The organism is Leucobacter denitrificans, assembly GCF_014396385.1.
Classification (GTDB): Bacteria; Actinomycetota; Actinomycetes; order Actinomycetales; family Microbacteriaceae; genus Leucobacter; species Leucobacter denitrificans.
On sequence record NZ_CP060716.1, the window covers coordinates 1,095,761 to 1,152,817 of the forward strand.

General features: G+C 58.5%; 54 protein-coding genes and 8 pseudogenes (2 of these 62 only partly in view). 34 read left to right on the plus strand and 28 right to left on the minus strand.

The window, feature by feature from the left end; translation table 11 throughout:
* The 4 genes in view from H9L06_RS05260 to H9L06_RS05275 are tightly spaced (at most 28 nt apart) and all read right to left on the minus strand, a layout consistent with a single transcriptional unit that may run on beyond the window.
* On the minus strand, positions 1 to 78 hold the start of the coding sequence (locus tag H9L06_RS05260) for an ABC transporter ATP-binding protein/permease (RefSeq protein ID WP_187556160.1). Its footprint begins 2,391 nt before the window's first position; the window shows 78 of its 2,469 coding nt (coding positions 1-78); its start codon is at positions 76 to 78; its stop codon lies beyond the left edge, outside the window.
* Positions 75 to 1,118, minus strand: a complete 1,044-nt coding sequence (locus H9L06_RS05265; RefSeq protein ID WP_246454511.1) for an ABC transporter permease — start codon at positions 1,116 to 1,118, stop codon at positions 75 to 77. Before H9L06_RS05265 ends, H9L06_RS05260 begins: the two co-directional genes overlap by 4 nt.
* Positions 1,119 to 1,146: 28 nt before the next feature.
* A complete protein-coding gene (locus tag H9L06_RS05270; RefSeq protein ID WP_246454512.1) occupies positions 1,147 to 2,481 on the minus strand; it encodes an ABC transporter substrate-binding protein in 1,335 nt (444 codons plus the stop codon).
* A complete protein-coding gene (locus tag H9L06_RS05275; RefSeq protein ID WP_246454513.1) occupies positions 2,369 to 3,922 on the minus strand; it encodes an amidohydrolase family protein in 1,554 nt (517 codons plus the stop codon). Before H9L06_RS05275 ends, H9L06_RS05270 begins: the two co-directional genes overlap by 113 nt.
* 225 nt (positions 3,923 to 4,147) lie before the next feature.
* Between H9L06_RS05275 and H9L06_RS05280 the strand changes: the two genes are divergently transcribed.
* A complete protein-coding gene (locus H9L06_RS05280; protein WP_187556161.1) occupies positions 4,148 to 4,516 on the plus strand; it encodes a DUF2568 domain-containing protein in 369 nt (122 codons plus the stop codon).
* A gap of 180 nt (positions 4,517 to 4,696) precedes the next feature.
* Here H9L06_RS05280 and H9L06_RS05285 read toward each other — a convergent pair whose 3' ends face one another.
* Positions 4,697 to 4,966 carry a hypothetical protein gene (locus tag H9L06_RS05285; RefSeq protein WP_187556162.1) on the minus strand — a complete coding sequence of 90 codons (270 nt, stop codon included), beginning with the start codon at positions 4,964 to 4,966 and terminating at the stop codon, positions 4,697 to 4,699.
* A gap of 230 nt (positions 4,967 to 5,196) precedes the next feature.
* Here H9L06_RS05285 and H9L06_RS05290 point away from each other — a divergent pair, with 230 nt between their 5' ends.
* Genes H9L06_RS05290 through H9L06_RS05300 form a run of 3 tightly spaced genes read left to right on the plus strand, consistent with a single transcriptional unit; the run spans position 5,197 to position 8,088 of the window.
* Positions 5,197 to 6,564, plus strand: coding sequence for a sensor histidine kinase (locus H9L06_RS05290; protein ID WP_187556163.1), 1,368 nt, complete (start codon positions 5,197 to 5,199; stop codon positions 6,562 to 6,564).
* Positions 6,552 to 7,226, plus strand: coding sequence for a response regulator (locus H9L06_RS05295; RefSeq protein ID WP_187556164.1), 675 nt, complete (start codon positions 6,552 to 6,554; stop codon positions 7,224 to 7,226). Before H9L06_RS05290 ends, H9L06_RS05295 begins: the two co-directional genes overlap by 13 nt.
* Positions 7,227 to 7,281: 55 nt before the next feature.
* A complete protein-coding gene (locus H9L06_RS05300; protein WP_187556165.1) occupies positions 7,282 to 8,088 on the plus strand; it encodes a hypothetical protein in 807 nt (268 codons plus the stop codon).
* A gap of 127 nt (positions 8,089 to 8,215) precedes the next feature.
* Here H9L06_RS05300 and H9L06_RS05305 read toward each other — a convergent pair whose 3' ends face one another.
* Positions 8,216 to 8,566 carry a hypothetical protein gene (locus H9L06_RS05305; RefSeq protein WP_187556166.1) on the minus strand — a complete coding sequence of 117 codons (351 nt, stop codon included), beginning with the start codon at positions 8,564 to 8,566 and terminating at the stop codon, positions 8,216 to 8,218.
* Between H9L06_RS05305 and H9L06_RS05310 the strand changes: the two genes are divergently transcribed.
* The 5 genes and pseudogenes from H9L06_RS05310 (at position 8,565) to H9L06_RS05330 (ending at position 13,154) form a co-directional block, all read left to right on the plus strand.
* Entirely contained in the window at positions 8,565 to 9,638 is a 1,074-nt protein-coding gene (locus tag H9L06_RS05310; protein ID WP_187556167.1) for an LLM class flavin-dependent oxidoreductase, read from the plus strand. The genes H9L06_RS05305 and H9L06_RS05310 overlap by 2 nt on opposite strands.
* Before the next feature lie 115 nt (positions 9,639 to 9,753).
* Positions 9,754 to 10,137, plus strand: a complete 384-nt coding sequence (locus tag H9L06_RS05315) for a helix-turn-helix domain-containing protein (RefSeq protein ID WP_187556168.1) — start codon at positions 9,754 to 9,756, stop codon at positions 10,135 to 10,137.
* Positions 10,124 to 10,483 (plus strand): HipA N-terminal domain-containing protein, encoded by a 360-nt coding sequence (locus H9L06_RS05320; protein WP_187556169.1) that lies wholly within the window; start codon positions 10,124 to 10,126, stop codon positions 10,481 to 10,483. Before H9L06_RS05315 ends, H9L06_RS05320 begins: the two co-directional genes overlap by 14 nt.
* 5 nt (positions 10,484 to 10,488) lie before the next feature.
* Positions 10,489 to 11,634, plus strand: coding sequence for a putative bifunctional diguanylate cyclase/phosphodiesterase (locus H9L06_RS05325; protein WP_187556170.1), 1,146 nt, complete (start codon positions 10,489 to 10,491; stop codon positions 11,632 to 11,634).
* Between the two features lie 275 nt (positions 11,635 to 11,909).
* Positions 11,910 to 13,154, plus strand: a pseudogene (locus tag H9L06_RS05330) (IS3 family transposase).
* Positions 13,155 to 13,385: 231 nt separating this feature from the next.
* Here H9L06_RS05330 and H9L06_RS05335 read toward each other — a convergent pair.
* Genes H9L06_RS05335 through H9L06_RS05345 form a run of 3 tightly spaced genes read right to left on the minus strand, consistent with a single transcriptional unit; the run spans position 13,386 to position 17,038 of the window.
* Entirely contained in the window at positions 13,386 to 14,771 is a 1,386-nt protein-coding gene (locus tag H9L06_RS05335; protein ID WP_187556171.1) for a hypothetical protein, read from the minus strand.
* A gap of 36 nt (positions 14,772 to 14,807) precedes the next feature.
* Positions 14,808 to 15,743 carry an NAD-dependent epimerase/dehydratase family protein gene (locus H9L06_RS05340; protein WP_246454514.1) on the minus strand — a complete coding sequence of 312 codons (936 nt, stop codon included), beginning with the start codon at positions 15,741 to 15,743 and terminating at the stop codon, positions 14,808 to 14,810.
* 26 nt (positions 15,744 to 15,769) lie between these two features.
* Complete coding sequence (locus H9L06_RS05345; protein WP_187556172.1) at positions 15,770 to 17,038, minus strand: nucleotide sugar dehydrogenase; 1,269 nt, start codon at positions 17,036 to 17,038, stop codon at positions 15,770 to 15,772.
* A 358-nt stretch (positions 17,039 to 17,396) separates the two neighbouring features.
* Here H9L06_RS05345 and H9L06_RS05350 point away from each other — a divergent pair, with 358 nt between their 5' ends.
* From H9L06_RS05350 to H9L06_RS11745, 5 genes and pseudogenes are all read left to right on the plus strand, one after another.
* Positions 17,397 to 17,687: a transposase gene (locus tag H9L06_RS05350; protein ID WP_187556173.1), complete on the plus strand. Its 291-nt coding sequence runs from the start codon at positions 17,397 to 17,399 to the stop codon at positions 17,685 to 17,687.
* A 102-nt stretch (positions 17,688 to 17,789) separates the two neighbouring features.
* Positions 17,790 to 18,800: a tyrosine-type recombinase/integrase gene (locus tag H9L06_RS05355; RefSeq protein WP_223165220.1), complete on the plus strand. Its 1,011-nt coding sequence runs from the start codon at positions 17,790 to 17,792 to the stop codon at positions 18,798 to 18,800.
* Positions 18,797 to 19,786 carry a tyrosine-type recombinase/integrase gene (locus tag H9L06_RS05360; RefSeq protein WP_187556174.1) on the plus strand — a complete coding sequence of 330 codons (990 nt, stop codon included), beginning with the start codon at positions 18,797 to 18,799 and terminating at the stop codon, positions 19,784 to 19,786. Before H9L06_RS05355 ends, H9L06_RS05360 begins: the two co-directional genes overlap by 4 nt.
* A gap of 188 nt (positions 19,787 to 19,974) precedes the next feature.
* Positions 19,975 to 20,160, plus strand: coding sequence for an ATP-binding protein (locus H9L06_RS05365; protein WP_343069268.1), 186 nt, complete (start codon positions 19,975 to 19,977; stop codon positions 20,158 to 20,160).
* Positions 20,161 to 20,301: 141 nt separating this feature from the next.
* Positions 20,302 to 20,439, plus strand: a pseudogene (locus H9L06_RS11745) (IS110 family transposase); the annotation flags it as partial.
* A 702-nt stretch (positions 20,440 to 21,141) separates the two neighbouring features.
* On the opposite strand, the gene H9L06_RS05370 reads toward H9L06_RS11745, so the two are convergent.
* The 3 genes from H9L06_RS05370 to H9L06_RS11955 are packed head-to-tail and all read right to left on the minus strand — an operon-like array spanning position 21,142 to position 24,734.
* A complete protein-coding gene (locus tag H9L06_RS05370; protein WP_187556175.1) occupies positions 21,142 to 22,389 on the minus strand; it encodes a hypothetical protein in 1,248 nt (415 codons plus the stop codon).
* Positions 22,386 to 23,477: a glycosyltransferase gene (locus tag H9L06_RS05375; RefSeq protein ID WP_246454515.1), complete on the minus strand. Its 1,092-nt coding sequence runs from the start codon at positions 23,475 to 23,477 to the stop codon at positions 22,386 to 22,388. Before H9L06_RS05375 ends, H9L06_RS05370 begins: the two co-directional genes overlap by 4 nt.
* A gap of 3 nt (positions 23,478 to 23,480) precedes the next feature.
* The gene (locus H9L06_RS11955) at positions 23,481 to 24,734 is read right to left on the minus strand and encodes a glycosyltransferase family 4 protein (protein ID WP_343069265.1); all 1,254 of its coding nucleotides are present in this window, start codon (positions 24,732 to 24,734) and stop codon (positions 23,481 to 23,483) included.
* Here H9L06_RS11955 and H9L06_RS05385 point away from each other — a divergent pair.
* Entirely contained in the window at positions 24,733 to 25,320 is a 588-nt protein-coding gene (locus tag H9L06_RS05385; protein WP_187556178.1) for a serine O-acetyltransferase, read from the plus strand. The two genes, H9L06_RS11955 and H9L06_RS05385, sit on opposite strands and share 2 nt — an antisense overlap.
* A gap of 117 nt (positions 25,321 to 25,437) precedes the next feature.
* Positions 25,438 to 26,241 (plus strand): WecB/TagA/CpsF family glycosyltransferase, encoded by an 804-nt coding sequence (locus H9L06_RS05390; RefSeq protein WP_187556179.1) that lies wholly within the window; start codon positions 25,438 to 25,440, stop codon positions 26,239 to 26,241.
* Between the two features lie 325 nt (positions 26,242 to 26,566).
* Here the strand turns inward: H9L06_RS05390 and H9L06_RS05395 are convergent, their stop codons facing one another.
* Positions 26,567 to 26,887, minus strand: a complete 321-nt coding sequence (locus H9L06_RS05395) for a hypothetical protein (protein ID WP_187556180.1) — start codon at positions 26,885 to 26,887, stop codon at positions 26,567 to 26,569.
* Between the two features lie 218 nt (positions 26,888 to 27,105).
* Between H9L06_RS05395 and H9L06_RS05400 the strand changes: the two genes are divergently transcribed.
* The 3 genes from H9L06_RS05400 to H9L06_RS05410 all read left to right on the plus strand — a co-directional run bounded on the left by H9L06_RS05400 (position 27,106) and on the right by H9L06_RS05410 (position 28,884).
* Positions 27,106 to 27,381, plus strand: coding sequence for a hypothetical protein (locus H9L06_RS05400; RefSeq protein ID WP_187556181.1), 276 nt, complete (start codon positions 27,106 to 27,108; stop codon positions 27,379 to 27,381).
* 25 nt (positions 27,382 to 27,406) lie between these two features.
* A protein-coding gene (locus H9L06_RS05405; protein WP_187556182.1) for an IS3 family transposase occupies positions 27,407 to 28,578 on the plus strand; the annotation gives its coding sequence in 2 pieces (ribosomal slippage) (positions 27,407 to 27,683 and positions 27,683 to 28,578; 1,173 coding nt in all).
* A gap of 81 nt (positions 28,579 to 28,659) precedes the next feature.
* Complete coding sequence (locus H9L06_RS05410) at positions 28,660 to 28,884, plus strand: hypothetical protein (RefSeq protein WP_425490007.1); 225 nt, start codon at positions 28,660 to 28,662, stop codon at positions 28,882 to 28,884.
* A gap of 454 nt (positions 28,885 to 29,338) precedes the next feature.
* Here the strand turns inward: H9L06_RS05410 and H9L06_RS05415 are convergent.
* Positions 29,339 to 29,520: pseudogene (locus tag H9L06_RS05415) on the minus strand (transposase); the annotation flags it as partial.
* Between the two features lie 73 nt (positions 29,521 to 29,593).
* Between H9L06_RS05415 and H9L06_RS05420 the strand changes: the two are divergent.
* The 4 genes and pseudogenes from H9L06_RS05420 to H9L06_RS11900 all read left to right on the plus strand — a co-directional run bounded on the left by H9L06_RS05420 (position 29,594) and on the right by H9L06_RS11900 (position 32,085).
* Entirely contained in the window at positions 29,594 to 30,826 is a 1,233-nt protein-coding gene (locus H9L06_RS05420; protein WP_223165221.1) for a tyrosine-type recombinase/integrase, read from the plus strand.
* The gene (locus H9L06_RS05425; RefSeq protein ID WP_187556185.1) at positions 30,823 to 31,110 is read left to right on the plus strand and encodes a hypothetical protein; all 288 of its coding nucleotides are present in this window, start codon (positions 30,823 to 30,825) and stop codon (positions 31,108 to 31,110) included. Before H9L06_RS05420 ends, H9L06_RS05425 begins: the two co-directional genes overlap by 4 nt.
* A 49-nt stretch (positions 31,111 to 31,159) precedes the next feature.
* Positions 31,160 to 31,405, plus strand: a pseudogene (locus tag H9L06_RS05430) (IS3 family transposase); the annotation flags it as partial.
* Positions 31,406 to 31,572: 167 nt separating this feature from the next.
* The gene (locus tag H9L06_RS11900) at positions 31,573 to 32,085 is read left to right on the plus strand and encodes an acyltransferase (protein ID WP_187556186.1); all 513 of its coding nucleotides are present in this window, start codon (positions 31,573 to 31,575) and stop codon (positions 32,083 to 32,085) included.
* Positions 32,086 to 32,735: 650 nt separating this feature from the next.
* Here H9L06_RS11900 and H9L06_RS05440 read toward each other — a convergent pair.
* Positions 32,736 to 33,191: a hypothetical protein gene (locus H9L06_RS05440; protein WP_187556187.1), complete on the minus strand. Its 456-nt coding sequence runs from the start codon at positions 33,189 to 33,191 to the stop codon at positions 32,736 to 32,738.
* A 63-nt stretch (positions 33,192 to 33,254) separates the two neighbouring features.
* Positions 33,255 to 34,426 (minus strand): IS3 family transposase gene (locus H9L06_RS05445; protein WP_187556182.1). Its coding sequence is split into 2 segments (ribosomal slippage): positions 33,255 to 34,150 and positions 34,150 to 34,426, totalling 1,173 coding nucleotides; the frame shifts between segments, so codons are not numbered across the junction.
* Between the two features lie 72 nt (positions 34,427 to 34,498).
* Here H9L06_RS05445 and H9L06_RS05450 point away from each other — a divergent pair.
* The 4 genes and pseudogenes from H9L06_RS05450 to H9L06_RS05465 all read left to right on the plus strand — a co-directional run.
* Positions 34,499 to 35,059 (plus strand): annotated as a pseudogene (locus H9L06_RS05450) (integrase core domain-containing protein); the annotation flags it as partial.
* Positions 35,060 to 35,118: 59 nt separating this feature from the next.
* A pseudogene (locus H9L06_RS05455) lies at positions 35,119 to 35,403 on the plus strand (ATP-binding protein); the annotation flags it as partial.
* A 50-nt stretch (positions 35,404 to 35,453) separates the two neighbouring features.
* A complete protein-coding gene (locus H9L06_RS05460) occupies positions 35,454 to 35,654 on the plus strand; it encodes a hypothetical protein (RefSeq protein WP_223165222.1) in 201 nt (66 codons plus the stop codon).
* 138 nt (positions 35,655 to 35,792) lie between these two features.
* A pseudogene (locus H9L06_RS05465) lies at positions 35,793 to 37,037 on the plus strand (IS3 family transposase).
* 159 nt (positions 37,038 to 37,196) lie between these two features.
* Here H9L06_RS05465 and H9L06_RS05470 read toward each other — a convergent pair.
* From H9L06_RS05470 to H9L06_RS05480, 3 genes are read right to left on the minus strand one after another with little or no spacing between them, the layout of a single operon-like run.
* The gene (locus tag H9L06_RS05470) at positions 37,197 to 38,162 is read right to left on the minus strand and encodes a hypothetical protein (protein ID WP_187556188.1); all 966 of its coding nucleotides are present in this window, start codon (positions 38,160 to 38,162) and stop codon (positions 37,197 to 37,199) included.
* A complete protein-coding gene (locus H9L06_RS05475; RefSeq protein ID WP_187556189.1) occupies positions 38,162 to 38,848 on the minus strand; it encodes an arsenate reductase/protein-tyrosine-phosphatase family protein in 687 nt (228 codons plus the stop codon). Before H9L06_RS05475 ends, H9L06_RS05470 begins: the two co-directional genes overlap by 1 nt.
* Before the next feature lie 5 nt (positions 38,849 to 38,853).
* Positions 38,854 to 40,320 (minus strand): tyrosine-protein kinase domain-containing protein, encoded by a 1,467-nt coding sequence (locus tag H9L06_RS05480; RefSeq protein WP_187556190.1) that lies wholly within the window; start codon positions 40,318 to 40,320, stop codon positions 38,854 to 38,856.
* Between the two features lie 255 nt (positions 40,321 to 40,575).
* On the opposite strand from H9L06_RS05480, the gene H9L06_RS05485 reads away from it, so the two are divergent.
* Positions 40,576 to 42,015, plus strand: coding sequence for a sugar transferase (locus H9L06_RS05485; protein ID WP_187556191.1), 1,440 nt, complete (start codon positions 40,576 to 40,578; stop codon positions 42,013 to 42,015).
* 4 nt (positions 42,016 to 42,019) lie between these two features.
* Here H9L06_RS05485 and H9L06_RS05490 read toward each other — a convergent pair whose 3' ends face one another.
* The 4 genes and pseudogenes from H9L06_RS05490 to H9L06_RS05505 form a co-directional block, all read right to left on the minus strand.
* Positions 42,020 to 43,351 (minus strand): UDP-N-acetyl glucosamine 2-epimerase, encoded by a 1,332-nt coding sequence (locus tag H9L06_RS05490; RefSeq protein WP_187556192.1) that lies wholly within the window; start codon positions 43,349 to 43,351, stop codon positions 42,020 to 42,022.
* Complete coding sequence (locus H9L06_RS05495; RefSeq protein WP_187556193.1) at positions 43,348 to 44,421, minus strand: sugar phosphate nucleotidyltransferase; 1,074 nt, start codon at positions 44,419 to 44,421, stop codon at positions 43,348 to 43,350. Before H9L06_RS05495 ends, H9L06_RS05490 begins: the two co-directional genes overlap by 4 nt.
* 375 nt (positions 44,422 to 44,796) lie before the next feature.
* Positions 44,797 to 46,041 (minus strand): annotated as a pseudogene (locus H9L06_RS05500) (IS3 family transposase).
* Between the two features lie 200 nt (positions 46,042 to 46,241).
* A complete protein-coding gene (locus H9L06_RS05505) occupies positions 46,242 to 46,739 on the minus strand; it encodes a Rossmann-fold NAD(P)-binding domain-containing protein (RefSeq protein WP_187556194.1) in 498 nt (165 codons plus the stop codon).
* Positions 46,740 to 46,783: 44 nt separating this feature from the next.
* On the opposite strand from H9L06_RS05505, the gene H9L06_RS05510 reads away from it, so the two are divergent.
* Positions 46,784 to 47,869: an LCP family protein gene (locus tag H9L06_RS05510; RefSeq protein WP_187556195.1), complete on the plus strand. Its 1,086-nt coding sequence runs from the start codon at positions 46,784 to 46,786 to the stop codon at positions 47,867 to 47,869.
* Here the strand turns inward: H9L06_RS05510 and H9L06_RS05515 are convergent.
* Together H9L06_RS05515 and H9L06_RS05520 are read right to left on the minus strand one after the other, a co-directional pair.
* On the minus strand, positions 47,852 to 49,003 hold the full coding sequence (locus H9L06_RS05515) for a serine hydrolase domain-containing protein (RefSeq protein ID WP_187556196.1): 1,152 nt from the start codon (positions 49,001 to 49,003) through the stop codon (positions 47,852 to 47,854). The genes H9L06_RS05510 and H9L06_RS05515 overlap by 18 nt on opposite strands.
* 38 nt (positions 49,004 to 49,041) lie before the next feature.
* Positions 49,042 to 49,494 (minus strand): VanZ family protein, encoded by a 453-nt coding sequence (locus H9L06_RS05520; RefSeq protein WP_187556197.1) that lies wholly within the window; start codon positions 49,492 to 49,494, stop codon positions 49,042 to 49,044.
* Between the two features lie 90 nt (positions 49,495 to 49,584).
* Here H9L06_RS05520 and H9L06_RS05525 point away from each other — a divergent pair, with 90 nt between their 5' ends.
* The 5 genes from H9L06_RS05525 to H9L06_RS05545 all read left to right on the plus strand — a co-directional run bounded on the left by H9L06_RS05525 (position 49,585) and on the right by H9L06_RS05545 (position 53,102).
* Complete coding sequence (locus H9L06_RS05525; protein ID WP_187556198.1) at positions 49,585 to 50,037, plus strand: GNAT family N-acetyltransferase; 453 nt, start codon at positions 49,585 to 49,587, stop codon at positions 50,035 to 50,037.
* Positions 50,027 to 50,998 (plus strand): EamA family transporter RarD, encoded by a 972-nt coding sequence (gene rarD / locus H9L06_RS05530; protein WP_187556199.1) that lies wholly within the window; start codon positions 50,027 to 50,029, stop codon positions 50,996 to 50,998. The genes H9L06_RS05525 and rarD overlap by 11 nt, the downstream gene beginning before the upstream one ends.
* A gap of 296 nt (positions 50,999 to 51,294) precedes the next feature.
* The gene (locus tag H9L06_RS05535; protein WP_187556200.1) at positions 51,295 to 51,594 is read left to right on the plus strand and encodes a metal-sensitive transcriptional regulator; all 300 of its coding nucleotides are present in this window, start codon (positions 51,295 to 51,297) and stop codon (positions 51,592 to 51,594) included.
* A gap of 34 nt (positions 51,595 to 51,628) precedes the next feature.
* Positions 51,629 to 52,549 carry a polyphosphate kinase 2 gene (gene ppk2, locus H9L06_RS05540; RefSeq protein ID WP_187556201.1) on the plus strand — a complete coding sequence of 307 codons (921 nt, stop codon included), beginning with the start codon at positions 51,629 to 51,631 and terminating at the stop codon, positions 52,547 to 52,549.
* Between the two features lie 223 nt (positions 52,550 to 52,772).
* Positions 52,773 to 53,102 (plus strand): nucleotidyltransferase family protein, encoded by a 330-nt coding sequence (locus H9L06_RS05545; RefSeq protein ID WP_187556202.1) that lies wholly within the window; start codon positions 52,773 to 52,775, stop codon positions 53,100 to 53,102.
* Positions 53,103 to 53,574: 472 nt separating this feature from the next.
* Here H9L06_RS05545 and H9L06_RS11905 read toward each other — a convergent pair whose 3' ends face one another.
* From H9L06_RS11905 to H9L06_RS05560, 3 genes are all read right to left on the minus strand, one after another.
* Positions 53,575 to 55,119, minus strand: coding sequence for a helix-turn-helix transcriptional regulator (locus H9L06_RS11905; RefSeq protein ID WP_187556203.1), 1,545 nt, complete (start codon positions 55,117 to 55,119; stop codon positions 53,575 to 53,577).
* Between the two features lie 144 nt (positions 55,120 to 55,263).
* The gene (ccsB, locus tag H9L06_RS05555) at positions 55,264 to 56,283 is read right to left on the minus strand and encodes a c-type cytochrome biogenesis protein CcsB (protein ID WP_382336259.1); all 1,020 of its coding nucleotides are present in this window, start codon (positions 56,281 to 56,283) and stop codon (positions 55,264 to 55,266) included.
* A gap of 112 nt (positions 56,284 to 56,395) precedes the next feature.
* A protein-coding gene (locus H9L06_RS05560) for an SRPBCC family protein (protein WP_187556204.1) crosses the window boundary here: on the minus strand, positions 56,396 to 57,057 show its 3' portion. It continues 331 nt past the right edge of the window; only the last 662 of its 993 coding nucleotides appear in the window; its start codon lies off the right edge, out of view — the gene reads right to left on this strand; its stop codon occupies positions 56,396 to 56,398.

Below are 57,057 nucleotides of genomic sequence, written 5' to 3' on the forward strand. Positions count from 1 at the left end.
TGCACCGACGATAAGAAGAAACAGAATCGCGCCGGGTACGAAACTCTTCGAGGCGAGCGCGCGGCGAAAGAATCTCATTGCACCCTCCGCAGCCTCGGGTCGATGAGCGCTGAGAGCACCTGCGCGACGAGTGTCACGAGCACGACGAGCACCGCGCAGTACAGCGCGACGCCCTGCACGACCGGAAAGTCGCGGCTCGAAATCGACTGAAACAGCAGTGTGCCCAGGCCGTTGATGCCGAACACCTTCTCGACCACAAGGGTGCCGCCGATGAGATACGCGAGGTTCACGCTCAAGAGGTTGAGGGTCGGCAGGGCCGCGCCTCTGAGCACGTGGTTGAAGCGGATCCGCCGCTCCGACACGCGCGCCGCGCGCAGCGTCGTCACAAACTCGGCCTCAGTCACCTCGAGCAGCTGCGCGCGAAGCGACCGAATAAGTGGTGGTGCCATGCCGAGCGCGACAGAAAGAGAAGGTAAGAAGAGTGAGCGGATCCACTCGAACGGCCCACCCCCCGAAGCAACGCCCCCAACCGGGAACCACCCGAGGTTTACGGCGAAGACGATGATGAGCAGAAGGCCGATCCAGAAGAGGGGCATGCCCATCGAGATGCTTGGGAGGATGCGAACGGCGTGATCGATCCACCCGTCTTTGCGCTGAACTGCGGCGAGCGCGAGCGGCACAGTAATAAGGAGCGCGATTGCGAGTGCGAAGGCGACGATGCCGAGGCTCACGGGTGCGCGCGACCAGATGAGGTCGCCGGTTGCGACACCGGTGACGAGGGAGTCGCCCGTGTCGCCGTGGGTGAAGATGCGCATGACGAACTCGGTGTACTGCTGCCAGAGTGGCGCGTCGAGGCCGAGCCGTTCGCGAAGTTCGGCGACGGCCTGCGGGGTGGCGCGGTCGCCGAGGATCATCGAAGCGGGGTCGCCCGGCACGATGCGGAGGAGGAAGAACACTGCGGTCACTACGCCGACCATCACGGGGAGCACGGTCGACAAGACTCTGAGCGCTGCGCGACCGATGGCACGCGGCAGCGCGCGGGACTCCCTCGTCGGGCTCGCCCCGCGCGCTGGTTCTTGCGCCGCCTCCGAAGCGGCAGCGCCCGCGCTCAAGCTCACACTGTGCACACTATCGCGGCTTGCGCTCCTACTCCTCGATCCACGCGTCTTGGAACCGGATGCTTGCGTTCGGCAGCCCCTCGAGCCCGTGCACCTTCGACGTGGTGCCGTGCAGCGTTGACGAGTAGTACACGGGAATGTACGGCACTTCTTCGGCGAGGATCCGCTGAATATCAAGGTAGATCTGCTCGCGCTCGGGCCCGTCTGGCGTGGTGCGGCCCTCGTGCATGAGCGCGGTGACTTCGTCGTTCGTGTAGTGGGTCCAGTACGAATTCGAGAATCCCTCTGGATCGGCCTGGAATGTCACCAACCCGTTCGGGTCTGGCGAGTCAGACTGGCCAGAGTTCAGCATGAAGTCGTAGTCGAACGCTCTGAACCGCTCGCGGAACGCCGCAAGGTCGATCGACTCGATCTCGATGGTGATGCCAATCTGCGCCAGCGACTCTTGCACAATCTGGGCGATCTGCGCGCGCGATGCGTTGCCGCTCGCAATGAGCAGGGTCGCGGTGAAACCGTCGGGGTAGCCGGACTCTGCGAGTTCTTGCTTTGCTGCGTCGACGTCGTAGCCGAGCTCGAACCCAGCGTCGGCCGCGGAGTACGCGATCGACGGTGGAATGAGCGAGGTCGCGGCGCGCGCCGTGCCGAAGGTGGTCGCCTGCGTGATGCCCTCGAGGTCGAGCGCGTGGGCGATGGCGCGGCGCACGTGCACGTCTGCGAACTCTGGTTTCTGCGTGTTGAAGAAGATCTGCTCAATCGCCCACGAGTCGCCCGAGATGAGCGTGGTCGCCTCGTTGCTGTCGACCTCGGCCGCGTTGGCTGCGGGCACGGTCTCGATGGCGTCGATCTGGCCGGCGCTCAGGCGCTGCAGCAGCTGGTTATCGTCTGCGATGAATGTGTAGACAAGCGAGTCGAGCAGAGGCTTGCCCTCTTGCCAGTAGTGCTCGTTCTTCACAAAGGTGAGGTCGCCAGACGGATCCCACTCACTCACTACCCACGGGCCAGTGCCGATGGGGCTCTGGAAGAACTCTTCCTCACTCTTGCCGCCAAAGTCGCTCGGCAGCACACCCGCCGCGAAGCCGGTGAGCTCAGACAGGAACGGTGTGTAGGGCTCTGCGAGCGTGATGACGACCGTTCGCGCCTCCTCGTCGGTCTCGATCGACGCGATCGGCGCGGTCAGCATGATCGGGCCCTGCTTCTCAATGTTGCGCTCGAGCGAGAACTTCACGTCTGCGGCCTGCAGGTCGGTGCCGTCAGAGTACTTCAACCCCTCGCGCAGCGTGAACGAGTACACGAGCCCGTCGTCTGAGATCTCGTGGCTCTCGGCGAGCCAGTCGATAATCTGCCCGCTCTCGTCGAACGACACGAGCGACTCGAAGATCTTGTCGATCGCGAACGCGTTGTTCGCTGTGATCTGGGTGTGCAGGTCGAGGTCGTTCGCCGAGGCAAGTCGACCGTAGGTGAGCGTGCCGCCCGCGGTCGGGGTGTCGTCGCTCGGCGCCGGGTCTGCCTGCGCGCAACCGGCGAGCAGCATCGCGGCGACCGTCGCTGTCGCGGCGAGAGACCACAGTCTGCGGCGGTGCAGCGGCTGAGTCGATGGTGTCGTGGGGCTCACGGTGTGTCCTTTCGGGGTGTGGATCAAGTACAACGCGCCCGCCAATAACGACGGCATACACGCTGTCTGGCGCACTGAATACGCCGGGTTCTCTCGGGTCTTGGGTAAAGAAGACTGCGTCGGCGATTTCGCCGGTTTCGATGCGACCGCTCGGTGCGCTGCTGGCGCCGTGTGGATCGGGATCCACCCGCCCAAGCAACTCGGCACCGGCGCGGGTGGCCGCGACGAGCGCCTCCTCGGGGCTGAGGCCCGCGCCCACGAGCGCGTCGAACTCGACTCGGTTCGTGCCGTGCTGCTCTGGTGTGCCGAAGTCGCTGCCGAGCGCAATCGCGAGTCCCGCATCGCGCGACCTGCGCACTGAGTCGGGGTGCGCGAGAACTGCCTCGGCAACGCGCGGCCCGAACTCCGCGGGAAGCTCGCCCTTCTCAATCATCTGTTGCACGAATCGGTAGATCGTGAGTGTCGGCACGTGGGTCATTCCGCGATCTGCAGCGCGCCTCGCCTGGTCATCGGTGAGGAAGATGCCGTGCTCGATACTCATCACCCCGGCTTCGATCGCGTCGTCGATTGCCTGGCCACCCCACGCGTGGAGCATGACTCCTGCACCGACCTCGGCCGCTCGCTCAACGACCTGCCGCTGTTCATCGAGAGTGAAGATGGGTTCGAGACCGGAACCGGGCGGGGAAGCGACCGACGCGGTGGCGAGGAGTTTGATCCACCGGGCACCGGCCTCGAGGGATCGCTCTGCGACCGCGAGCACACCGCCGCTCTCGTCGGCGAGTTCTCGGCTGAGCATGTGCACCGACGCCTGTATTCGCGGAATCTCGGGGACCTGTGCAGGAAGATGCGTGAACTCGAAGCCGGCCGCGTCACGCACGCTCGTGAACCCGTTGCGGAGCATCAGCTGCAACACCGCGAGTGTCTTCGCGTTGCGCTCGCTCGGGGCGTCGAGTGCGCGGTCGGCCACGTTGAAGTAGTGCGAGGCAATATGACTGTGCGCGTCGACGAGCCCCGGCACCATCCAGAGGTCGCCCCCGTTCGGTGCCGCGAGGTCGGCGGTGCTTTGGGTTCTTGATGTAGAGCCGCCGGGCTCCGAGTCGCCACCGGCCAGCGAATCTCCCCCAAGCGCAAACCGGCCGCCTGCCCAGCTCACGCGCTGTGGCGCCGAGAAGTCACCCCACTCTGTGAGCACGCGCGCGCTCGCGACCGCGGTGGCTACTGCGACATTGCTCGGCACGTGCTCTCCGGTTTCTCTTGAATGGTCACTCTGGTTAATCACTGGCACACCCACTTACGGGACCAGCCTGTGGTCTTTTGATAAAGCCTAGTTAGTCGATTCTCAATGAACCACTTTCGGGTGGTTTGGCTGATCCACCGATCACGACTCTCACAACTTCGCCCTGGATAGAATTGAGGGGTGACCAGTGAGCCCCAGTCGAATACCAGCCCCCGCGATTCTCAAGCACTTCAGGTGGTGCGCGGCGTCATCCATGTCGCCGTCGTCGTCAACGCGACCGTGTGGGGGTTTTTCGATTGGGCGTTCCCGTTCCCGGCCGTCTTCGTCGGCCTCGGCGCGCTGTTGATCACCATCCTCATTTGGGCGCTGTTCCTCTCCCCCAAACCAGTGCTGCACACTGACCGTTTCGGTCACGGACTCATCGAGTTGCTCTTCCTCGCGTCGGGCGCGGGTGCGCTGCTCGCCCTCGGCGTTCCATGGTGGATCGCAGCGGCCTTCTTCGTCGTCGGCGCAATCCTTGGCTGGATAGTCCCCAACCGCAACAAGTAACGCTCCTCGACATCTCAACGCCAGTTTGCCGCGCCACCGGCTGGCCGATCTACCCACCTTTCAGCACCGATTTAGCGCCAGGCGAACTCCGAGCGTCAGGCGACCTCTCAGGCAAAAATCCTTCGCATGGTGCTCCAACTTCGCCCGAAGCTCACTGGGTAGGGGCGTCAAACTAGCAATTCAGAGAACCTTGGAATCTGCGAGACCATCGAACGCCGCATCTACTTTGTCGAACCTCGCATCAATCTGATCGAACCTCGCACCAATCTGATCAAACCTCGCATCAATCTGATCAAACCTCTTCTCAACCTGGTCGAACTTCTTCTCGAATTTCTTGTCGAGTTCGACGATCGGTCGACGCAAGCTGACATAGAGCGCGATCATTCCTCCCACCATCGCAACAAAGGTGATGATCGGACCAAAGATCGTCATGATGGTTTCCAAGGACACACTCCATATTTTTGCAGTTCCAGGTCGTTCACACCAGAGACGCTAACGCAATACCGGCACTTCTAAACCTGAAGCAAACCAATTGTGAATAACTCGGGAGGCAGAACCTCAAAACCCCGCCCTGTGAGCGACGCTAGGCTCCGAAAATACTCACAAGGTAGGGGAAACCCTCCCCCACATCGGGGGTTGCCACTGTGTTGCAGCGGCGCCCCGGCCCGTACCTTTGAAGCATGACCACTTCTCAGAACCCGCAGGCGGGCGCGCCAATACCTCCGCGAGCAACTCCGCCAGCACCAACGCGGCCCGAGCAGGCAACCCACCCGCTGCGCATCGCGCAGACGCTTCTGCATCTCGCACTCCTCGGCACCGCCGGGTGGGCTGTACTAGCAACATTCTTCAGCGTGCTCGCCACCGGCATCGGCCTGGTGTTCGTGCTCGGCATCGGACTCGTCGTGCTCGTCGGCCTCATCTACGCCATGTTCGGCCTCGCCTGGTTCGAGACGGCCCGCGTCGGCGGCCTCTACGACCTCGATGTCACGCAGCCCACATTCGCGAAGCGCACACGGCCTACGTTTGGCGGGTGGATCCGCTCTCTCGGCCGCCAGCTCAAAGACGGCGGCATGTGGGCTGCCCTCGCAAACTTCGCGATCTCTGCGACGCTCGGCGCGCTGGTCATTCCGCTCGTGCAGGGGTTCATCTGGTCGATCGGAATGATCATCAACCCAGCCTCACTTGGCACCGGGGTGTTCCGATGGATGTTCCTGCTCCAAGACGTAACCCCGACCCAGGGCAGACTGCTCGGCGCGCTCGGAATTGTAGTGACGGCAGCCGCGGTCTTCGGCCTCATCCTGCTGCACCGAACCCTCAGCGTCGCCCTCATCGGCGCCCAGGCAAGAGAAGAGAAACTCGCCGCCGAAGCCCAGCAGGCGACTCACCAACGCGAGGGCGCAGTAAGAGCCGCAGATGTTGAGCGCACCCGCATTGAGCGCGACCTACACGACGGGGTCCAGCCAAGACTCGTATCGGTCGGCATGACCTTGGGCCTCGCGCAGCAGAAGATCGACTCCGACCCCGAGGGCGCAAAGGCCCTGCTCGCAGAGGCGCACACCTCGACAAAGGCCGCGATCACCGAGCTCAGGCAGCTTGCCAGGGGCATCCACGCTTCAGTACTCGACGATCGCGGACTCGACGCCGCGCTCTCTGCGCTCGCGGGCCGCTCACACATTCCGGTCACGCTCGACGTGCGCATGGAGGGCGCGGGCCAAGCAGGCTCGCAAAGCACCCGCGTCGCCCGCGCAGCAGAGTCGGCCGTCTACTTCGTCATCGCCGAGTGCCTCACGAATGCTGCGAAGCACTCCCGGGCGAACTCGGTGCGGGTGACGGTGCGGGTTCGATCCACCGCGAATGCCGAGGGCCCCGACACGCAAGTGCTCTGGGCGCGCGTTGAAGACGACGGCATCGGCGGCGCCGAATTGCAGCCGGGCGGCGGCCTCGACGGCATCACGAACCGGGTGCGCGCGGCCGGCGGTACGATTCAGATCGACAGCCCTGCCGGGGGCCCAACCGCCGTGGAGGTGAGCGTGCCATGCGCATTCTGATCTGTGAAGATTCGGTGCTGCTTCGCGAGGGTCTCGTGCGGTTGCTCGAGCACTCAGGCCACGAGGTCGTCGCGGCACTCGCCGACGCTCACGCGCTCGCAGAGACGGTCGCCGAGCAGAACCCCGAGCTCTGCATCCTCGATGTGCGGCTGCCTCCGTCGTTCACCGATGAGGGCATTCGCGGTGCACTCGAACTGCGGCGCATGCACCCCTCACTGCCGATCTTGGTGCTTTCGCAGTACGTCGAAGAGCAGTACGCGAGCGAACTCATCGGCACAGGCGGTGGATCGAGCACCGGTGGCATCGGCTACCTCTTGAAAGACCGCGTCGCCGATGTCTCTGACTTCGTCGATGCGCTCGAGCGGGTCGGCAAGGGTGGCACGGTGCTCGACCCCGAGGTCGTCTCGCAGCTGCTCACCCGCAGGCGCCAGGATGAGCGCATGCAGCGCCTCTCTGACCGCGAGCGAACCGTGCTCGCAAGCATCGCCGAGGGGCTCTCAAACCACGCGATCGCGCAGCAGCTCTTCCTTTCGCTCGCGACCGTCGAGAAGCACATCACCTCGATCTTTCAGAAGCTCGAACTCGAACAAGACGAGTCGGGCAATCGGCGAGTGCTTGCGGCGCTCGCTCACCTCGAAAACAACGGTGGATCGGCGCAGTGAGCGCCCGCACTAAGCATCCACAGTAAGCTCTCGCCTCACAGATTGGACCAACATCATGAACTCCTTCAAACAGTCCTCGCGAACCATCGCGATCGTGGCCTCGGTCGTGGGCGGCGTCGTGCTGCTCGGGGTCGGCGCGACCGCCGCGGTAGCGACCTTCGGCAATATGAATGCCAGCAATTCGGGCGGATCGCAGTCGCTCGACGTGACAGGCATTAACGGCGTCGAGGTCGTGTCGAATGCCGCAGACTTTGAGCTCGTCTTCGCCGACGTTTCAGAGGCGCAGCTCGACATCACCGGTAACAGCACGTACCGCTGGGAGATGCGTGTCGACGACGGTGACCTCGTGGTCGATTCGAAGCGCGGATTCTTCGACTTCTGCATCGGCTGGTGCAACATGGGTGAGCAGCAGGTGACGCTCACGCTGCCGAGCGAACTCGACTCGGGCAAGCTCGATGCCGAACTGCAGCTCAACGCGGGCACCCTGAACGCTGGCGGCAGTTGGAACGATCTCGCAATCGAGGTCAATGCCGGTGCGCTCGAGTTCGGTGGATCAGCCAATGCACTCGACACCTCAGTCTCTGCTGGGCGCGCGATCCTCGACGTCGATGGCGCCCGCACCGCGGATCTCGAGATCGCGGCGGGCCAGCTTATCGCTGAACTCACCGGTCGCACCCCCGGCGAGGTCTCGGTCGACGTGAGTGCTGGCAAGCTTGAGCTCACCGTGCCCGACGATACCTACGATGTGCGCTCGGACGTGTCTGCCGGCTCGTTTGACAACCGTCTCGATACCTCGAGCAATTCATCGCACCGCATCGACGTGAGTGTCTCGGCCGGCTCCGCCGCCCTCCGCGCCGGGTAACCGCCGACACTTACCCTTCCAAAATGCGAGTGGGAGTTTGCTACTAAGACACCAGCCTTAGTCGCAAACTCCCACTCGGATTCGCCCGCGTCACAATCCATTCGCGACTCCGCTGCTTGGCCAGGGCTCAATGGTGTTCACAAAGCAATTCGCCTTCCATGAACTCACCATGTTCATCCTCGTATTCGGGGAACCACTTTTCTGGACGCCTAAATACTTTGCCATTGGGCGCCTCGGTAACATCTAGCAGCTGCGCAGCCTTTATGTTTGCGATTGTGATTTGTCGCGAACTCGGCAGCATACGTTTCAGTGCATGTGACTCCCGACGAGGCGGGAATTGAGCAATAAGAGTCGCCTCGTTATCTAGAGTTCTCGCCATCTTCACCGCAGGTATGACGTCCTTCTTACCCTCATCCGAGTGGAAGTAAACATGCACACGCATGGAATATCCCGGCACCGGAAGCGTTGCACCAAGCATGCAGACTTCAAAGAAGCCCCAGGTTGTGGCTGGCGCAACGGCTGACCAACTCATTCTCGGCCTTGACTCGTTCGGCGATGTAACCGTCGACAACGAAGGCACCCCCGTGCACCACGCGCAGGTGCTCCGCGACGTCGTCGAACAGGCAGTCCTCGCAGACGAACTCGGCGTCGACGCGATCACCCTGGGCGAGCACCACCGCGACGACTTCGCGATTTCATCACCAGAGATCGTGCTCGCCGCGATCGCTGGCAAGACCGAGCGGATCCTCCTCGGCACCGGTGTCACCGTGCTCTCGAGCGACGATCCGGTTCGTGTGTACGAGCGCTTCGCCACACTCGACGGCGTGAGCAACGGGCGCGCAGAGGTCATCCTCGGTCGTGGATCATTCACCGAATCGTTCCCTCTCTTTGGGTACGAGTTGAGCGACTACGACTCGCTGTTCGCAGAAAAGCTTGACCTCTTCTCGAAGCTGCGCAGCGAGGGCCCGATCACCTGGTCGGGCAAGCACCGCAGCACGCTCGTCAATCAAGAGGTGTACCCGAAGACCGAGCACGAGGGCGGTCTTCCCGCGTGGATCGGTGTGGGCGGCAGCCCGCAGTCAGTCCTCCGCACGGTTCAGATGCAGATCCCGATGATGCTTGCGATTATTGGTGGAGACCCGGCTCGGTTCCTCCCCTTCGCAGACCTGTATCGCAGCGCTCAGCAGGAGTTGGGCAGCGCACCGATGCCTCTCGGCGTGCACTCGCCGGGGCACGTCGCGAAGACTGACGAGCAGGCTCGCGATGAGCTCTGGGAGCACTTCCGCGCGAACCGCATTCGCATCGGCCGCGAGCGCGGCTGGCCTGACCCGACGCGCGAGCAGTTCGAGGCCGAGGTTGAGCAGGGTGCCCTCTTCACAGGGTCGCCCGAGACGGTTGCGCAGAAGATCGCAAAGACCGTGAAGGTTCTCGGTGCGGATCGCTTCGACCTCAAGTACGCCAACGGCACGATGCCTCACGACCTACTCATGTCGAGCATCGATCTCTACGGCCGGGAGGTCATACCCCGCGTGCGCGAACTCCTTTCGTAAAAAGCTAAACAACCCCAAATGACGGTGCGGTCAAATTGAGAAACTTGACCGTATCGTCAAATTTACAAACTTGACCGCTCTTGCCTATTCACAAACTTGACCGTACAATCAAGTCATGAATCAGTCGCCTCAGATACAAACCGCTGCCGACTTCGGTTATCAGCTTCGCGAAGAGCGAGAGAAGCGCGGAATCACGCAAGCAGAGCTTGCTGCACGGGCCGACGTTTCAACGAGATGGCTTTCGAACTTCGAGCGGGGCAAGTCTCCCCGCGCCGAACTCATTAAAGTGTTGCACGTGGCAAAGTCCCTCGGGCTAACGTTCGAACTCGCTGAGGTTCGGCAGAAAGAGCTTCCCCCGCAGCAACAGGCGCTTATGGATGCCTTCATGAGTGGCCCCTACGCGCCGAAGCCCAATGCGGGTTACCCGACAGCCACACACCAACAGAGCAACGCCAAGAAACACACGGCTGAAGCCCTGGAGCACGATGGCGAAGCGTGAACTCAATGTCTTCCTGTACGGCGATCCGGTGGGCACGCTTACCGGTAGCGGCAGCCTCATTACCGGCTTCAGGTACCAGAGCGGGTATTCGGGGGCAGCGCTCTCCCGCTCGATGCCAATAACCAAACGCAGTGTTGGGCGCCAGACTGCGAGTGCGTGGTTTACGGGTCTTCTCCCCGAGGGAGAAGAGTTGCGTCGAGCCATGGCAGACGCGCACGGCAGCCGCGATACTACGTCAATGGGTCTCCTTGAAAGCGCCGGGTTAGATTGCGCTGGCGCGGTTCAAGTTGCTCCCGAAGGTGACCTGCCAGAGCGGGAACAGCGGTTCGAGCCGATAACCGGCTGAATGCCGTGAACGACCGTTACGGCCGCAATGCAGGCGATGATCTATTGAAAGCTGTGGCTGGCAGGTTCAACGGTTTCGTCAACGCACCAACAAAGTTGTTCCAGTACAGTGGCGACAACTTCATGATTGTGCATCGACACGACGAAGATAGTGAGGCTTTCACGTTCGCGTCTGCCGTTGAAAAGTTGTTGCGCGCACCGTTTGTGGTTGGTGGCCAAGATCTCATCATCTCTGCGAGCATTGGGGTCTGCGTTTTTCCACAGTACGGTTATGACCGCGACTCCCTGATACGGCGATCGGAAGACGCGATGCTGGAGGCGAAACGGCCTGGCCGTAGTCACATCACTTTCTTTCGAGAGCTTGCGAGCGATGAAGATTCCAGGCTCCTGAGACTCGAATTCGCGCTGCGGCATGCATTAACGAACGAGGAACTTTCCATCGTCTATCAACCGCAGGTTGCGGTGAACACCGGCGAGGTTCACGGCGCTGAGGCGTTGCTGCGCTGGAACCACCCTGAGTTGGGCCCGATATCCCCCGCTGAATTCATTCCGATCGCTGAACGCAGCGGCCTCATTCACGAGATAGGCATGTGGGTCATAGAGAACGCCTGCCAGCAACTGCGAACGTGGCACCATTTGGGGCATGCGAACCTTCGCCTGGCGGTAAACGCGTCGATTGACCAGTTTTACGATGCAGAGTTCTACGAGCGTCTAGAACGAGCTATTCAAGTCAGCGGCATCGACCCCGAATCGCTGGTAATCGAAGTCACCGAATCTATCGCTGCGAATGCTGACACTGTTGTTGAGCAGCTGCAGAGACTCAAGAGCCTCGGTGTGAGCATTGCCCTCGATGATTTCGGCACCGGCTACAGCTCGTTGCAGTATCTGAGAAGCTTTCCGGTCGATTATCTCAAGATTGATCGCTCGTTCACCTCTGGTCTTGGGTCGAACGACACGGATCACAATCTCGTAGCAACGGTCATCGACCTCGCGCGGAGCTTTGGATTGTACACCATCGCAGAGGGTGTCGAGACGGGCGAGCAGTTGCGAATTCTTCACGAGCTCGGTGCCCCACTTGCGCAGGGGTTCCACATCAGTCGACCAATCTCACCCGACGAGTTTGGGGTGTGGATCGACCAGTATTCGGCATAGTCCGTCGCTGACAGGATCATCATTCGCGCATAGTTAGTTCTAACTAGTTCCTTGTCTTATGCAAATCCGCACTACTAAGTTGATCTGCGGGGGCGTGAGCAGTCACGTCTAAAACTGCTTGTGGTGGGGCGGGGCCTCGGGGTTCGTCGTGTCGTCAAGGAAGACTTGGGGATAAAGATGTCTAGTGCTGCCATGCCGAAAACTAGCCGCGGGCGCGGGCGTGAAGCGCCCTGGTTCTATTGGAGACTCCATACTTTTGGAAAGAGAATGGAACCATGGCCCAACACAAAAACAAAGGACGACGCTACTCGGCTGAAGAGAAAGCCGCTGCGGTCAGGATGGTGCGCACTCTCCGCGCTGAGCTCGGCACAAGCCAAGGAACAGCGACGCGCGTCGCTGACCAGCTCGGTTACGGGGTTGAATCAGTGCGTGCACCTGGGTGCGTCAAGCCGACATCGATGACGGCGTTCAAGCCGGTGTCACGACCGATGACCAGACCCGGATGCGTGAACTTGAGCAAGAGAACCGTGAGCTCAAGCGTGCGAATGAAATCTTAAAGCGGGCCGCGTCTTTCTTCGGGGCGGAGCTCGACCGCCAACACAAGATGTAGTGGATTTCATCAATCGCAACAAGGATGACATTGTGGCTGGTCGTCGTCTGGGGGTCGAGCGCATTTGCAGCGCGCTGCAGGTGGCCCCGTCGACGTATTACGCCGCCAACGGCAGGCCGGCCTCAGCGCGTCAGGTGCGAGATGCGGAGCTTGCTCCGCTGCTACTCGAAATCTGGGAATCGAACTACTCGGTCTATGGGGTGCGCAAGCTCTGGAAAGCAGCGAAGCGAGCCGGTATCAATATTGGCCGAGACCAGGTGGGCAGGCTCATGAAAGTCCTCGAGATCGAGGGAGTACGACGTGAGAAACGAGTAAAGACCACCAAGCCCGACCCGGTGTCTGTGCGACATCCTGACCTCGTGAATCGGGTGTTCTCAGCGGACGGTTGTGGGTGACGGATCTGACGTTCGTGCCAACCTGGAAGGGTGTCGCCTACGTGTGCTTCATCATCGACGTATTCGACCGCGCGATTGTCGGATGGCGGTGTGCATCAACCATGAAGACCGAGACCGTGCTCGACGCGATCGAAATGGCTCGCTGGTCACGAGGCAAGAAGCTCCCCGAACTTCGATGCCATTCCGATGCAGGGTCTCAATTCACATCCATCCGTTACGGAGAACGCCTCGCCGAGATCGGGGCAACGCCCTCGATCGGGACGGTTGGCGATAGCTACGATAACGCTCTGGCCGAGTCCGTGAATGGGTATTACAAGGCTGAGCTCGTGCGCGGGCCTGCGAAAAAGGGGCCTTGGAAAACGATTGATGACCTTGAACTCGCGACGCTGGGTTGGGTGCACTGGCACAACACCGAGCGCCTGCACGGATACCTCGGCGACGTGCCGCCTGCAGAGTTCGAAGCGGCATTCTATGCTGGGATCACCAGCGCCAAAGAACTGGTCGAACTCAAATGAGCTGAGTCTCTAAGAAACCCAGGGCGCTTCACAGCGTTACCAACAACAGCTACGTCCCAGCATTCACGTATGGGAACATGACAAAGTTTATGGTATGAATAATGAGATCTATCGTAACTATTTAGTCGGCATACCCAGCGGAGTCGCAGTGCGTGTCACGGTTAAGGGCCTCGGAAATGTTGTCGGCTGCGATAATACTCCAGGAAGCTCAGGAGTGACCAATCTCACTTGTCAATACTGAAAAGGTGCGTTAAAAACATGGGAATTCTTCCGTAATCGTTGCCCTTTAGGTTGCACTTCATTGGAGAAGTTTGCTATGAATGCGAACATCAGTAGAGCGAGTGCTGCTGGAATAGTCTCCCAAAGAGGGAAGGCGAAACCAATAGAAAGGAAAGTAACTGCTGCTGCAACCACTTCGATTGAACGTCTCCGTAATGCCGACACTGCCATGGTCGCTAGGACAACCAAAAGCATACCGACACCTAAAAGCCCTAGACTCGAGAGCGAGCCCATCATTGCGTTCTCGAGAAGCAGGCCCGTCTCATCGAAGATCTGCCGCGAAGCAACTCCCGGTCCGACTCCGAGCATCTGATTAGTTTCGTATAGGGCTTGCGCTTGTTGAAATGCAAGCCCAGAACGATACTCCGTAGATCCAGCAGCTTCATCAGACCCCAAACGCTCTTGGAGTACTGGGTTCATCCAAATTATCGCCCCAATTACCGCGAAGAACGCGACGCCAAACGTCTTAGTCATGACGGATGTCTGAGAAAGCCCGAGTAAAACAATCAGCCCGGCCAAAGCACCCACCGCAAGCCCGATCACTCCACTTCGAGAAGCTGTGGAGGCCGTCGCTACGGCAGAAATAATCGCTACAACTCCTGGCGCTAGCTTTCTTTCTCGAATCGCCCACAGCCCCAGAAATACGGACGACATGCCGAAGAATAACCCGTTCATAAGCGGGTGCCCGAGTGACGTCATAACCCGGTGCACGCTCCAATGCTGATCGAAGGTGTAGAAATTCGCAAGGGGATTGATCCGCGTGAATGTCTCAAATAAGGCAGCGAATGACAGAATCAGTGCGGTTCCCATCCAGGCCTTCCGCAGAGCAAGTGCGGTGCGTGCTTCGATACGATCTGCAAGTAGTACTGGGATGATGAGCAGAACTACGACAGTCGCTGACCAGATTGCACTAAAAATTGGCTCATCACTCAATACCACAAGAAGCGTGAGGACCAAGATGGCTAGCACTGCCGGGAGCTTCGCCATGCGTTGGTCTTCGATTCGCCTGGAACTAATCAGGCGGATGAGCCACACTGATATTATTGCGACGGTCGGCGTGACCGTACCCCGCGGAAAGCCTAAGTCAATCGGAAGATAGGTGATGGGGAAAAAGGCAAAAACCACCATTGCCACGCTCGGCAGTAGGTAATTTGAGAATGAAAAGGCGAAGATCATACTTCCCAGAAGGAGTAGTCCTATAAAGGCAGTGCCTGGCAACATGCTCGCGCCAAAGAAGCTGCCCACAACCAGCAGAACAGCAACCACAATCCCAACGACGTGCACTCTCTTCGGGTTGGTATGCGCACTTCCCTTCACGTCGAGCCGATTAATCTTCAATTCACCTACCGTGCGGTTTCGACTAATGGGGTCGGCTCAGACTGACTGGAAGTACCAGTCATAGACCTCGCGCAGCGCGTCAGGTAACGCAGGAGCTCGAAGGTCGTGAATTAACGACTGCAAAAGGCTCGAAGAGGCTTGCGAATGTCGCACATCGCCCGGACGGGGCTCGGTATAGTCAACTCCGATCGGTGCGGGATGGATCTTACGCAAGATTTCGATTGCTTCGTTAAGCGTCGTGCGGGTACCGAATGCGAGGTTAACTGGAGACGGATAGGTCACTTTGCGTAGAGACGCCTTCGCTAAAGCATCAACCACAACGTGCACAGAAGTAAAATCACGTGACTGCTCACCATCTCCGTACACAGTGAGAGGCTTCCCCTGCTTAAGCGCTTCGATAAATAGAGGAACTACTGCCGCATACGCATGATCAGCTCGCTGCAACGGCCCAAATACGTTAAAGAAGCGAAAAGCCAAGGTCGGAAGACCATAACTGTGGAGATAGGAATTTGTTAGAGACTCCGTCGCCAGTTTGCTCACTGCATACGGACTTACCGGCTGCGGAACAAGCCCTTCACTCTTCGGAAGAGTCGGATTCGCCCCGTAAACTGATGACGACGACGCAGAGACCACGTGTTCAAGCCCGTGGACCCGCGCGGCTTCGAGTACGTTCAACGTACCGATCACATTCACGTCAAGCGAGGACCGCGGATCTTTGATCGATCGTGGCACCGAAGGAAGGGCACCGAGATGCACGACACGGTGTACTCCTGCGAACGCGCTCAGTACCTCATCTTGGTTTCTGAGGTCACCCTCAATCACTTTGACACGGGGATCAACGTATTCACGTCGGATACCGGTCGAAAAGTCATCAAAGATACGTATCTCTGAGACTTCGGTCTCTTCCATAAATCGTTCAACGAGATTCGCGCCGATGAACCCGGCGCCACCGGTTATGGCTACTGAAATCACGTTCCACCTCTCATAGCAATCAATGACTACAGGCGCTCGACAGCAGGCCCGCGAAGCACGTTCTTCGTATCCAGAACTGGCACCTGCAAGCCCTCAATCAGCCTCAAATCGACATCGTCATGATCGGTTATGAGAACCACCGCGTCTGCGCGTTCCAAAGCCTCCAGGTCAAGACCAACACGTTCGACGCCTTCTGGCCAACGGTGGGGCTCAACGTATGAATCGAATGCGATGAGGTTCACGCCATAATCACGGAGGAGATCGATTATACGAAGAGAGGGCGCTTCTCTAGTGTCGCCCGTTCCCCTCTTGTACGCGAGTCCAACAAGCAGCACCGTCGCACCTCTGGCAACAGTGCCTGCCTGGTTGAGTAACATCGTTAGACGGCTCACCACATAATCGGGCATATGCTCATTTACATCGTTCGCGAGCTCCACGAATCGGAACGATCGTCCAAGCTTCCTCCTCACCTCCCAGGAGAGGTAACTCGGGTCCACGGGAAGGCAGTGTCCACCAACGCCAGGTCCAGGGGTGAACTCCATGAAGCCAAACGGCTTTGTACTTGCAGCCTCGATGGATTCCCAGACGTTTACACCGAGCTGATGGGCGAAAACAGCGAGCTCGTTCACCAGCGCGATGTTGACGTGCCGAAAGGTATTTTCGAGAAGCTTCGTGAGTTCCGCTTCCCGAGTTCCACTCACCGCCACAGTCGTGTCAACAAGACGATCGTAAAATTCCTGCACCTTTTCAAGGGAAATCGGGGAGGTTCCAGAAACGACCTTCGGAGTCTCAACGAATCCCCAAGTCTTGTTCCCTGGGTCAATACGCTCCGGACTATATCCGACGTAAAAGTCCTGGTCGACTTTCAGACCCGAGACTTCCTCAAGGATCGGAACTAGGAGTTCCTCAGTGGTGCCAGGATAAGTTGTGGATTCGAGTACCACCGTAGCGCCGGGAGAAAGGTATTCCGCCAAACTTCGCGCAGAACTTTCAACAAAACTTAAATCAGGGAGGGATTCCTTAAGCGGCGTAGGAACGGTGATCACCGCAATGTCAAACCCTTCAGCGGCAGCATAGTCTTCGCTGGGAACGTAGTTTTGTGAGTCAACAGCAGCAGCAAGCTCCTCGGAGCTCACGTCATCAACATAAGACTCACCCGAACGCAGCCCCGCAACTCGCTTGGAGTCAAGATCGAGTCCCACTACATTGAACCCAACTTTGACAGCCCGCATGGCGACAGGTAATCCAACATAACCTTGACCGATAACAACTAGTTTCTGAGGTTCAGTGTCCATGACCGACTCGGAGCCTTCCTGATTCTTATATTTTAACGAGCGCAGGCGCCCACAGGCTATTTGGCTACCACACTTACGTAAGAACTTAAATCCTAAGCAACATGCGCTCAATGCCGCTCATAATGCGAGAGTGATTCCGAACGATAGCTTACTCGCAAATCCACGCGAGTTTCGACCCAAAGGGCTGTCCTTCGCACAAAAGCCGCTCTACGACTAAGGTTCTTGGCCACGGCCTGCTTGCATAAATCCCAGGACGCGGGCCAAAGAGTTTCAGTCACCCCACAGCGCGCCCGTCTACATATGCGCTGAAGAGTGCGCCCGTACGCTGATTTGAGACAACGCTAAGGAGAATCTGTTAATGTCAGATCGTCGGAAGTTCACGGCTGCGTTCAAGGCTGACGAGGTGGAGTTGGTGATCACCTCGGGGCGCCCGGTAGCTCAGGTCGCGCCGGAAATCGGTGTCAACGAGGACACGCTGGGGAACTGGGTGCGCACGTGGCGAGAGGAGCATCCGGAGGCGGGGGCTGCCGATCCTGGCCCGGTGGAGTGGGCCAAACATCAAGCGTTACAGGCAGAGAACGCGGAGCTGAAGCGGGAGATCAAGTTCCTGGGAAAAGTCAGCGCCTTCTTCGCCGCGAAGCAACGATGATCGACTATTTCGTGTTCGAGGACCATGTTCACGGCGTCATCTTTGAACTGATCGCTGAATTCGCGTTTAGGGCGGGGTGTAGACATTTGTTTCTCTCCTTCAGTGAAGCGTTTCACTGTCTACAACAAGCATGACACTTCAGCGATCAGTGGCCCAGCCCTGGCCGGGGACGAAGCCATGAGCGCGTTGCAGGATGCCCTCACCGACTATCTGGAGTTGCGTCATAATCTCGGGTACAAGTTGGCCGATGCGGGCCGGCTACTTCCAAGGTTCGTGGCCTGGCTCGAGGAGACCGAGCAGGCCAGCATCACGATCCAGAACGCGTTGACCTGGTGTCAGTTGCCGGAGGTTCCGTCGGAAAGTGTGGTCTGGTCAGCCCGGATGACGGCCGTTCGTGGCTTCGCCCGCTATCTGTCGGGCATCGATCAGAATACCCAAGTCCCACCGACTGGGCTACTGCCATCACGGCAACGTTGGCGGGCCCCATTCGTCTTCACCGCTGAGGATATCGCGGCGCTCATGAGCCAGGCCGACACCTCGTTAGATCCCCGGCTGCCGGCGGCGACATACACCACCTTGATTGGGTTGCTGGCGACGACCGGCTTGCGAATCGGGGAGGCTATCCGATTAACCCGGATGGACGTGGATCTCGTTGGCAGCTCTCTATTGATTCGGGAATCGAAGTTTGGCAAGACCCGCCACGTTCCGGTCGAAGCCAGCACGGTCGCGGCGTTGCGTAGGTATGCACGGCAACGCGACAGGTTCCATCCGAAGCCAGCGACGAATAGTTTCTTCGTCACCATCACGGGGAAGACGTTGCTCTATCCGGTTGTGCAGAAAACATTCCGGGGTCTTTGTGTTGATGCGGGAATCGGTGTCGGCGTCGCGAAGCGTCCCCACCTCCACGCCTTTCGGCACACCTTCGCCGTGATGACGTTAGTCGGTTGGTACCAAAACGGTGTCGATGTTGATGCGCACCTGCCCTACCTGTCGACCTATCTGGGGCACCGGGACCCTCGTTTCACTTACTGGTATCTGTCGGCCGCACCCGAACTGTTGGCATTGGCCGCCGACCGTCTGCAACAGCGCAACGATGGGCGGGCGCAGTCATGAGCCAGATCGCACCGACCGTCCAAATGTTCTTCACTGATTACTTGGCCAAACAACGCCAGGCCAGCGTCCACACGATCTCCTCTTATCGGGATACCCTACGATTACTGTTCGCTTTCCTTACGCAACGCATTGGGAAGTCCCCGTCGGCCCTGGACTGGGACGACCTTGGCCATGACATCATCAGCGCATTCCTTGACCATCTCGAAACCGAGCGTGACAATAGCGCGCGAACCCGCAACACCCGACTCGGTGCCCTGCGTTCACTGTTCCGCTATGCCTCTCTGCAGCATCCTGAGCACGCCGAACTCATCGCCCGCGTGTTGGGGATTCCACCGAAACGATTTACCAAAGCAACCGTCTCCTACCTGACAGCGGTCGAAGTGGATGCGTTGTTAGCTGCACCAGATCTGACCCGTTGGGAAGGGCGCCGCGACCACGCCCTACTGATGCTCTGCATCCAGACCGGGCTGCGCGTATCAGAGCTGACTGGTCTGAATTGTGCCGACATCGCCACCGGCACCGGGGCCCACGTACGATGCCAAGGCAAGGGGCGCAAGGAACGTGCCGTCCCGTTGACCACCCCGACTGCGACGGTCTTGCATGAATGGTTGATCGAGCGAGCCGGCAGCCCCAGCGAACCTTTGTTTCCAACCCGGACCGGGCGACGGCTCAGCCGTGATGCCGTCGACCAACGACTGACCGTTCACAGAGTTGTCGCCTCCAAAAACTGTGCCACGTTGCAAACGAAAAGGCTCAGCCCTCACAGTTTGCGGCACACCACCGCGATGACGCTTTTGCAGGCCGGGGTCGACACCACCGTCATCGCGCTTTGGCTCGGTCACGCCGACACCCGCTCCACGAACGCGTACCTGCACGCCGACATGACTATCAAAGAACGAGCTCTCGCGCTCACCACTCCGGTCACGTCACGGGCCGGCCGATACCAACCAGCCGACACGCTCCTCGCGTTTCTTGAAGGGCTGTAATTATGTCGATAAGTTCTTTGGTGCCGTAGCTCCGCAGCCCTTGCAAGAGAAGGAGATTACCGTTGGCCCACTTGACATATCGGCATAATCACGGACTCGGCATAAGTCAATCTATGCGGATATCCGCATAGATTGACGAGCTGGGCTACTTGCCGATCGATGGGCAAGGGGCACGCCTGCTGTTCCGAGTGATTGCAGACGCGTACGAGAAACGCAGCATCATGTACACCTCAAATCTCGAGTTCTCGAGATGGGGGACCGTGTTCGGGGACGAGCAGATGGCGGCGGCGATTATCGACCGGACAGTTCACCACGGCCGCATGCTCAGGTTTAAAGGAGGGTCGTATCGGGTAGCCCACGCCACCATGAAATAAGCTCAGCAGCACCAAACAATCAGTAATTCAATAGCGGAAGACGTGCTCGATGAGCAGGCGTGCACAGATGGCTCAATTTGAGCCGCTCAGGTGGCTCAATTCTTGTGCGCACATGGCTCAACAAAATTTGACAAAACACAAGAAACCAAAGCATACGTCGAGAAAAGACTCGAAGAAGGCCGAAGTAAACGAGAGATCCGCCGCTGCATCAAACGCTATATCGCTCGGCATCTGTACCGCACTCTAAACACCACTCATGCGGCCCTAATCACCGCTTGACAAACATAGAAGCGTCTCACGTGCCAGCCAGCGGATGCTCGTTGCGTGGAATGACAGTTCTGCAAACCCCTCAGATCCGAGGTAGGCGTGGGAACCATTGCTGTCTTGAGAAGAAGTGTTCGTTACCCAGGCGCCTTCGAACCGAATTGCCGTGTCACCGTTCTCGTAGACTCCGAACCCAGCCGCCGTCATCGCTACGGTTCGCGGCTGCGTTGTAGAGCTTTCTTTCCAAGAAGGGGATTCTTGCAACTCGAACGACGCAGCCCTTTTAGAGTTTGCGGAAGACCCATCCGAGAACTCGGTGAGTGTGCCTTCTGGATCATTCAGTACATCGGTTGGATATTCTTCCGGAGTTGGGATTGTATTAGGTGTACTCGGACGCGTCTCGGAAAATTCTGATCGTGGTGCCTCTTGTGGAATCATGACGCCCCGGTCGAGGCCAGCCTCCAGTGGAAAAACCATCATCACATTGACGAGGAAAATGAAGAAAGCGAAACTAGCCCGACTGGGTAAGGAATCGAGCCGTCTCATCGGTGTTCTTGCTTCCCCTGGGAGACCCGATTAGGTACTACTAATCATATTCGCCAAATAAGCTTGAGCGCCATTGAGTTTTGTTGATCCGCAGCCTCTAGCAGCTTCGTGAAGTGAAAAATTGAAGCTGCAAACATCAGTCAATGCTGCCAATCTGATAGAGGTCGAAACTTAGATTTCGGAAATAGTAGGTGCAATTCTCCAAAGGACCACTCCGTAGGCTATTAGTGAAACGAATCGAGTGCATATCGTAGCGAGAATAATTCCAAAGGGGCCGAGTAGCGTGAAAAAAATAGCATTCAATGTCAAATTGGTTACTAACGTCAGGAGTGAGAACCAGAGTAAGAGGCGTTGCCTGCGAGCGATGATCAGTAGACGAGATGCCGACATAATGATGATTGATGCAGGCAATGAAAGGAGTAACACGATCGCCCAGGAGGCACTTGTTCTCCACAAATCGGGGAGCGGTAGCAACATGGCACAAAGGAGTGCTGAAGCCCCAATCGCGGATAATACGGCCGCTGTGATGCCGAGGAAGAACAGATCTTTTCGGAGCAACTTCTTCGCATCCACACGGGATAACTGAGGCAGCCTGCTCCAACGACCGACCCGCCGGACGAGGAAACCGTAATTTAGGAACTGGAGCGCTGCATAGTAGAGCTTGTCCGCAAGCTCATAGGTGGAGACTGACCCGATCGGTGCGTTGGAAAGAAACACGCGGTCGATCACAGGGGCACCCTGTGAGGTCGCAGCAGAAAGCGATTGCCATATCATTCCCTTCGTTAGCAGTTCTCCGGACTGAACTGCATCATAACGACGCAGAATAGTGCTTCGTCGACGCACGAGAAAAAGGTAACGAGAAAGTTCACCAATGATAAAAGCAAAGGGAAGAACGAGAAGCGGTACTTCTCGCCATACAAGGATGACAATTGCCGGAATGGCAGTTCGGAGGACTTGTAACCCTATCGAGTAGGCTGAATCCCCGACTGCTATCAGGATTCCGGACTCGGTCGCTGAAAAAATACCGATTAGTGGTACTACGGTCATCGAGCCGCATAGTAAGAGAAACTGCCAGGACGGAACACTGCCCCAGGAGTAGAAAACAGTAAGAAGTACGGAGATGATCCCGACTGCATAGAACCCGTAACTTCTCACGCGACGGCGATAGCCGTTCACGCTCGAGCGAGGAGGCATTTTAGTGTCGCGGAGGCTGCGTCCAAGTTCACTTACTGTATTCAGCTCGATTGCGCTACCAACTATGGCAGTCAATGATGTGACGATTGAAAATGCCAAGAGAACCTGATCACTTTCACGTGGGGAAAATGCCCACGTGAGAATGAAAGGGAGTGTGAATCCCGGTACCATAGCTGCGATAGCTGCGATAGCCGTTCGGAAGTCTGAGCGGCGTGCGGTGCTCAAGATCTACTTGCCTGTCGCGAAGCACTCGACTTAGCTTCAACGAGTGCTTCGCGGAGCAGCATTCCGCTGGATTCTGCTGAAAAACGATGCAACCAAGGAAGAATTCGTTCGTCAGGTTTAATTGCTTCTGCGGCAAGCACAGCCCGTGAATAATCCTCGATCGAGTCGGAAACGGCTAGTTGACCGGTGAGGCCTGGAATAATTGCGTCGCATACGCCGAGGGCACGCGACGAAGCGACCGATGGGAAGCCAGCGGCCGCTGATTCGACCAAGACGTTAGCGAAGCCTTCAAGCTGTGATGTGACGAGCACTATCGCGTTCGTTGGCGCAACCTCGAACCACCGTTCAATCCAGCCATGAAATACAATCTCGATTCCTGGCGATGTGGAGGCTCTGAGGCTAGCCTCCGCTTTACCAGAGCCGAAAAAGTGCACGCGTGTTTCTCGTCCAGTAATTTCTCTGCAATGCTGGGCTACTGCAACGGCAAGGCTTGGACGTTTGCTCGAAGTGAGCCTGCCAGGCACAGCTATTTCTAATGTTACGTCGGCAGAGATGGCTGACGTTTGGCTGGAGGATCGAGGCAGCGTTGAGGTGATCTTCGCGATTGCTGGATTGGGAATAACCCACATTCGGTCCGCATTGATACCGAACATGGCTTCAGCCTCCGCCGCTGTGGGGTGGGAGATGGCGATATAGCCATCGGCACGTCGATACCAGAATTTAGCAAGAAATATTTCGATCCACTTGTTATTGCGAACTCTCCGGGCTGCTCGCTCCATAGTGCGGCCGCTAATCACGACGGCGGGTGGGTGCCGGAGTAAACGTGTCGATATTATTGCTAGAAGGTTCCAATAAGGTCCGAGGGCGAGTATCGTGTCGAACTTACTCTTCTTCACCTGGGAACGAAGCGACAGTACCCTTTCTCCGAACCAGCGACCAGGGACATGTTCGCTTTGGGAATTAGCGTTTGCGTGAGTGGTAAAGAAGGTGACTTCGTCGCCTTTGTCTCTCAAGTAGGTACCCCACTGGGACGCAACGAATTCAGCACCCCCTCCGTGCAGTGACGGAACTAAAATTGCCACATGCATTTGTTATTTCTCCCCGTTTGTTAGGTTCCATAAACGAGAAACGGTGAAGGAGGCGCTTTGACGATGCACCGAATTCACGATCGCGTCCCTGTCGAAGGAGTCGATCTTTTCGAAGAGCCCGGCTAGATCCTGCGGGTCTCTAGTCTTGGAGATTCTTCCGTTTACCTCGCTTTTGATAGCTTTGTCGGGGTCTGCTTCTGCCGTTGCAATGACCGGTAGGGCGCTTCCCATCGCTTCATACATTACTCGTGGGGAGCCTTCGAAGTGTGAAGTCATGAGTAATGCATCGGCAGTACGCATATGATTGCCTACTTCCTCACGGGAGCAAGCACCGAGAAGCTTAACCCGGTGCTGAAGGTTACGAGCAGCGATCATTTGTTGAAGATCTGCGCGGAGTGTGCCGTCTCCGATGACTAGATATCTCCATTGTTGAGGGGAATCGCTGTTACGACGTTCTAAGGCGTCGAAGACTTCTATTGCTAATAGAGGATCTTTTGGATTCTCTAGCCTCCCAACCCAAAGCGCAGTGAGTACCGGCGACTGGATTCTTCTGTCGTGGCTAGACCCTGGAAAGTACACTCGCTCGTTATACCAAGTTCGCATCTGTTCCACCGGGTATCCGCGGAGGCGGTAGTCCTCCGCGCTAGTTTTATTGAACACGACCGTGAGATCTGCATTCTGCAAAACTATGCGTTCAAGCATGGCGTGCAGACGAGGTGCTCGCCGCCAGAAGCTATCGCTATTCTTTGCGAGGGCCTCCTTTGTGTTGGTATGCACGAAGAATATGCGCCTACGTGCTGGGAACCAACGCGTAATTAGAAATGGTTCGATCCGGTGTAGTTGTAGAACGCTGTCGCGAGTTGATGTCTTGAGGAGCGCACGGACAAGGGGGAAAAGCAAACGAACCGAATGTGGGATGCGTCGGTTCTGATCTCCTGGGTTAGCTCGAGAAATTGGAATGAAATCAACCTGTGCCGGGTAGCCGCCCAAAGGGGTCATGCGGCGCAATGGGCGAGTTCGGCTGACTCCAAGTAGGAGGATTCGCTCCTGCTCGGGTGCCAAGGTGAGCATGTCGCGGATGCAGGTGTCGACACCCCCTGGCGCCGGATTCTCAGGGTCAAACTGATGTATTATGATTCGGGAGTAGCCTCCGATGCGTTTCACATCAACGACTATATCCGACTTAACTTCTGAGGTGAGCGCGTCGATCTGACAGTGACTTGCGGTATTCTGGTTCGAAGCATTGCAGGGAGACATGGAAAAGGTGGAAATGAGTTGGACAAGACCACTACTCCCTGCACACCAGCGTATTTTTACGCGAGCAGACCTGAAGCGATTCCTGTCTGAAGACCTGCGAGCGCATGGCTACAGTAGGTGGGGATTTCACCTACGCCTCGTGCGGCCGCAACTTCACTATCAACGGCTTTTGCGTAGAACTGAATATTGGCAGGTTCAAGACGGGATTGTGGCAAGAGTTCTCTATGTTTATTGGAGAGTTCTTTTAGCTCGCCAGTCGCAACGTTTGGGGCTGTCGATCCCGCCGGGGGTCTTTGGCCCGGGCCTGAGTGTTGCTCATTACGGCTCGATCGTTGTTAATGATAAGGCTCGTTTTGGGGCGAACTGTCGCTTGCATGTGAATACGAGTATAGGTGAGAGGCATGGCATCGCACCACAGGGTGGAGATGATGTTTACGTTGCTCCAGGAGCAGTCCTCTACGGAGATATCCGAATTGGTAGTGGTGCAGTGATTGGCGCAAATGCAGTTGTACGGGCTGATGTGCCTGGGAATGTCACGGTTGCTGGTGTACCCGCTAAGGTCATCGCCGACCGGAACGGCACGTGAGGGTGGTGTGTTTAGCTTCAACTACGAACTACATAAGTAGTTACGATATTACTACCGCTCGGCTCCCGCGCTGTGCTTGGGCGAGGATGCTAAGCGGTTCCTTAGAAAGTGTGGAGAATGCTTGATAATCATGCGCTACCTATCGTGCTGGAGCCCCACGAGGGAAGGCTGACAATTCTTGGAACCCCCATTTTTCAGGGGAAACAGGAAGATCTACTGGAGGCTATAGAACGGCTTTTGGAAACTGGGCAGCCCGAGTTGGTAATCACGCCAAACGTCGATCAGCTAATTGAGCTCCAGACAAATAGAGCACTTCAGTTGGCGTATAGTTCTGCTTCATTGCTCCTGGCTGATGGTAGCCCTATCGTTGCTCTGGCTAGGAGAATGGGCTTTCGTTCGATCGAACGTAATACAGGGGCAGACTTGTTGCCGTTCTTGGCCGAAAACGCGTCCCACAGGTTGTGGAAGATAGGAATTGCTGGCGGGAGGGCAGGTGTCGCAGAACGCGCTGCCGACCGACTGAATCATGTTGCACTGGGGACAGTAGTCGCCATCGACTTTCCGAAAGTCGATGTTGGAGAAAATCGAGCACAACGGACGGTAGAAATTGCTTTAGACCGGCTCAATGACTCGGGAGCGAATATATTCTTTCTCTGCTTGGGTTCACCTAAGCAAGAGATATGGTATCTGGAGAATCGGGATAAGTTGCCGCCGGGGGTGTACGTCGGCGCTGGGGCTGCAGTCGATTTTGCTGCGGGTGTGGTTGTTCGAGCCCCCGTGGCTTTACAGAAGGTTGGCGGCGAATGGCTATGGAGGCTGTTCCAGGAGCCACGACGGCTATTTCATCGTTACCTCATCCGTGGTCCTCGATTCGTTTATCTCGCTATTCGTTCACTCAAAGGGGCAGGGAAGCCTGTATAAGGTCGTCTGATGTAGTGGTGAGCTGGCGCGCTAATTTGCCCAGCAACATAAGCGTTGCCACGTGGTGAAAGCGGTGAGTTCATTTCAGGCGGTGTAAGCGCGATAGGTCTTCCCACTTGGTCAGAGTATGCCAGATCGCAGTGATCATTGAGTGATGCATCGCGACGAGTGCTCTCATTAGCCCTCGCCGGGCTACGAGCCGCAGGTACGGTTCTGAAAGAACGACCTGTTCTTCCTCACTGCTGCTATTGCGGTGATCTTGAGAGCACCTTTCGAGTGCGCATTCCCAAGTCGCACCTGAGCTGACCGGTTTAGCGCCCACCCCTCATCGGCCGAGTTTTGCGAGGAATTCAGCGATTTCGTCTGGCACACTTGCAGGTATCTCGTGTTCTTCTCCGTCGATCATCAACACCCCGCCCTTCACCGGCGCGAGTAGCTGCGCGGGCTTCTTAACCGAAACCCCGATCGCCTCTTGCACATGCAGTGACAGAGCGATCGCCGCGAACACGACCGTCAAGTGCGCCTCGATCTTTTCCCGCACCCGATAATAGATCGGACGTGCTTTCAGGTCAGACTTTGCCATCCGAAACGACGCCTCCATGTTGAAGAGCTGATGGTACGCATCGATCACGGTCTCAGCGCTCACCTCGGTGAGGCTTGTGACCTACCCCTTGATATCAGCCCGCTGCCTTGCAGACACGACAAGCTGCTCATCGTTGCTTTAGTCTGCACCTGCGATCTTTAAGAACCTTGGGTTTACGCTTGAAGACTCGATCTCATTGTTCGGATCGTTCGACAAGGCGGGGTTGAACTCGACCGCTGTGATGGCATCCATGTCGAAGGGCCTTGTCATGCTCACAAAAGATGGCGAGGAGCCCAACTCGGCGTTCAAGCGGGTTCACAGACGAGCTGCAAGGCTTTGTCGACACTGGCGATACTGTCGCAGCGCTCGATCTTGCAGCGCAGATCTTCGGTGCCCGTCGTGCTTCGCGGTTCGTGGGAGCGCTGCAAGCCGGTGTGATTAGCATGGACGAGCTCAAGGGCGCTCACGGGACCATAGGTGACACGATCTTAGGCGTGTGCGAAGAGATGATGGGTCTGCTGAGGCTTTGGTTGAGTCCAAGACCGCTTCGCTCGTGAGGGCGTAGCTGGAAGGATGATGATCATGCCGATGAAGTACAGCGAGGAGTTCAAACGTGACGCTGTCGCGCTTGTGGAGTCCGGTATCGCGCAGAAAACCGTGTGTAAGGACCTCGGGGTCTCGAAGTCCGCGCTCGGCGCGTGGGTGCAAGATTCCAGGTTCAAAACTTATGGAATGTCCCCGTCGAAGGATCCTGACGAGCAACGCGAGATGCGTCAAGCGTTGAAGCGTATCCGCGAGCTCGAGATGGAGAACGAAGTGCTGCGTCGTGCGGCAGCATATCTGTCACAGGTGCACATCACGCCCCCAAAATAGTGTTCCCGCTCGTCCGTGAGATGGCTGCGGCCGGTGCCCGTGTCAGGGTGCCGGTCGCGGTGGCGTGCCGGGTGTTGGGGTTCAGTGAGCAGGCGTACTACCAGTGGCTCGCCTCGCCACGTTCAACTCGTGAGATCGAGGAGGAACACTTGATCGGCGTGCTGCATGAACTCCACGAAGAAGACCCTGAGGGCGGGTATCGGGTGCTCGCTGATGATCTCCATGACCTCGGCTATCAAATTTCGGAGCGGCGGGTATGGCGGCTGTGCAAAATCGCTGGCATTCAGTCGGTGATTACCAAACGTAAGCGCCGCTATCAGCAGGCCGGAGCACCAGTGGGTGACGATCTCGTGGAGCGTGATTTCACCGCCGAATATCTTGATGAGAAATGGTTGACGGACCTTACGGAGCATTGGACGAGTGAGGGCAAGCTGTACTTGTGCGCGATCAAGGACGTCTGCTCGAACAAGATTGTCGGGTATGCAATCGACAAGCGGATGAAAGCGTCGCTGGCGGTTCGAGCGTTGGAGAATGCGCTGATGCAGCGCGGCTACCCCCAGGGTGTTGTGGTGCACTCAGGTCGCGGAAGTCAATTTCGTAGCCGGAAGTTTCAGCAGGCTCTGAAGCGGCACAAACTCAAAGGCTCGATGGGAAGAGTGGGCGCATGTGGTGATAATGCCGCCATGGAAAGTTTCTTTAGTTTGTTGCAGAAGAACGTGCTTGATCGGCAATCGTGGCGTACTCGGCAAGAGTTGCGGCTCGCGATTGTGTCATGGATCGAGGGGAAATATCACCGCAAACGCAGGCAGCGCAGGCTCGGGAAGCTGACACCGGTCGAGTTCGAGGCCATAATGATGGATGCCGTCGCTTTGGCGGCATAAACCCCGGACTCAACTGAACCTTCAGCAGACCCGTTTGACCCCTGCACGTGGGCTGACCGGCGGGTCGACAAAGTCGGCAACGTGGACGTGGTGGGCGTGAAATATTATGTCGGTGACGCATACAGCGGGCAGCGAGTGCACGTGGGGCTGCGGGCGTTCACGCTCGAGGTGCGCACCCTTGCTGGGGAGCAGATCGCCACGCATACGCGCGTGTATGGCAGCCAAGCCGCGACCGTCCATCAGCCACAGCAGTTGCTCGCGGGGCTGATTCGTAAGCCCGCCGCGTTCCTCAATTCGGCCCTGTAACGCGCCCTCCCGGAACTGTTGCGGGAGAGGCTGTCGCACGCGAGCCCGTATGAACGACGGCGGCTACTGCTCCTGCTGGAACGTGCGAATGAACTTGATGGGTTTGATACCGCCGTCACAGTGCTCACCGAGATCGTCTCGTCAGAGCGCCCGGTCGATGCGGGCGAGATCGAAATGGGTAGGCATCGGTATCGTCAAACCTTTTTCCTGAAGTCGAAGTAGTGAGACGCTTCTATGTTTGTCAAGCTGTGCTTATTGCTGCATGAGTGGTGTTGAGCATGCGGTACAGGTGGCGGGCGATGTAGCGTTTGATGCAGCGGCGGATCTCTCGTTTACTTCGGCCTTCTTCGAGTCTTTTCTCGACGTATGTTTTAGTTTCTGCATGATAAGTCATTCGCGACATGGTCAAGTCCCGTGGAGTGGTGTAACGAACTCTCTTTAAGAAATGGTTGAGTTACGCGCTTAACGCGAGGGGCGGCTCCGTCATCACCTCCCCAGTATCGTCTGCACGAGGGTGAGGCGGCAGCGGGCGAGGACCTCGAGACCGAGGTAGCGGCGTCCTTCTGCCCACTCATCAGACTGCTCTGCGAGCACCGCGCCCACGAGGCGGATGATCGCGGCCCGGTTCGGGAAGATGAACCGTCCAAGGTTTTCTGCCGCCTATCTGGAACGCAAACGCGCCACCTGTGAACGCAAGACCGTGTCGACGATGGCAACGAGACTGAAACATTTCGGGGTGTTCCTCACCGAACAAGACCCGGCCCTGACCTCAGTCAAGGATGTGGACCGGCGCCGCCACATCGAACCGTTTCTTGCATCGCTTGTCGACACCCTCAGCGAGAAAGACGGCCAGCTCATCAGTATTGGTGACCGGAACCGTCGCGTTGTTGCAGTCTCAACATTCCTCACTGACATCACCGAATGGGGGTGGGATGCTGCCCCAACCCGGAAGGTGATCTTTCGAGACGATATTCCCAAACTACCAAGGCTGCTGCCCCGCTACCTACCCATCGATGCTGACCGGCGTCTCACCGCGGCGCTCACCGATCACCCCGATAACCCGCTCAGCGCACGAGCGCTACGCCTGCAACGAGCGTGCGGGCTCCGAATCGGGGAACTGCTCGACTTGGAACTAGATTGTGTGCACGAGATAGAAGGGAATGGGGCTTGGTTGAAAGTTCCGCTCGGGAAACTTGCCACCGAACGTATGGTCCCGCTCGACGAGGACACGCTCGCGATAATTGATGAGATCATCAAGCTGCGTTCGCATGGCAGGCCGCTCCCGCATCCTCGGTATCGCAGACCTGCACTGTTCTTGTTCACCAGCCACGGCCGGCGCCTCGCCCAGCAAGCGATCCGGCATGAGTTGAACCATGCAGCCGAAATTGCGGGCATCGAGCATGTCACTTCTCATCAGCTGCGCCACACTTACGCGACCGCGCTGGTGAACGCTGGTGTTTCCCTCCAAGCACTGATGGCGCTGCTTGGGCATGCCAGCGCTGAAATGAGTCTGCGTTACGGGCGCTTGTTCGATTCCACTGTCCGAACTGAATACGAGCGTGCACTTGACCTTGCCAAACAGCACATTCCCGCAACCGACAACACCGTGTTCTCTGGTGAGCATCGTCAAATACCCCTCACCGTTATCACCGGGGGTAAGAACTGGCAAGAGACTCCGCTGTTGAAGTCGAAAATGGCTGGCGGGTTTTGCTTACGCGCTCCAGCCCAGGGTGCCTGCACATATGCGAATATTTGTGAGCATTGCCCGTCTTACCGATCTGAGCCATCGTCCCTTCCCATCCTTGCCGCTCAACGCGTCGATGCCCAGGCCCTTGCCCGGGACGCCCAACAGCGCGGATGGATCGATGAGGTCGAACGCCACAATAAGCTCATCGCCCGACTCGACACACTTATTGCTGACACGGAGGCAAAATCAGTATGACGAACACCAGTTTGTGGCAGGTCGAGCGTGTATGCGTTGAGTTGTCCCGAGACAGCAGGCGGGTCACGTTCACAGCAATCGCAAAACTCACCGGTATCGCACGTTCAACGCTCTACCGAAACCCCACGCTCCACGCCATGATTGCGCATTACCGAAGCAACACCCCGGACCCGGGAATGACCGCTCTCACAGATGAACTCGTCACGCTCCGCGCGACCGTCGAAACACTCGCGAAGACCGTTCAAAATCACGAAACAATGATCCGACAAATCGCGCGCAACTGACAAGTGTTAACTGGCTAATGCACTACCCCGAGCCCGATTAGCCGGATAATGCTGGGATAACGCGGTCGCTGAGTCGTTTTTCGCTTCGTTAAAGAAGGAGCGCTGGTATCGGCAGGCTGCCCCAGCGACGCGGGCCCGAGCACGCCTCGAGGCGGCTGATTACATCGAGGTGTTTTACAACCGGTCGCGTCTGCACTCGACGCTCGGCTATCGGGCGCCGGCGACGGTGATGGGGGTGTTCTTTGACCGGAAGCCCATGGTCAGTGAGGAAGAGATTGACCGTCGTGCTGCGTAGCTCACAGGTTTGCACTGAAGAATCAAAATCATAGTGTTCTAACGTCTACAGAACTTGACACAGACCACACTTGTCTACAAAACAGTGACACAGCCCAGGGTTCCGGTGTGATTAGGTTGTCCAGGAAGACGCACTTCCTCGCCTTCACATAGCTATAATGTCGGAGTATGTGCAAGTCCATATTTCGTAGAGTCGCTGACCGGCTTGACCTTCTGCGCCTTGGCAAGGAAAACTACGCGCGCAAGCATGGGGTCACCATCGGCAAGGGCTGCCGCATCTACACCAACCTGGTCACCTCTGAGCCATGGATGATCTCGGTTGGTGACCGTGTGACTATCAGCACTGCATGCCACCTCATCACTCATGACGGCTCAGGGTGGCTGGTGAGCGATGAGCGCGGTCGGCGCTACAAGTACGCCCCGATTCGAATCGGTTCCAATGTATTCATCGGAGCAGGAGTGACGATCCTCCCGGGCGTCACTATTGGCGACAATGTTGTAGTGGGCGCGGGGTCTGTCGTCACAAAGGACGTACCATCAAGGACGATTTCGGCGGGCGTGCCCGCACGTCAAATTGGCACATGGGAGTCATTCACTGAGAAAGTGCTCTCCTGGCCGTCCGAGTCCGATAAGCGTGGAAAAACATACCGCGAGCGCGTTGACTCAGTAGCGTCAGATTAGACAATCTGATCGAGGCTCGTCATCCGTGCGTTATGCGCTGCGGCCGTGTAAGCGTGAGCGGAGACCTGTCGTCCATACTGATACTCAGCCTCCCAAAAAGATCCACAAGCGTGAGATGCCCACCCTTCTGACCCATGTCGCAGATGGCGTAGAGCGTGCCACGGATGCCGCGAGCAGTCGCATATCGGACGACTGCCGTCTGTGAAGCAACCCGGCTTCAGGGCTAATCGTGAAAACCCCGTCCGAGTACTGTGCGACCGCGATACGGTCGATTAAGAACTACACCGGGTCGCTCCCCGCCTGTGCGGTGCGAATCAGGACACGCCTGATAGCTGACGATGGCAGTGGCGCTGTGTCGGGTCCGATGCCTGGTCGGTCGTTATCGTCGCCCGTCGAGGCCTTCTTCGATTATTCGGTTCATCAGACCGGTATCGACGGCCGCTTCAGGTCGCCCATCTTAGGCTAAGATCACGAGTGTACCGCCTGTCCGCGGGAAGACCGTTGCACTTTCTGCGAGCATCGGGATCGCGAGAATTCCGCCGAACATTTTCGCTAGAAAATCGGACATGCCCTTCCACGCTGAGTTCCATACCGATGAGACCGCTGCGAGCGTGACCCGGATCGTGATGGTGACCAAGTTCAGGGCATCCTTAATCGGATTCTCGATCCAACTCGTCAGGGCATCTGACACGAATTTTCCGATGGGCCGCCCAAATCTCGTTCCACCACGTCGCGAAACCCTCAAGCCCACCCTCGATCCAGCTTATGAATCCGTCCCGGATCTCTGTCACGAATGCGACGACCTGGTCCCAACTCATGACGAGTGCCACGATCGCGGCGACCAGCGCGACGATGCCGAGGTTGATCCACCTCACCGGGTTCGCGAGAAGCACGAACGTAAACGCCCAGATCGAGGCAGTCCAGGCAGCGATTGCAGCCACGATAGTACCGCCGAAGACGGCTGCAACGACCCCAATGACCTCAGTATTCTCACCAACCCACACACCGAGGTCCTGCAGGAACGGAAGCGTGGCCGCGAGGCCTTCACCCACGGCCCCGAATACGGCGGTCACGACTGGTTCGATCGCGACCAATGCGGTGTTCATCGTGAGCTGCCGCTGCTCCCTGAAGTCCATCGGGTCTGCTGAAGGTTCAGTTGAGTCCGGGGTTTATGCCGCCAAAGCGACGGCATCCATCATTATGGCCTCGAACTCGACCGGTGTCAGCTTCCCGAGCCTGCGCTGCCTGCGTTTGCGGTGATATTTCCCCTCGATCCATGACACAATCGCGAGCCGCAACTCTTGCCGAGTACGCCACGATTGCCGATCAAGCACGTTCTTCTGCAACAAACTAAAGAAACTTTCCATGGCGGCATTATCACCACATGCGCCCACTCTTCCCATCGAGCCTTTGAGTTTGTGCCGCTTCAGAGCCTGCTGAAACTTCCGGCTACGAAATTGACTTCCGCGACCTGAGTGCACCACAACACCCTGGGGGTAGCCGCGCTGCATCAGCGCATTCTCCAACGCTCGAACCGCCAGCGACGCTTTCATCCGCTTGTCGATTGCATACCCGACAATCTTGTTCGAGCAGACGTCCTTGATCGCGCACAAGTACAGCTTGCCCTCACTCGTCCAATGCTCCGTAAGGTCCGTCAACCATTTCTCATCAAGATATTCGGCGGTGAAATCACGCTCCACGAGATCGTCACCCACTGGTGCTCCGGCCTGCTGATAGCGGCGCTTACGTTTGGTAATCACCGACTGAATGCCAGCGATTTTGCACAGCCGCCATACCCGCCGCTCCGAAATTTGATAGCCGAGGTCATGGAGATCATCAGCGAGCACCCGATACCCGCCCTCAGGGTCTTCTTCGTGGAGTTCATGCAGCACGCCGATCAAGTGTTCCTCCTCGATCTCACGAGTTGAACGTGGCGAGGCGAGCCACTGGTAGTACGCCTGCTCACTGAACCCCAACACCCGGCACGCCACCGCGACCGGCACCCTGACACGGGCACCGGCCGCAGCCATCTCACGGACGAGCGGGAACACTATTTTGGGGGCGTGATGTGCACCTGTGACAGATATGCTGCCGCACGACGCAGCACTTCGTTCTCCATCTCGAGCTCGCGGATACGCTTCAACGCTTGACGCATCTCGCGTTGCTCGTCAGGATCCTTCGACGGGGACATTCCATAAGTTTTGAACCTGGAATCTTGCACCCACGCGCCGAGCGCGGACTTCGAGACCCCGAGGTCCTTACACACGGTTTTCTGCGCGATACCGGACTCCACAAGCGCGACAGCGTCACGTTTGAACTCCTCGCTGTACTTCATCGGCATGATCATCATCCTTCCAGCTACGCCCTCACGAGCGAAGCGGTCTTGGACTCAACCAAAGCCTCAGCAGACCCGCGGAAGCGGGTGGGGTCATCAACTGCTGACGCCCCCAAGGCGGCTGCGCCGGGCGTGGTGTGGGCGGTTGATTTCCAATTTGATGTCGATGAGCGCGGCAAAGCGATCAAGATCTGCTCCATCGTGGATGAGCACACCCGCGTGTGTTTGGGTGGTCTTGTGGAGCGGTCGATCACCGCAGAGCGATTCATCGAGCATCTCGAGGAACTCGTCGCTGAGCATGGGGCACCGATGATGCTGCGAAGTGACAACGGGCCGGAGTTCATCTCGGATGCCGTTGCAGACTGGGCTGGCACGAGAACCGGGTTGTCGTACATCCCGCCCGGTCAGCCCTGGCGAAACGGATACGTTGAGTCGTTCAACTCGAGGCTCCGCGACGAGTGTCTGAACATCAACAGCTTCTACTCGCTGCTCCATGCACGGGTCGTGATCAGCGACTGGAAGCACGAGTACAACCACGAGCGCCGACATTCCTCGCTGGGGTACCTGGCCCCGGTCGAGTACGCTCGATCCTGCACCCACACGTTCGAAGAAACCGACTCGCATACTGAGCGGACCTAACTACGGGGGCGGCCCACTCTCACAACTGCAAATACTCATCTATGCGGATATCCGCATAGATCGACGAGCTCGGGTATCTCCCGCTCCTCGGCGAGGCCGCGTCGGCGCTGTTCCAAGTCATCAACCAGCGCTACCTCAAAACTTCGATCGTGATCACCACGAATCGTCCCGTCGGGGCATGAGGCGAGATCCTCGGCGACACCACTGTCGCCGCCGCGATGCTCGACCGTCACCTCCACCGCTCCGTCGTCGTCACCCTCGACGGAGCCTCGTACCGGCTACGACAGCACGCAACTGTTGCAAACGAACTCCGCCGCGCCACAACCGGCACCAACTTGCGCTAATCTAGCCACGCGACCTGGGGAATAAAGTTGAGCAACTCTGGGGAACTTCAGTGAGCACCATCACGCTTTCCGAAGCGTCGGCTAAACAGTCCGGGCCTGAGTATTGGGCTGCGGCGCTCCCTGACCGAGTTGCTGCCGACTCGATCGTGAACCGTCTCGCGACGAACGCGCGAACGATCACTCTCGAGCAGGTCGATATGCGCCGCCAGCGTGGCATCGAGGCACGAAACGCGGACGGCTACTGGGAATAGCTGCTGAATGGGTGGGTGGCGGACAGCCAATTCGACTGTCCGTGACCCACTCGGCAGAACGGTGCTACCGGCTGCGCAGACCAGTGAAGCGCCCTGGTTCTATTGGAGACTCCATACTTTTGGAAAGAGAATGGAACCATGGCCCAACACAAAAACAAAGGACGACGCTACTCGGCTGAAGAGAAAGCCGCTGCGGTCAGGATGGTGCGCACTCTCCGCGCTGAGCTCGGCACAAGCCAAGGAACAGCGACGCGCGTCGCTGACCAGCTCGGTTACGGGGTTGAATCAGTGCGTGCACCTGGGTGCGTCAAGCCGACATCGATGACGGCGTTCAAGCCGGTGTCACGACCGATGACCAGACCCGGATGCGTGAACTTGAGCAAGAGAACCGTGAGCTCAAGCGTGCGAATGAAATCTTAAAGCGGGCCGCGTCTTTCTTCGGGGCGGAGCTCGACCGCCAACACAAGATGTAGTGGATTTCATCAATCGCAACAAGGATGACATTGTGGCTGGTCGTCGTCTGGGGGTCGAGCGCATTTGCAGCGCGCTGCAGGTGGCCCCGTCGACGTATTACGCCGCCAACGGCAGGCCGGCCTCAGCGCGTCAGGTGCGAGATGCGGAGCTTGCTCCGCTGCTACTCGAAATCTGGGAATCGAACTACTCGGTCTATGGGGTGCGCAAGCTCTGGAAAGCAGCGAAGCGAGCCGGTATCAATATTGGCCGAGACCAGGTGGGCAGGCTCATGAAAGTCCTCGAGATCGAGGGAGTACGACGTGAGAAACGAGTAAAGACCACCAAGCCCGACCCGGTGTCTGTGCGACATCCTGACCTCGTGAATCGGGTGTTCTCAGCGGACGGTTGTGGGTGACGGATCTGACGTTCGTGCCAACCTGGAAGGGTGTCGCCTACGTGTGCTTCATCATCGACGTATTCGACCGCGCGATTGTCGGATGGCGGTGTGCATCAACCATGAAGACCGAGACCGTGCTCGACGCGATCGAAATGGCTCGCTGGTCACGAGGCAAGAAGCTCCCCGAACTTCGATGCCATTCCGATGCAGGGTCTCAATTCACATCCATCCGTTACGGAGAACGCCTCGCCGAGATCGGGGCAACGCCCTCGATCGGGACGGTTGGCGATAGCTACGATAACGCTCTGGCCGAGTCCGTGAATGGGTATTACAAGGCTGAGCTCGTGCGCGGGCCTGCGAAAAAGGGGCCTTGGAAAACGATTGATGACCTTGAACTCGCGACGCTGGGTTGGGTGCACTGGCACAACACCGAGCGCCTGCACGGATACCTCGGCGACGTGCCGCCTGCAGAGTTCGAAGCGGCATTCTATGCTGGGATCACCAGCGCCAAAGAACTGGTCGAACTCAAATGAGCTGAGTCTCTAAGAAACCCAGGGCGCTTCAGGCGCGCGCGTCCGCTCATGTTTCGGGTACTTGCCGTTTTGGCAACTGCTGCGGTTGCTGTAACAGGGCTGGTGAACCTTGACCGGAAAACCCCGGTTGAAGCGAACCAAACCATTGAAGCCCACGCCCTAACCCCAGCTCCCTCCGAGGTCTCCGGATCGCAAGAAGGCATCCCCCGCCCACAGATACAGCGATGACGAGTCACCAGAGACGGCAAGGTTTCCACCGCCGGCTCCCCCGACGTCAGCGCACCCACCAGGCGAGCTCGCAGCTGCACCGTCGAAGGTGCGGGTGCGCACTCCAGAGCACTCGGCCTCACCGACGCTCGCAACGACGAACGACTGGGGTGTCACACCGACGGCCGAAGCGTTCGGCACGGCCACGGGAGCAGACCAGCTCGCGCCTGAGTCATACGTGACGCTGACGGTAGCGTCGGGGCACAGCACGATCGCTCGCTCGGCCGCAGAGGCGAGCCCAACAGCGGCGCAGGCAACGGTCTGCGCACCAGCTGGCGTCATCACTGAAGAAGCATTAGATGGATCGATGTACCAAGCAGGCGCCCCTTCTTCGAGGCCCCAGTCGATACCGCCGATGAACGACCAGGCGGTCGCGGGCTGGCATTCGGCGTTCATACCTACGAGACGGTCAATGGTCGGCTCAGCAGCACCGAGTTGCAACAACTGCGTGAACCCAACCCCAGCCAGCGACCCCTGCTGCCAGTTCGCACCGCTATCGGTCGAAACTTCGAGGACCCCGGCAGCGTCACACGATCCAACGGAAGCGCGCAGCAGATGCCCCTCAGAAGCAGAAGCTGCAAGTAGCCGCTGCATCGCAGGCGCAACGAAGTCCGGTTCGGGCTCTGGCTCCGGCTCCTCAACCTCAGTAGGCTCCTCTACTTCAGGAGTCGGCTCGGGCGTCACAATTACAGAACCGTCAGGAATTGTCCCGGCGTTCGGGTTATCGACGCGCAGGTGCATCATCGCGAGCACGACCGCAATGATGGTGCCCACGGCGAGCACGGCGAGCAGCGCGTACCCGGCCCACCGCGGTAGCGGTGTGCGGTTGCGACCGTAGCCCCACGATGACTTCGCCACTATGCCTTCCCGCCAGATTCGCCAGAATCGCCCGAAGAACTAGAACCAGCACCATAGTCAGACCAACCCGACACCGCAGCCCGAAACAGCTGCACAATCGAGTTCACGGCCGGGGTGATCTCCCCCGCGCTGCGGACATAGATCTCATCGCTCTGTTTGTACGGGTCAATAACGTCAAGCTCCAGCGGATCCTCCGGCGCGGGCACAGTCCCACGCAACTGCGCGACAACCTCAACGGCGTCGCGCATGCGCCCCTCGGCAAGCTCGGATTCAGAAGCACCAAGTTCACCCCGGGTCACGGCCCGCGCGAGGCGAGCGAACTCCCGCAGAGTGAACACCTTCCGGCTCGCACGCGGAACAAGCTCAACAATCGCAGAGCGATGCTCCCGGCTCAAAGCAAGCACCAGATCAGCCTCACGAATAAACTGCTCGGTGATCTGACGGGCGCGGTGACCCCCAAAACCGTCAAGACCAAGCTCAGCAGCGATGTCCTGGTTCTCGGTCGTCATCCCGTGGTCGACGAGCGCCTGCGTTCCGGCGCTGTGCACGATGGCGGGCAGCCCGTGGAGTCCTTTCCGCAGCATCACCTCTGAGAGTGGTGAGCGGCAGATGTTCCCGGTGCACACGGTGAGGATCGTGAACGGCCCCTCGGCACGTTCCTCCTCGAACAGTGAAAACAACGACATCGTGGTTACGCTCTTTCTGCTCCCCGCCCTCGGCGAACCCCAGCCTGGAGTATCTTCAGGCTGTCGGTGTCGCTGAGCTGCGCTTCTTGAGCTTCAGCGTACCCGCCGTATGCGCCATATGCACCATAGCTGTAGCTGTCGGGCCCCTTTGTGGGCAGCATTGTGACGATCACGCCGAGCAGTTTCGCCCCTGCAGCGCCCAAGCTTCGCACGGCACCGTGCAGTTCTTGCTTGCGGGTTTGGCCTGAGGCGGCGACGAGCAGCGCACCGTTTGTGAACTTGCTCACAACAGCAGCATCGGTGACGAGCAGCAGTGGCGGCGCGTCAATAAGGATGAAGTCGAAGTGCTCCTTCACCGAGTTCAACAGCTCGTCCATCGACTTCGACCCCAAGAGCTCGCTAGGGTTCGGCGGTACCTTGCCCGCAGGAAGTAGATAGAGCTGACCGCGGCCCCAGCGCTGCATGACGTCAACAAGTTCTGCCTGATTGATGAGCACGTTCGTGAGGCCCGCACCGCCCTCAATACCCATGTACTCGGCAACCTTGGGCTTGCGCAGATCGCCGTCGATAAGCAGCACTCTGGCCCCGGTCTCCGAGAGCGCGATCGCAAGGTTCGCGGTCGTCGTCGACTTACCCTCCGACGCACCGGCTGAAGTAACAACGAAGCTTCGCGCCTTCTCATTCTCTTCGTGCACGGCAAGAAACTGCAGATTGGTGCGAAGCGTTCTAAATGACTCGGCGCGTGACGACCGTGGATCAGCATGAACAACAAGAGGCCGAGACTTTGCCTCGGGGTCATACGTGATACCTCCGAGCATTGGCGCTTCGGTGATCTGCTCGATGTCGTGAGAAGAGTGGATCCTGGTGTCGAGAGTCGAGCGCAATACGGCCTGACCGACTCCAAGCGCCAATCCGAGCAGTGCCCCGAGTGCAAGGTTGAGCTTCAGGTTCGGACTCGTTGGCGAAGATGGCACAAGCGCAGGTTGCACAGTGCTGAGGGATACCAAACTTGGTTCTTCCTCACCGTCTCCAGCCTCAAGCTCACCCTCCACGACCGCAGAAAGGCTTGCGCCAATTGCGTTTGCGATCTTCGCCGTGCGCTCGGCGTCCTGGCCGACTACAGAAATGTTGATAAGTGATTGGTTCACGGGCGCAGTCGCAGTTACATCTGCAGCAAGCTGGGTGGCCGTGCGTTCAAGACCAAGCTCTTTAACGACGGGTCCCAGCACGCTTTCTGTGCCCACAATCCCCGCATACGTTGCAACACTTTGCCGCGCAAGGTTTGATCCCTGAGCAAGATCTCCGATCGCACTACTTTCGCCTCGTGCAGACACATATAACTGCGTCGTCGCCTCGTACTTGGGAGGGATAGAAAGCGATATTCCTGCGGCTGCGATGACTCCAAGCAGGGTGAGTGCGACGATCGAAATCCAATACTTATGCAGGATCCGCAGGTAGTCGCGCAATTCCACGTGGTCTCCCCATTTCAGACTGTGTAGTAGATGCGTCTCGAGTTCTTGGTTGTGCCACCAAAAAATCAAATACTTCTCAATACTATGTCAGCGACGCTCTTTTTCTAATCTGCACGAACTTTTCGAACTAATCTCCTCATTCGCTCTATGGCGTATTTATTTTTGGGATAGTCTATGAATCGTCTGTCGCGAAGATAGCGCAAGACATAGGGGGCGCATACGCGCGAAAAGTTTTGAGAAGGTGACTCGTCAATCTTGGAGACCAGATCTCTCGCGTGGCAGCGTCGCTATCGATCAAAGCTGATTGCCACCGATATTTGTGTCGTAGTCTTCTCAGTATTTCTGGCTCAGGTACTTCGATACGGAGTTCGTGAGGAAGATCTTGACGTAGCCGTCATCGGCGATTCCTCGTTTGCCATTAGATACACAGTGGTCTCAGCAGCGCTCATCCTTGGGTGGCTTCTTGCGCTCGCTGCAGTTGCATCTCGCGACCGCACCATCGTCGGTGTAGGAGTCGATGAATACAAGAGGGTGATCGTTGCAACACTCGCGACGTTTGGAACACTTGCCGTACTCGCCTACCTGCTGCGCTCGCAGGTAGGTCGCGGGTACGTTCTCGTCGCACTTCCATTAGGGTTCCTGCTTCTCCTACTGGGCAGATGGCTATGGCGCAAGAGGCTCCACTACCAACGGCGTTTCCAAAGGAACATGCACCGCACAATCGTTGTCGGTGAGCAAAGCAAGTGCCTCCACGTCGCCAAGGAAATCTCTCGTAGCCATTTCGCCGGGTTCGGTCTTCTAGGTGCGATCACACACGCGACCGAAGATAAAGAACTTCTTCCCGGCCTACCGGTACTTGGTCACTATGACGAGCTCGTGGAAATGGTGGATCGTCACAATGTCGACACGCTAATCATGACGAGTGCTGATTCGATAAGCCCGCACCGGCTGAGACGCATCGGCTGGGAGTTGGAGTCGCGCGGTGTCGAACTTATAGTTGCGGCAGCGCTTACCGACATAGCCGGCCCTCGCATTCATACTCGACCAGTTGCTGGGTTGCCACTCATCCATGTCGACTATCCGACGTTTTCCGGCGGAAAACATTTTGCGAAGCGTGCCTCGGACATAATGTCTTCGAGTTTTCTAATCATCGTGCTTAGCCCCCTGTTGCTTGCTATATGGGCCATGATTCGTATTGATAGTCCTGGGTCAGCAATCTTCAACCAAGAACGTGTGGGGATTGGTGGGAAACCCTTCAGAATGCACAAGTTCCGCTCCATGGTGACTGATGCCGAACAACAGCTCACTGGATTGCTAGACCAGTCAAACGGGAACGGGGTCCTTTTCAAATTGAAGGACGACCCCCGGGTGACGCAAATCGGCAAGTTCATCCGAAAGTACAGTATCGATGAGTTGCCTCAACTATTTAACGTTCTGAAAGGCCAGATGTCACTTGTCGGACCACGGCCTCCACTCCCTAGAGAGGTTGAGCGATATGAGACGTGGGTCTCACGAAGGTTGCTAGTCAAGCCCGGTATTACCGGCCTTTGGCAAGTAAGCGGGAGAAGCGACCTTTCCTGGGATGACAGTGTCCGCCTCGATTTGTACTATGTCGAGAATTGGTCGTTAACAGGCGATCTCATCATCCTTTGGCGAACAGTTAAGACCGTGATTAGCCCAGAGGGCGCCTATTAGGCCCTTAGAGCCCGTATCGCCACTCTTCTGACGAGGGCAGCAGCCCCGACCCATCGAGCCTCGCCTCGACCTCTTCGACCAGCATCGTTGACGCGTTCTCGGGGTAGATGCGCTCCCACGAGATCTCACCGCGGTGCGCGAATACCTGGCGGATCACCTCAGCGATCAGATCTCCACGCGTCGGCGGGGCCAGGAAGTTGCCGCCAGCAAGGAGGGACTCCCCACGATCGGACCCGAAGCGCAGCGTCACACACGGCACCCCGAGCACGTTCACTTCTTCTTGGATGCTCCCGGAATCGGTGGCGATCAGCGCACACCGCTGCATCGCCGCGAGCACGTGCGAGTAGTTGTCCCACACCGGCGTCGAAATGAGCCGGTCACCGTGCCGGGCCTCGAGCTCGTTCAACCACTCCCGCATCCCGAACCGGTCGATCGCCGACTCTGTGCCGTTCAAGCGAATGAACAAGACTGAGTGGCCGCCCTCGAGCAGCTCCTCCATGCCGTCCATGAGCGCGGTGAAGCGGGCCCGGTTTTCCGTGTTCTCCTTGCGGTGCACGCAGTACCTGATGAACTCACCCGACGCGAACGCGGGGAACCGCTCGAGCAGCTCCTGATCCGCCGTCTCAGTCATGCCGGTCTGCAACGCGTCAACGATCGAGTTACCGACCACCGCGATCGTTTTCGGGTCAAACCCGTCTTCGAGTAGGTACTCGCGATTCAACTCCACTGGCGCCGCGTGAAACTGTGCGCCAGCGTCAACGACACGGGTATTGAACTGCTCGGGCGAGGGCTCGCGGCTGCCGCGCCCAAAGTTTGCGCGCACGAGGTGCTGCGCCTTGAACGTCTGAAAGTCGAACGAGCCCGCCTCGATACGGTCGTGCCACTCATGCAGCACCTCGCGAATGGGTGAGAGGGTGCGCAGGCCAGCTTCGACGTGCACGAGCCCCTGACCGAGCCCGAACGCGGCGAGCGACCCAGACATCGCGGTCGCCGTGTCGCCGTGCGCGTAAGTAATTGGCGGGCCAACCTCACGGTCAAGCTCTGTGAGGTAGTCAGCGAGCTTCCTGGAGACCCCGCTCGTCACGTCGATCGCACTGCCAGACACCCCAAGGTTCACGCTCTCACGGATATTGAACTCCTCGAGCATCGACCCCGACAGGTTGTGCGAGTAGTGCTGGCCCGTGTGGCACACGATCGCGTGATGCCCCCGCGCGACAAGCTCGTGATACACCGGAGCCTGCTTAATGATGTCGGGCTTCGTGCCCACGAGCACGACATGCACCGGCTCGCGGGTGCCCCCGATAATCGGTGTGGATCCATGCGCCTGCGCGTTCACAGCAGCCCTTCCTCTCCAGCGCCCGCAACCGCGGCACGCCACTCCTTTACCGATTCGAGCGAACTCGCGACCGATCGATTCAACACGTACACGGCGTCATCGTGCGACACGATAACGAGATCTTCGACCCCGCACGCAACGATCGGGCGGCCGTCTGTCGAAATTGCCACAATATTGCGCGAATCGGGAATCAGCGCCGCAGGAAGCTCGGGCCCAAGCTGTTCCCGTGCCTGCAGCACGCGCTCCCACGTGCCCACATCGCTCCACCCAAAATCGCGCACGAGCACATCAACCTCAGCGTCGGCAATAAAGAACGGGTCGAGCTCGTGCCCCTCAAGCGGCACCCCGTCGTATCCATAGGTGCGCTCGTCAACATCGTCGACCCAGTGCTTCGCATACGCCACAATTTCAGCGGTGTGGATCGGGTACACCCTACTCAGAATCTCAAGTACGGCGCCCGGTTTCGCGAGGTAATTCGCGGTGTTCCAGCACGCAACCCCGCTCTCCCCAAGCTCTTTCGCTTCCTCAAGGCTCGGCTTCTCAGACAGCGTGACCGCACGGAAAAAGTCGGGAGTCTTCGTCGGCTCAAGCCGCATGTACCCGAGACGATCGTCGGGTTCGGTGGGCTTCGCGCCGAGCACCGTCACGGTCGCGCCGTTTTCGAACACACCGTCAGCGAGTTCGGCGATCGTGCGTTCGAACTCTGCCGGGTCTTGTACGTAGTGATCAGACGGGCAGGTGAGTACCCGCACGTTATCGCCGTGTAGCTGCTGCATCACTGCGTGGGCGAGCACGAACGCGGTCGCCGGGCCGAGCGGGCGACGCTCCAAAATAATGTTTTCCTCGGGCACCGGAATGTTCGCGGCGCACACATCCGACAGGTACTTCTCGGTCGTCGAGATGTAGATGCGTTCTGGGGGGAACACGCTGAGCAGCCGATCCACCGTGGTCTGAATGAGGGTCTTCTCGCTCACGACCGACACGAACTGCTTCGGACGATTCTTTCGGCTCAGCGGCCACAGGCGCTGGCCCTTGCCGCCGGCGAGCACGACAGCTACGGGTTCAGTCACGTACAACGACTCCTCGCCATTTGAAATACATAGGCCAAAGACAGCTTAGTGAGAAAACCAAAATAACTCACATCGAGCAATGTAGTCAGGAAATTGCCAGATCTTCAGGGCCCACATAACTCGGAGGTGCCAGTACGGCTCTAAGTCTGCTTGCGTGTTTTTTTCGCAAGGTAGTAAGCGGTAGAAAGAGTTCGCGAACGCCCAACGCGGTAAATCAGCCAATCACGAGTGAAGTTCGATCGCAGAGAGCTCTCGTAGTCATTGATTGCAGCTCTCCCCGAAACTGATGTCCCATGTTTTAATGCGAGCCTATCAACCACCCCATCAACTCGAGCAGGTGCGATTGAAGCGCCCTGGGTTTCTTAGAGACTCAGCTCATTTGAGTTCGACCAGTTCTTTGGCGCTGGTGATCCCAGCATAGAATGCCGCTTCGAACTCTGCAGGCGGCACGTCGCCGAGGTATCCGTGCAGGCGCTCGGTGTTGTGCCAGTGCACCCAACCCAGCGTCGCGAGTTCAAGGTCATCAATCGTTTTCCAAGGCCCCTTTTTCGCAGGCCCGCGCACGAGCTCAGCCTTGTAATACCCATTCACGGACTCGGCCAGAGCGTTATCGTAGCTATCGCCAACCGTCCCGATCGAGGGCGTTGCCCCGATCTCGGCGAGGCGTTCTCCGTAACGGATGGATGTGAATTGAGACCCTGCATCGGAATGGCATCGAAGTTCGGGGAGCTTCTTGCCTCGTGACCAGCGAGCCATTTCGATCGCGTCGAGCACGGTCTCGGTCTTCATGGTTGATGCACACCGCCATCCGACAATCGCGCGGTCGAATACGTCGATGATGAAGCACACGTAGGCGACACCCTTCCAGGTTGGCACGAACGTCAGATCCGTCACCCACAACCGTCCGCTGAGAACACCCGATTCACGAGGTCAGGATGTCGCACAGACACCGGGTCGGGCTTGGTGGTCTTTACTCGTTTCTCACGTCGTACTCCCTCGATCTCGAGGACTTTCATGAGCCTGCCCACCTGGTCTCGGCCAATATTGATACCGGCTCGCTTCGCTGCTTTCCAGAGCTTGCGCACCCCATAGACCGAGTAGTTCGATTCCCAGATTTCGAGTAGCAGCGGAGCAAGCTCCGCATCTCGCACCTGACGCGCTGAGGCCGGCCTGCCGTTGGCGGCGTAATACGTCGACGGGGCCACCTGCAGCGCGCTGCAAATGCGCTCGACCCCCAGACGACGACCAGCCACAATGTCATCCTTGTTGCGATTGATGAAATCCACTACATCTTGTGTTGGCGGTCGAGCTCCGCCCCGAAGAAAGACGCGGCCCGCTTTAAGATTTCATTCGCACGCTTGAGCTCACGGTTCTCTTGCTCAAGTTCACGCATCCGGGTCTGGTCATCGGTCGTGACACCGGCTTGAACGCCGTCATCGATGTCGGCTTGACGCACCCAGGTGCACGCACTGATTCAACCCCGTAACCGAGCTGGTCAGCGACGCGCGTCGCTGTTCCTTGGCTTGTGCCGAGCTCAGCGCGGAGAGTGCGCACCATCCTGACCGCAGCGGCTTTCTCTTCAGCCGAGTAGCGTCGTCCTTTGTTTTTGTGTTGGGCCATGGTTCCATTCTCTTTCCAAAAGTATGGAGTCTCCAATAGAACCAGGGCGCTTCAGATCTGCCTTCCTGCACGCATTTGAGATTCTAGGACAGCCTCATAACCGGACCTCACCGTCCAATTAAACCTAAAGTTTGGGACTGAGCGTATTAATTCATCAGAGCCATACCGTCGCGATAGGGAGCGGTCAGCAACCTTCCCGCCTAATTCAGGCAAATGATTTGCGTGGAGATTGGAGATATCTCAAGAGGAACACCAAGCGCCTCTGCCGCAATCGAGTAGACGTCTCCCCACGTAATTTCCTCTGGTGAAGCGATCTGGATTGTTTTGCCATAAGCCCTTGAATTGTTAAGCAAGCCCAGTATCGCTTTAGCAACGTCGCTCGAGTGAGTAAGAGAAGTGACGGTATTTGCAAGCTCATTCCCAATGAAAATTGGTCGTCGATCGAGCATGCGCGCAATTACCTGTTGGGTTTCCCAAATCCCGAACGCCACCCGCTGCGAAGAGTAAGTGATATACGGCCGCACGATGGTAAAGTTAAAATTCAACGCTAGGTCAAATTTCAGAAAGTCAAGTAAATAGCGTGAGGCAAACTCATCAAGGTGGTGCTGGTTCCACGCGCTCAATTCGCTCTCATCCTCGCTTAAGAGCGCCGGCGTAAATTTCTGAACTATCAGTGTTGGGTTCCCAATCGCAATCACTACTAAGTGATGACAATTTGTTCACCGTCTAAGATGAGAACGCTATGAACAACTCACGATCCGCTATCGACGAACTTTTTCCCGATGCGTCAAATTCTCTACCCGTCAAGCGCGAACGTAGCCGAAGGCGTGTTCTACGTTACACGCTCATCGTGATTGGGTCGCTCGCACTGCTAGCCGGCATCACTGTCGGCGTAGGGTATCTCTGGCTAAACAGTACTTACAATCAGATCGAACGCGTCGAGGTCATTGATCCAGAACTCGAGCGGCCGGAACCGATCGAGGTGCCTGCCGAAGAACTCGCTCCAATTAACATTCTTTTGCTCGGGTCGGATTCCAGAGACACAACCGACCCGAACGCGAACGCTGAAGAACTACGAGGGTTCCGAAGCGATGCGATCATGGTCGCTCAGATCTCTGCCGACCGTCAGAACGTTACGGTCATGTCGATCATGCGCGACAACTGGGTACCGATTCAAGGTCACCCTGATGCGAAGATTAATGCTGCAGTAGCGTTTGGAGGCATCCCACTCGCTGTCAACACCGTCGAAACATTTATCGACGCACGCATCGATCACGTCGCTCTAATCGACTTCGAATCGTTTAAGGGCCTCACTGATGCCGTCGGCGGCGTGACCGTCAACAACCCGATCGCGTTTACTTCGACACACGGAAAATTCCCGATCGCCCAGGGTGAGGTGACACTGAACGGTGCCGAGGCACTCGGGTTCGTGCGCGAACGCTACGCGTTTTCGGACGGGGACTATCAGCGCGCGCGCAATCAGCAGGCGTACCTCAAAGGGCTGCTCTCAAAGATGCTGAGCAAGGATACGCTCACTAGCCCCGCCAAGATCACTGCATCATTCAACGCGATCAAGCCTTACGTGATCGTCGACCAGAACCTCGACCTCAATACCGCGATCGGACTCGGACTTGAGCTGCGCGATTTCGACAAGTCGAACATCAGCTTCTTCACCAGCCCCACCCTCGGCACCGGAACATCGGGAGACGGCCAATCGATCGTGCTGCCTGACTGGGAAGAGATCAACGTATTGCGCGAAGCAATGCGTGCAGGAACGCTCGACCACTACGCGGAGACGCGCACGGCTGGCTCAGAGCTCCCTGGTTAGTTCGAGCACAGGAACGAGCAGCTCGAAGAGGTGTGCGGGGAGATCGCCGTCTTCAGTCGTCGCGTTGATCAGAATCGCGACTGAAACTTCGGTCTCGATGTTGTGCATGGCTAACGCCTGATAACCGAGACCATTTCCGGTGTGACCAACGTAGTCGCCGATCTTGCCAATACCAATGCCGTATTCGTCGTACTCGGGTGAGAGCGGGTCGTCGGCTGTCGGGCCGAACGAGTCGAGCCGTTCCTTCTGCGTCGCTGGATCGAGCAGCGTGCCTTGCCCCAGCTCGTCAGCCCAGGTGGCAAGGTCGGTGACCGTACCGAAGAGTCCACCCGCTGCGCCGAACAGCGTCGGGCTGAAGGCTGGCAGCACCTCGAGTTCATCGTCCAGCCACTGATACGGTGTCGCGACCTGGGGCACGCTGGCTGGGTCTGCGGGATAGGTCACGCTGTCCAGACCAAGGGGTTCCAGTATTCGAGATCGAACTGCGTCGCCCCAGTCCTCCCCCGTTACTTCTTTGATCACCATTCCGAGAAGCACGGCGTTGGTGTTCGAGTACATGTACTGAGCGTCGGGCTCGAACTCGAAAGGTGCGGTGAGCGCAGCGGCGATCAACTCGGTGTCGGTGACGGAGACTGTGGGGTCATCCATGAGTAGTTCACCGAGTTCGGGCATCGCCGAGTAGTTTGCGAGGCCCGAACGCATGGTTGCGAGATGTCGCAGGGTGACGCGATCACCGTTCGGCACGCCCTCAACATAGTCGCCGATCGGGTCGTCAAGTGAGACTTGCCCTTCGTCTACGAGCGTGAGTAACGCAGTGACCACGAACGACTTCGTGATGCTGCGATAGGCAAACACCTGATCAAACTCGACCGGGTCGGCCTGCCGCTCCTCGTTGTTATAGACGTAGCTCCACTGAGGTTTGCCGTCCTTGGTGGCCAGGAACACTGCACCGGGGATGCCGCTCTCCCCCAGTAATCCGCCTACCGCTGCTTCGAGGTCGGCTGCGAGGGTCTCCGTCGACTCTCGAGACTCGGGTTCGGTGCTGGCCGCGTCGGGATCCACACTCGCGCACCCGGCGAGCAACAGCGCAATGAGCGACGTCGCGGCCGCTACCCTCAAGCGAAATCTGCCCATCTTTCGAGTAAAGCACACCGCCCGCGCGGGCACCCGGGTCAGCTACGCACTGTCGCGAGCTGCTCTTGACGGCTCGGTGCGCTGAAGAGCACGCGCAGAATCGCGGCGAGCGCGAGGCCGATCCACCCGCCTGCCGTGTTCGCAATCACGTCGTAAAGCGATCCCACGCGCTCGGGAAGCAACATGAGCTGGGTGAACTCGACCAGCCCAGACAGGAGGGGTGGGAGGGCGAGTGCGAGGATCCACTGACTACCCGTGACCATGAGGCCAACGAACAAACCGAGCGGCACAAACATCACAATGTTTGAAGTGAACTCGAGGTACGCGTAACCGAAGCTCTCAGGCACACCGAGCGCGTGCAAGGCACGGAGTATCGCGAGGATGATGTCGCTGTGCCCGCGATCGACCGGGTTCGGAGTGAGCGTGATGAACAACACCACCACCGCAGTGAGAAGTGCCCCGATGACACCGACTCGGGAACGCAACTGCATACGGCCAGAATACGGGGTGAAGATGGCGAGATGCTGGCATCACGGCGAAGTCGCAGTTGCGAAACCGGGGCTTAGCGATACCCTAGGCGTATGAGCGAACTGCGACTTGAAGAACTCTCAGCAGCCACAATCGTTGCCGTTAACAGTCTTGGCTTGAAGCCCGGCCAGGAGCAGTTCATCACGCCAGTTTCATACGCCGCAGCAGCCGCCGTCACCCCCGCGCACACCGCGTGGCAGCGCGTTGTGCTGCTCGACGGGCGGGTCGTCGGCTTCGTTCATGCGAACTTCGACCCCGAGTCAACACAAGAAGAATTTCGCGCTGCTCTTTGGCGCATCAACGTCGACGCAGAGTCACAGGGCACGGGTGTCGGCCGGTTCGCCGTCGAGGCACTCATCGAAGAAGCGCGCAACCGCGATGTCGAGCGACTCACCGTGCTCTGGGAGCGCGGCGAAGAAGGCCCAGAAGGCTTCTTCCTGCGTCTCGGCTTCGAACCCATCGGTGAAACCCCCTACGGAGAAGTGATCGGGGCAATTGCCCTCTAACACTTCAACCAACCGCGGTCTCGCGGTATCAGTAGGTTCATCAGTATTCTTCGGCGGAATCTTCTTCGTCACCCCGCTTCTCGCACCGGCATCAGCCGAATCGATCTGGGGCATTCGTAATCTCATTACGATTCCACTCATCGTCTTTGTGCTGCTCTTATTTCGGCAGTGGTGGTTGGTCACCGATATCTGGCACGCGATTCGCCACAAGTGGTGGATCATCTTCGCCATCATCACCTGCGGGTTTCTCGTCGCAGCGCAGCTCTGGCTCTTCAGTTGGGCACCTCTCAACGGTCGAGGTATGCAGGTCGCGCTCGGGTACTTCCTCCTCCCCCTCGTGCTCGTGATCATCGGGCGGTTCCTCTACCGCGACTCGCTCAAGTGGTGGCACTGGCTCGCGGCCGGTATCGCCGCTGCCGGGGTGATCTTCGAGATCGTGCGCGTCGGTACAATCTCGTGGGAGACCCTCCTCGTCGCCCTCGGATACCCCATCTACTTCGTGCTGCGCCGGTCGATCGGTATGAATCACATCGGCGGAATGTTCTGGGAATTCCTCGTGCTCGCCCCCGTCGGCTTGTTTTTCGTGGTTGCCGAGATCGTCGATGGACACGCACTCGCGGTGAACCCGATCTTGTGGTGGTTTGCGCCGCTCTTCGGCATCTGGACGGGCGTCGCCCTCATCTTCTACCTCCTCGCGTCGCGCTACCTGAGCATCTCGATTTTCGGGCTCATGAGCTATCTCGAGCCAGCCCTGCTTGCCGTCGCGTCAATGCTCATCGGCGAACGCATCGCGAGCGGCGAATGGCCGATGTACATCGCGGTCTGGGCAGCGGTCGGGGTGCTCATTGTCGGTGGCACCGTGCAACTCATTCGCTCGGCCCGCGCGCGCCGACGGGGTGCGTCTGGTGAGGCAGGCGCACCCGAGCCCCCGACCATCACCGGGTCGATTCCGCTCGCTTAAGTCGCCGCGCCACACCTTCGCAGAGCTTCAAGCGAACTTTGAGCACCATACGAAGGATTTTTGCCTGAGACTGCGCCTGACGCTCGCTCGACCCCAGCTTGACAGTGCTCAGTGCATTGAGGACATCGGGACCGATCTTTTAGAAGCTGCAACTGCTAATTTCCTCACCGATGCGGCATCAACTGAGGTGAGTGAGAAGTCAGTCCGACTTCAGTCAGTCTTTGCGTGAGTCGGAACATCTCACGGCAGCGATCCACTCACGGCAACTGCGCCGGTTGGCAGGGTAATCTGCTTCTATGAGCGAGCCTCACGAACACCAGCACGGATACATCAATCACAAAGATGATCTCTTGAAGCGACTCCGCCGCGCGGAGGGGCAGGTTCGCGGTGTGCAGCGCATGGTCGAGGAAGACCAGTACTGCCTCGACATCCTCACCCAGGTATCGGCTGCCACAAAGGCGCTCGAGCGGGTCGCACTCTCGCTGCTCGAAGACCACCTCGGGCACTGCGTCGCCGAGGCCGCCACCGAGGGCGGCGAGAAGGCCGAGCAGAAGCTACGCGAGGCTTCACAGGCCATCGCCCGGTTCGTAGGATGAGGTAACCCCGTCTGCTGGGGCGCAAAGGAGCGAGATGGTGACAGGATCCACACCCAATGAGCAACCCACCCAGCGCGAACTCATCGACGACCTCGGTGACCTGCAGCGCCTCGAAGAGATCGATGAGAGCGCCCCGAATGCGCCGTGGCGCGAGAGGTACCCCTACGACGAGAAGCTGGGCAAGAAGGAGTACAAGAAGACGCTCTTGAGCCTGCAAATCGAGCTGCTCAAGCTGCAGTCGTGGGTGAAGTCGACCGGTGAGCGGATCGCCATCATCTTCGAAGGGCGCGACGCAGCCGGCAAGGGAGGGGCGATCAAGAGCTTCACCGAGCATCTCAACCCGCGCGGCGCACGTGTGGTTGCGTTGCCTGTGCCGACGCCGCTCGAGAAGTCGCAGTGGTACTTTCAGCGCTACGTGAACCACCTGCCGGCAGGCGGCGAGATCGCGTTGTTCGACCGCTCCTGGTACAACCGCGCGGGTGTTGAACGGGTCATGGGCTATTGCACGCCGGAGCAGTATTTGGAGTTCACGCGATCCGCCCCTGACTTCGAAGAAATGCTCGTCAACTCAGGATTGCACCTCATCAAATTCTGGTTCTCAGTCGGGCGGGCGGAGCAACTCGCGCGGTTCGCGGCCAGGTCGCAAGACCCCGTGAAGCAGTGGAAGCTGTCGCCCACCGACCTCGAAAGTCTCGACAAGTGGGACGACTACACCCGCGCCGAAGAAGCGATGTTCTTCTACACCGACACCGCGACTGCCCCGTGGACGGTGGTGCTGTCGAACGACAAGCGGCGGGCGCGCATCGAGGCGATGCGGTGGGTGCTTTCGCAGTTCGAATACCCCGAGAAAGATCACGCCGTCGTCGGCAGCCCCGACCCGAAGATCATCGGGTCGCCCTCTGACGTGCACGGGGAGCCGAAGGTGATCACGAGCTCGTTTCCCGTCATTCCCTGAGGGGTTCCTGGTCCTAGCCAGCAAGCCTCGAGGCTCTCGGCCGACCAGCCTGCTCGCCACCTACCCCATTTAGCATCAGGCGAAGTTTGAGCATCAGACGTACTCTCAGGCAAAAATCCTTCGTATAACGCTCGAAATTCGCTTGAGGCTAACTGGTCGCTAGTCAGCCGAAAATCCGAGGCCGAAACTAGGTCACTGGGATTCGCCCGGGTATCCTTGAATTATGTCTATGCCCGTAGCAACCCCCGAGACGGTCGCACTACGTGACCTTCTCGAGGCACGCCATGACGAACTGCAAGTACTCCTTGCAAAGTATGCGGCGACAAACCCGAAACTCTTTGGTTCTATTGCTCGGGGTACTGCGCACGAAGGTAGCGACATCGACATTCTGGTCGAGATGGACCCCGCAGATGGCAATCTCCTTATGCGTGCCTCTGGACTAATGGAAGAAACGCGCTTACTGTTCGGACGCGACGACATCGACATCTTCCCGGTGCAACTCCTCAAGCGCTCGATCTCGAGTTCAGCACTCGCTGACGCGGTTGCGCTGTGAGCCGTGACGTCGAAGAACGCGTTGCAGACATACTGCAGTCGATAGATCGTTGCACCAGGTATCTTGCAGCGCTTGATAGCCCCGATCAATTACTTGCCGACATGGCGGACGAAAAAGGTGCCGGCAATTAGGGCCGCGACCGCACCTCCCGCCACCCATTTTCGACCTATGGTCCAGAAATTCGGTTTCGTTGCGCGGTCAACAGACGCCATCGATGTGTTCCCTATCCCCTACTACGGCGCAGCCCCCTTGACTACGCCGATGCAGCGGCGCACGGCAAAAGCTCGACACGACATTGAAATCGTGCCGAGCTTTCGCTCTGCAGAGGTGCCCGGCATTACGCCAGGCACCTCGAGACCCCCTAGTTCCCCCTAGTTTGGCCCCCACCATTGTCTAGTCTATGGATGAACTATTGGTTAGGTGAGTCGAAAAGGGTGAAAAGCAGGGTGAGAGTGGTCATGAGGTGTGAGCGTCAGATAAGCCCGCGACGCTCGGCCTCGAGCACTGCTGCCGCCCTCGAGCCCGCGCCAAGCTTGCGGTAGATCGCACGCAGGTGTGCTTTCAAGGTGTTCATCGAAATGAAATGCGACTTGGCGATCTCTTCTCGGGTGTACCCCGCCGCGAGCGACCTAAGCACCTCGAGTTCACGCTCTGACAGTACCTGCTGCTGCAGAACGTAGAGCTCAACGCTTGTGACATCTACCTCGGCGCCGCGAGGCCACTGCTCAAACATCTCCTCGGCCAGCTCTCTGAGCTGCACGGGGAATATTGCGGCCTCGTCGGGCCGCAGGCCGCCGGGCAAATCGAGGGCGAACTCGAAGACGTCTCTGCACTCGTCGATCGACCCGAGTAAGAAGTAACTACCCGCAATGACCGAGAGCCGCCACACCTGCAACTGCCTCAAATCGCGGGTGTGTTCGCTAAGTTCAGCTGTGATTCGCAGCGCCTCTTTCGGGCGGCCAACCTGCAGCTCGAGAATCGCGGTCACGAGCTTGGTGAGCAGCAGGTTCTGATCCGCCTTCGCGATTGCATCGCGCGCCGCCACCCCGTCGCCAACCGAAATCTTGGTCGCCGCGCTACACAGCAGCATCACGCTGCCCGTGAACCCCTCACCCTCGCGGGCAGGAAGCGGGAGATGCTCGAACTTTGCCACCCTGCGGGCACTGTCTTGCGGGTTGCCCGCCACCGCATAGGCACGGTGCAGGGCGGCGACGTAGAAGGGCCAGATTTCGCCGATGTCTCCGAGCGGGATCGCTTCGAGCATGCGAACCGCTTCTTTCGGCTCGCTCAGGCGCACCATTGCCGCGGCGATCGCGTACGCTGCATCGATCGTCGGTTCGGCCCAGCTCTCGGTGCGCGCAATGCCGTCTGCTTCCTCAAGCAGCGTGCGGGCTCGCTCGGTATCACCGTAGACCGCCTCGATAACTGCGGCCTTGGCGCACGCATCGCGGGCGAGGAACGCGAGCGCCGAGCTTCTCGCACTCATGCGTGCCTGCTTGAACCGCATCAGCGCCTGGTTGAAGTCACCCGCCAGCATCGCCGTGAGCCCCAGCTGAACCGCAGCGAACAGGCTCCATCCGCGCGTGCGGTCAAAGATCGGAGTCATCACGCTCGCGTGGGTGTCGATCGCCTTGCCCGCTTCGAGCGCCGCCACCGGCCGCCCCTCAAGGCGGTACTTGAACAGCTGCCCGATAACCACCAGCACATCGACCGGCGTGACTTGAGCGTCGGCCGGCTCTTCCGCGGCCGAAGAGTGCTCGCCGCCCAGCTGATCCGCTACGGTCGCAGGATTGGTCGTGAGCAGCGTGGCCGCGAGCACACGCAAGAACGGGCTCTCGTTCGCACCATCACGGGTGAGGCTCTCGAGAATCTCGTGAAACCGCTCGGGGCGCAGCCCAAACCAGGACTCGAGCGGGTGCCGCTCAATCAGCTCGACGGTGCGGGCAGCGTCGCCCTGCGTGAACGTGCGCTCGATCTCGACTACGAAATCGCTGAGAGCAGTCTGAGGAGTGAGCATATTTATGACTCTACCTCCTGCTTTAACCTGCTTTTAACGCCCGGGCTTCACGCTTCGCCTTAGTCGACCCGGCAGTAGTGGCTGCTTGCGCTCAGTTGAAAGAGCCTCTACTGCCGGGGCGAAGCTAGCTGGGGTTTCGACGCTTTACAGCCCCGAGTAGGCGTGGAGACCCTTGAAGAACACGTTCACCACGGTGAAGTTGAAGATGACCGCGGCGTACGCCACGATGTTCAGCCAAGCGGAACGGCTGCCGCGCCACCCGCGCGTCGCGCGAGCGTGGATAAAGCCGGCGTAGAGCACCCAGATCACGAAGGTCCAGACTTCTTTCACGTCCCAACCCCAGTAGCGGCTCCAGGCAGCCTCGGCCCAGATCGAACCGGCGATGAGCGTGAATGTCCAGAATGCAAAGCCAATGATCGCGAGCCTGTACGCCAGATCTTCAAGGCGCACCGCGTTCGGCATGCTCGACATGAACGCCATCGACTGCGGCGCCCCTGCCTTCTTCTGATTCGCGCGCCTCGCCTGCAGCAGCTGCAGAATCGACAGGCCGAATGAGAGCGTGAAGACGCCGACTCCAAGCACCGCGACAAGAATGTGGATCACAAGCCAGTACGAGTCGAGCGCCGGCACGAGCGGCACGATCTCGACGTAGTAGTTAACCTTCGCGACGCCAAGGAAGACGACCGCCATTCCCACGACGAGCGCACCGAGGAACCTGATGTCGACGAAGAACTGCACGATGAGGAAGAGCGCGACCACCGCGAGCGTCGCAGTGAGGGCGAACTCGTACATGTTGGCCCACGGCACGCGCTCAGCGCCGATGCCTCTGAGCACTGTCGCGCCCGCGTGCAGCACGAAGCCGAGCACTGTGAGGGCGAAGCCCGACCGCATCCAGCGCGAGCGCGGCTGCTGGGGTTGACGAGTCGATGCCGAAGCCTTCTGCCTCGTCAATACCGTGGTGTTGCCGCCAGCGGCCTGGGCTGACGCGCTCTGCGCTGATCCACCCTGTGCGGATGCGCTCTTGACCGAACCGGCCGACGCCGCGCCCACCAAATCACCGCTGCGGTTCGCAAGATCAACGACATAGAAGACGAACGCAATCGCGTACACGATCATGCCCGAGTAGAGGGCGATCGTCGAGTAGGTTTCTAGCTGACTCAGCACAGTTTCTCACTGTACTCCGACTTGCTCAAAACGTTGCTGTGAAGAGTGCGGGGCTTGGCGGCGGGCTGGCGGCCCGGCGCCGATCCGCTCGCTCGCCCAGCACCGCACCGGCCTACGCCGCGAGCACCTCGGACTCGAGCCGCGCATAGCTCGCCTCCATGCCATCGACCATGCCGGTTGCGAGAATCATCTCGCGCGTCTCGGCGTCGGGGTACGTGATGACGAGCACGAGTAGTGTTCCACCCTCGACAGGCGTGAGCGTCATCTCATTGATGGTGCTCGGGCTGTTCGCTGCCTCCGGATCCTCCGGCGTCCACATCCGCTCCGTCGTCACCGACCGCACCGGTGCCTCAGACTCGAGGGTCTCCCCCACGAACCCAAACTGCTCGTCACCGCTCTCGTTCTGCCACCCGAAGCGGTTCAACCCGCCAACGTCTGGCGAGACCTCGCAGATCGGCATGCTCCACCCGTCGGGGCCGAGCTGCCAGCGGCGCAACAATTCGGGGTCGTGGTGGGCTCGCCACACCTGATCCACACTGCCGCGAATGACGCGGCTCGCGCGAGCCTGCGTGTCGCCAATGAGCTGCAACTCTGTGCCGTTGCCGGCGGCGAACGCGGCGAGGTCTTCGAGCACCGTGTCGATCTGGCCCATCGCGTCGCGCATGCCCTCTTCCATGCCCATCTCGACGAGTTGCTCGAGCTCTTCGAGCGAGTTGAAATAGGTCGTGGTCACGAGGCGCGAGCCGAGCGCGGTTTCTTGAAAGTCGAACACCA

Excerpts from the sequence above, each read along its gene's own strand:
- H9L06_RS05440 (WP_187556187.1), bottom strand. The coding sequence starts at position 33,191 with ATGAACACCGCATTGGTCGCGATCGAACCAGTCGTGACCGCCGTATTC.
- H9L06_RS05420 (WP_223165221.1), top strand. The coding sequence starts at position 29,594 with ATGGCAACGAGACTGAAACATTTCGGGGTGTTCCTCACCGAACAAGAC.
- H9L06_RS05375 (WP_246454515.1), bottom strand. The coding sequence starts at position 23,477 with ATGCATGTGGCAATTTTAGTTCCGTCACTGCACGGAGGGGGTGCTGAA.
- H9L06_RS05475 (WP_187556189.1), bottom strand. The coding sequence starts at position 38,848 with ATGTCGTTGTTTTCACTGTTCGAGGAGGAACGTGCCGAGGGGCCGTTC.
- H9L06_RS05510 (WP_187556195.1), top strand. The coding sequence starts at position 46,784 with ATGAACAACTCACGATCCGCTATCGACGAACTTTTTCCCGATGCGTCA.
- H9L06_RS05535 (WP_187556200.1), top strand. The coding sequence starts at position 51,295 with ATGAGCGAGCCTCACGAACACCAGCACGGATACATCAATCACAAAGAT.
- H9L06_RS05300 (WP_187556165.1), top strand. The coding sequence starts at position 7,282 with ATGAACTCCTTCAAACAGTCCTCGCGAACCATCGCGATCGTGGCCTCG.
- H9L06_RS05315 (WP_187556168.1), top strand. The coding sequence starts at position 9,754 with ATGAATCAGTCGCCTCAGATACAAACCGCTGCCGACTTCGGTTATCAG.
- H9L06_RS05390 (WP_187556179.1), top strand. The coding sequence starts at position 25,438 with ATGCTTGATAATCATGCGCTACCTATCGTGCTGGAGCCCCACGAGGGA.
- H9L06_RS11905 (WP_187556203.1), bottom strand. The coding sequence starts at position 55,119 with ATGCTCACTCCTCAGACTGCTCTCAGCGATTTCGTAGTCGAGATCGAG.
- H9L06_RS05310 (WP_187556167.1), top strand. The coding sequence starts at position 8,565 with ATGCAGACTTCAAAGAAGCCCCAGGTTGTGGCTGGCGCAACGGCTGAC.
- H9L06_RS05385 (WP_187556178.1), top strand. The coding sequence starts at position 24,733 with ATGGAAAAGGTGGAAATGAGTTGGACAAGACCACTACTCCCTGCACAC.
- H9L06_RS05545 (WP_187556202.1), top strand. The coding sequence starts at position 52,773 with ATGTCTATGCCCGTAGCAACCCCCGAGACGGTCGCACTACGTGACCTT.
- H9L06_RS05320 (WP_187556169.1), top strand. The coding sequence starts at position 10,124 with ATGGCGAAGCGTGAACTCAATGTCTTCCTGTACGGCGATCCGGTGGGC.
- H9L06_RS05520 (WP_187556197.1), bottom strand. The coding sequence starts at position 49,494 with ATGCAGTTGCGTTCCCGAGTCGGTGTCATCGGGGCACTTCTCACTGCG.
- H9L06_RS05295 (WP_187556164.1), top strand. The coding sequence starts at position 6,552 with ATGCGCATTCTGATCTGTGAAGATTCGGTGCTGCTTCGCGAGGGTCTC.
- H9L06_RS05360 (WP_187556174.1), top strand. The coding sequence starts at position 18,797 with ATGAGCCAGATCGCACCGACCGTCCAAATGTTCTTCACTGATTACTTG.
- ppk2 (WP_187556201.1), top strand. The coding sequence starts at position 51,629 with ATGGTGACAGGATCCACACCCAATGAGCAACCCACCCAGCGCGAACTC.
- H9L06_RS05425 (WP_187556185.1), top strand. The coding sequence starts at position 30,823 with ATGACGAACACCAGTTTGTGGCAGGTCGAGCGTGTATGCGTTGAGTTG.
- H9L06_RS05515 (WP_187556196.1), bottom strand. The coding sequence starts at position 49,003 with ATGGGCAGATTTCGCTTGAGGGTAGCGGCCGCGACGTCGCTCATTGCG.
- H9L06_RS05290 (WP_187556163.1), top strand. The coding sequence starts at position 5,197 with ATGACCACTTCTCAGAACCCGCAGGCGGGCGCGCCAATACCTCCGCGA.
- H9L06_RS05350 (WP_187556173.1), top strand. The coding sequence starts at position 17,397 with ATGTCAGATCGTCGGAAGTTCACGGCTGCGTTCAAGGCTGACGAGGTG.
- H9L06_RS11955 (WP_343069265.1), bottom strand. The coding sequence starts at position 24,734 with ATGTCTCCCTGCAATGCTTCGAACCAGAATACCGCAAGTCACTGTCAG.
- H9L06_RS05400 (WP_187556181.1), top strand. The coding sequence starts at position 27,106 with ATGGCGAGGAGCCCAACTCGGCGTTCAAGCGGGTTCACAGACGAGCTG.
- H9L06_RS05345 (WP_187556172.1), bottom strand. The coding sequence starts at position 17,038 with ATGGACACTGAACCTCAGAAACTAGTTGTTATCGGTCAAGGTTATGTT.
- H9L06_RS05525 (WP_187556198.1), top strand. The coding sequence starts at position 49,585 with ATGAGCGAACTGCGACTTGAAGAACTCTCAGCAGCCACAATCGTTGCC.
- H9L06_RS05305 (WP_187556166.1), bottom strand. The coding sequence starts at position 8,566 with ATGCTTGGTGCAACGCTTCCGGTGCCGGGATATTCCATGCGTGTGCAT.
- H9L06_RS11900 (WP_187556186.1), top strand. The coding sequence starts at position 31,573 with ATGTGCAAGTCCATATTTCGTAGAGTCGCTGACCGGCTTGACCTTCTG.